The sequence below is a fragment of the Limosilactobacillus urinaemulieris genome, assembly GCF_932750685.1.
GTDB lineage: Bacteria > Bacillota > Bacilli > Lactobacillales > Lactobacillaceae > Limosilactobacillus > Limosilactobacillus urinaemulieris.
In genome coordinates, this window is record NZ_CAKOBX010000005.1 from 57,672 (window position 1) to 115,342 (window position 57,671).

The 57,671-nt window shown below is 39.6% G+C and carries 51 protein-coding genes and 2 tRNA genes (2 of these 53 cut by a window edge); 14 read left to right on the forward strand and 39 right to left on the reverse strand.

Annotation, left to right across the window (positions count from 1 at the left end; genetic code table 11):
* The 9 genes from MR181_RS04765 to MR181_RS04805 all read right to left on the reverse strand — a co-directional run.
* Positions 1 to 736, reverse strand: the 5' portion of a protein-coding gene (locus MR181_RS04765; RefSeq protein ID WP_242335509.1) for a 2-hydroxycarboxylate transporter family protein. 422 nt of this gene lie to the left of the window's left edge; 736 of the gene's 1,158 nt are visible here — the first part of the coding sequence; it begins with the start codon at positions 734 to 736; its stop codon lies off the left edge, out of view.
* Between the two features lie 288 nt (positions 737 to 1,024).
* On the reverse strand, positions 1,025 to 2,287 hold the full coding sequence (locus MR181_RS04770) for a sensor histidine kinase (protein ID WP_242335512.1): 1,263 nt from the start codon (positions 2,285 to 2,287) through the stop codon (positions 1,025 to 1,027).
* A 7-nt stretch (positions 2,288 to 2,294) separates the two neighbouring features.
* Entirely contained in the window at positions 2,295 to 2,960 is a 666-nt protein-coding gene (locus MR181_RS04775) for a response regulator transcription factor (RefSeq protein WP_242335515.1), read from the reverse strand.
* A gap of 13 nt (positions 2,961 to 2,973) precedes the next feature.
* Complete coding sequence (locus MR181_RS04780) at positions 2,974 to 3,582, reverse strand: GTP pyrophosphokinase (protein ID WP_242335518.1); 609 nt, start codon at positions 3,580 to 3,582, stop codon at positions 2,974 to 2,976.
* Positions 3,583 to 3,875: 293 nt separating this feature from the next.
* Positions 3,876 to 5,150: an APC family permease gene (locus tag MR181_RS04785; protein WP_242335726.1), complete on the reverse strand. Its 1,275-nt coding sequence runs from the start codon at positions 5,148 to 5,150 to the stop codon at positions 3,876 to 3,878.
* A 173-nt stretch (positions 5,151 to 5,323) separates the two neighbouring features.
* The gene (locus MR181_RS04790; RefSeq protein ID WP_242335521.1) at positions 5,324 to 7,111 is read right to left on the reverse strand and encodes a glycerophosphoryl diester phosphodiesterase membrane domain-containing protein; all 1,788 of its coding nucleotides are present in this window, start codon (positions 7,109 to 7,111) and stop codon (positions 5,324 to 5,326) included.
* A 63-nt stretch (positions 7,112 to 7,174) separates the two neighbouring features.
* Positions 7,175 to 7,594, reverse strand: a complete 420-nt coding sequence (locus MR181_RS04795; protein ID WP_242335525.1) for a hypothetical protein — start codon at positions 7,592 to 7,594, stop codon at positions 7,175 to 7,177.
* Positions 7,595 to 7,596: 2 nt separating this feature from the next.
* Positions 7,597 to 9,123: a Y-family DNA polymerase gene (locus tag MR181_RS04800; RefSeq protein ID WP_242335528.1), complete on the reverse strand. Its 1,527-nt coding sequence runs from the start codon at positions 9,121 to 9,123 to the stop codon at positions 7,597 to 7,599.
* Positions 9,124 to 9,244: 121 nt separating this feature from the next.
* Positions 9,245 to 10,111: an aldo/keto reductase gene (locus MR181_RS04805; RefSeq protein ID WP_242335531.1), complete on the reverse strand. Its 867-nt coding sequence runs from the start codon at positions 10,109 to 10,111 to the stop codon at positions 9,245 to 9,247.
* A gap of 128 nt (positions 10,112 to 10,239) precedes the next feature.
* Here MR181_RS04805 and MR181_RS04810 point away from each other — a divergent pair, with 128 nt between their 5' ends.
* Positions 10,240 to 10,959 carry a gamma-glutamyl-gamma-aminobutyrate hydrolase family protein gene (locus tag MR181_RS04810; RefSeq protein WP_191910987.1) on the forward strand — a complete coding sequence of 240 codons (720 nt, stop codon included), beginning with the start codon at positions 10,240 to 10,242 and terminating at the stop codon, positions 10,957 to 10,959.
* 41 nt (positions 10,960 to 11,000) lie between these two features.
* On the opposite strand, the gene MR181_RS04815 is transcribed toward MR181_RS04810, so the two are convergent.
* The 10 genes from MR181_RS04815 to cls (MR181_RS04860) all read right to left on the reverse strand — a co-directional run bounded on the left by MR181_RS04815 (position 11,001) and on the right by cls (MR181_RS04860) (position 28,771).
* Entirely contained in the window at positions 11,001 to 12,341 is a 1,341-nt protein-coding gene (locus MR181_RS04815) for a glutamate--cysteine ligase (RefSeq protein WP_098045200.1), read from the reverse strand.
* Positions 12,342 to 12,517: 176 nt separating this feature from the next.
* Entirely contained in the window at positions 12,518 to 12,898 is a 381-nt protein-coding gene (locus MR181_RS04820; protein ID WP_242335534.1) for an Lreu_0056 family protein, read from the reverse strand.
* Positions 12,899 to 13,199: 301 nt separating this feature from the next.
* On the reverse strand, positions 13,200 to 13,862 hold the full coding sequence (pgmB, locus tag MR181_RS04825; protein ID WP_191336922.1) for a beta-phosphoglucomutase: 663 nt from the start codon (positions 13,860 to 13,862) through the stop codon (positions 13,200 to 13,202).
* A gap of 20 nt (positions 13,863 to 13,882) precedes the next feature.
* Positions 13,883 to 16,135 carry a glycoside hydrolase family 65 protein gene (locus MR181_RS04830; protein WP_242335537.1) on the reverse strand — a complete coding sequence of 751 codons (2,253 nt, stop codon included), beginning with the start codon at positions 16,133 to 16,135 and terminating at the stop codon, positions 13,883 to 13,885.
* Positions 16,136 to 16,232: 97 nt separating this feature from the next.
* A complete protein-coding gene (locus tag MR181_RS04835) occupies positions 16,233 to 17,579 on the reverse strand; it encodes an SLC45 family MFS transporter (protein WP_191910984.1) in 1,347 nt (448 codons plus the stop codon).
* A 211-nt stretch (positions 17,580 to 17,790) separates the two neighbouring features.
* The gene (locus MR181_RS04840; protein ID WP_242335540.1) at positions 17,791 to 18,726 is read right to left on the reverse strand and encodes a LacI family DNA-binding transcriptional regulator; all 936 of its coding nucleotides are present in this window, start codon (positions 18,724 to 18,726) and stop codon (positions 17,791 to 17,793) included.
* Positions 18,726 to 22,586: a helicase-exonuclease AddAB subunit AddA gene (gene addA, locus MR181_RS04845; RefSeq protein WP_242335543.1), complete on the reverse strand. Its 3,861-nt coding sequence runs from the start codon at positions 22,584 to 22,586 to the stop codon at positions 18,726 to 18,728. Before addA ends, MR181_RS04840 begins: the two co-directional genes overlap by 1 nt.
* Entirely contained in the window at positions 22,586 to 26,362 is a 3,777-nt protein-coding gene (locus MR181_RS04850) for a PD-(D/E)XK nuclease family protein (RefSeq protein WP_242335545.1), read from the reverse strand. Before MR181_RS04850 ends, addA begins: the two co-directional genes overlap by 1 nt.
* A gap of 129 nt (positions 26,363 to 26,491) precedes the next feature.
* A complete protein-coding gene (locus MR181_RS04855; protein ID WP_191910980.1) occupies positions 26,492 to 27,259 on the reverse strand; it encodes a sulfite exporter TauE/SafE family protein in 768 nt (255 codons plus the stop codon).
* Positions 27,260 to 27,292: 33 nt separating this feature from the next.
* Positions 27,293 to 28,771 carry a cardiolipin synthase gene (gene cls / locus MR181_RS04860; protein ID WP_242335548.1) on the reverse strand — a complete coding sequence of 493 codons (1,479 nt, stop codon included), beginning with the start codon at positions 28,769 to 28,771 and terminating at the stop codon, positions 27,293 to 27,295.
* A gap of 128 nt (positions 28,772 to 28,899) precedes the next feature.
* On the opposite strand from cls (MR181_RS04860), the gene MR181_RS04865 reads away from it, so the two are divergent.
* Both MR181_RS04865 and MR181_RS04870 read left to right on the forward strand, forming a co-directional pair.
* A complete protein-coding gene (locus MR181_RS04865) occupies positions 28,900 to 29,478 on the forward strand; it encodes a GNAT family N-acetyltransferase (protein WP_242335551.1) in 579 nt (192 codons plus the stop codon).
* Positions 29,479 to 29,516: 38 nt separating this feature from the next.
* Positions 29,517 to 29,798, forward strand: a complete 282-nt coding sequence (locus tag MR181_RS04870; protein ID WP_242335554.1) for a hypothetical protein — start codon at positions 29,517 to 29,519, stop codon at positions 29,796 to 29,798.
* A 75-nt stretch (positions 29,799 to 29,873) separates the two neighbouring features.
* On the opposite strand, the gene MR181_RS04875 is transcribed toward MR181_RS04870, so the two are convergent.
* From MR181_RS04875 to MR181_RS04885, 3 genes are all read right to left on the reverse strand, one after another.
* On the reverse strand, positions 29,874 to 30,224 hold the full coding sequence (locus MR181_RS04875) for a type II toxin-antitoxin system PemK/MazF family toxin (protein ID WP_242335555.1): 351 nt from the start codon (positions 30,222 to 30,224) through the stop codon (positions 29,874 to 29,876).
* Between the two features lie 104 nt (positions 30,225 to 30,328).
* Positions 30,329 to 32,527, reverse strand: a complete 2,199-nt coding sequence (locus MR181_RS04880; protein WP_277956492.1) for an ATP-dependent Clp protease ATP-binding subunit — start codon at positions 32,525 to 32,527, stop codon at positions 30,329 to 30,331.
* Positions 32,528 to 32,630: 103 nt separating this feature from the next.
* On the reverse strand, positions 32,631 to 32,852 hold the full coding sequence (locus tag MR181_RS04885; protein WP_102168518.1) for a transcriptional regulator: 222 nt from the start codon (positions 32,850 to 32,852) through the stop codon (positions 32,631 to 32,633).
* 428 nt (positions 32,853 to 33,280) lie between these two features.
* Here MR181_RS04885 and MR181_RS04890 point away from each other — a divergent pair, with 428 nt between their 5' ends.
* The 5 genes from MR181_RS04890 to MR181_RS04910 all read left to right on the forward strand — a co-directional run bounded on the left by MR181_RS04890 (position 33,281) and on the right by MR181_RS04910 (position 37,050).
* Positions 33,281 to 33,706, forward strand: a complete 426-nt coding sequence (locus MR181_RS04890) for an OsmC family protein (RefSeq protein WP_191910976.1) — start codon at positions 33,281 to 33,283, stop codon at positions 33,704 to 33,706.
* 12 nt (positions 33,707 to 33,718) lie between these two features.
* On the forward strand, positions 33,719 to 34,177 hold the full coding sequence (locus MR181_RS04895; protein WP_191910975.1) for an NUDIX hydrolase: 459 nt from the start codon (positions 33,719 to 33,721) through the stop codon (positions 34,175 to 34,177).
* 156 nt (positions 34,178 to 34,333) lie between these two features.
* Complete coding sequence (cls, locus tag MR181_RS04900; RefSeq protein ID WP_242335558.1) at positions 34,334 to 35,824, forward strand: cardiolipin synthase; 1,491 nt, start codon at positions 34,334 to 34,336, stop codon at positions 35,822 to 35,824.
* Between the two features lie 18 nt (positions 35,825 to 35,842).
* Positions 35,843 to 36,187 carry a hypothetical protein gene (locus tag MR181_RS04905; protein ID WP_242335561.1) on the forward strand — a complete coding sequence of 115 codons (345 nt, stop codon included), beginning with the start codon at positions 35,843 to 35,845 and terminating at the stop codon, positions 36,185 to 36,187.
* Positions 36,184 to 37,050, forward strand: coding sequence for a DUF4097 family beta strand repeat-containing protein (locus tag MR181_RS04910; protein WP_242335565.1), 867 nt, complete (start codon positions 36,184 to 36,186; stop codon positions 37,048 to 37,050). The genes MR181_RS04905 and MR181_RS04910 overlap by 4 nt, the downstream gene beginning before the upstream one ends.
* Before the next feature lie 110 nt (positions 37,051 to 37,160).
* Here the strand turns inward: MR181_RS04910 and MR181_RS04915 are convergent, their stop codons facing one another.
* From MR181_RS04915 to yycF, 13 genes are all read right to left on the reverse strand, one after another.
* Positions 37,161 to 38,333 carry an iron-containing alcohol dehydrogenase gene (locus MR181_RS04915; RefSeq protein WP_242335568.1) on the reverse strand — a complete coding sequence of 391 codons (1,173 nt, stop codon included), beginning with the start codon at positions 38,331 to 38,333 and terminating at the stop codon, positions 37,161 to 37,163.
* A 140-nt stretch (positions 38,334 to 38,473) separates the two neighbouring features.
* Positions 38,474 to 39,022: an NADPH-dependent FMN reductase gene (locus MR181_RS04920; RefSeq protein WP_242335570.1), complete on the reverse strand. Its 549-nt coding sequence runs from the start codon at positions 39,020 to 39,022 to the stop codon at positions 38,474 to 38,476.
* A gap of 103 nt (positions 39,023 to 39,125) precedes the next feature.
* A complete protein-coding gene (locus MR181_RS04925) occupies positions 39,126 to 40,499 on the reverse strand; it encodes a mucin-binding protein (RefSeq protein WP_242335573.1) in 1,374 nt (457 codons plus the stop codon).
* Positions 40,500 to 40,558: 59 nt separating this feature from the next.
* Positions 40,559 to 41,101, reverse strand: a complete 543-nt coding sequence (locus MR181_RS04930) for a mucin-binding protein (RefSeq protein WP_242335576.1) — start codon at positions 41,099 to 41,101, stop codon at positions 40,559 to 40,561.
* A 127-nt stretch (positions 41,102 to 41,228) separates the two neighbouring features.
* A complete protein-coding gene (locus tag MR181_RS04935; protein ID WP_242335579.1) occupies positions 41,229 to 41,642 on the reverse strand; it encodes a YSIRK-type signal peptide-containing protein in 414 nt (137 codons plus the stop codon).
* A gap of 263 nt (positions 41,643 to 41,905) precedes the next feature.
* Positions 41,906 to 42,385 carry a 23S rRNA (pseudouridine(1915)-N(3))-methyltransferase RlmH gene (rlmH, locus tag MR181_RS04940; RefSeq protein WP_191910995.1) on the reverse strand — a complete coding sequence of 160 codons (480 nt, stop codon included), beginning with the start codon at positions 42,383 to 42,385 and terminating at the stop codon, positions 41,906 to 41,908.
* A gap of 455 nt (positions 42,386 to 42,840) precedes the next feature.
* Positions 42,841 to 43,338 carry a phosphatidylglycerophosphatase A family protein gene (locus tag MR181_RS04945; protein ID WP_191910968.1) on the reverse strand — a complete coding sequence of 166 codons (498 nt, stop codon included), beginning with the start codon at positions 43,336 to 43,338 and terminating at the stop codon, positions 42,841 to 42,843.
* Positions 43,339 to 43,466: 128 nt separating this feature from the next.
* Positions 43,467 to 44,708: a S1C family serine protease gene (locus MR181_RS04950; RefSeq protein ID WP_191910967.1), complete on the reverse strand. Its 1,242-nt coding sequence runs from the start codon at positions 44,706 to 44,708 to the stop codon at positions 43,467 to 43,469.
* Between the two features lie 91 nt (positions 44,709 to 44,799).
* A complete protein-coding gene (locus MR181_RS04955; protein WP_242335582.1) occupies positions 44,800 to 45,606 on the reverse strand; it encodes an MBL fold metallo-hydrolase in 807 nt (268 codons plus the stop codon).
* Between the two features lie 14 nt (positions 45,607 to 45,620).
* A complete protein-coding gene (locus tag MR181_RS04960) occupies positions 45,621 to 46,463 on the reverse strand; it encodes a two-component system regulatory protein YycI (protein ID WP_191910965.1) in 843 nt (280 codons plus the stop codon).
* A 14-nt stretch (positions 46,464 to 46,477) separates the two neighbouring features.
* Positions 46,478 to 47,770 carry a YycH family regulatory protein gene (locus MR181_RS04965; protein WP_242335586.1) on the reverse strand — a complete coding sequence of 431 codons (1,293 nt, stop codon included), beginning with the start codon at positions 47,768 to 47,770 and terminating at the stop codon, positions 46,478 to 46,480.
* Complete coding sequence (walK, locus tag MR181_RS04970) at positions 47,748 to 49,616, reverse strand: cell wall metabolism sensor histidine kinase WalK (RefSeq protein ID WP_191910963.1); 1,869 nt, start codon at positions 49,614 to 49,616, stop codon at positions 47,748 to 47,750. The genes MR181_RS04965 and walK overlap by 23 nt, the downstream gene beginning before the upstream one ends.
* Positions 49,617 to 49,629: 13 nt before the next feature.
* The gene (yycF, locus tag MR181_RS04975) at positions 49,630 to 50,337 is read right to left on the reverse strand and encodes a response regulator YycF (protein ID WP_040530594.1); all 708 of its coding nucleotides are present in this window, start codon (positions 50,335 to 50,337) and stop codon (positions 49,630 to 49,632) included.
* Positions 50,338 to 50,587: 250 nt separating this feature from the next.
* Here yycF and MR181_RS04980 point away from each other — a divergent pair.
* The 4 genes from MR181_RS04980 (at position 50,588) to MR181_RS04995 (ending at position 53,240) form a co-directional block, all read left to right on the forward strand.
* Positions 50,588 to 50,660, forward strand: a tRNA-Lys gene (locus MR181_RS04980).
* 69 nt (positions 50,661 to 50,729) lie between these two features.
* Positions 50,730 to 51,185, forward strand: coding sequence for a winged helix-turn-helix transcriptional regulator (locus MR181_RS04985; RefSeq protein ID WP_242335589.1), 456 nt, complete (start codon positions 50,730 to 50,732; stop codon positions 51,183 to 51,185).
* A gap of 97 nt (positions 51,186 to 51,282) precedes the next feature.
* Positions 51,283 to 52,236 (forward strand): aldo/keto reductase, encoded by a 954-nt coding sequence (locus MR181_RS04990; RefSeq protein ID WP_242335592.1) that lies wholly within the window; start codon positions 51,283 to 51,285, stop codon positions 52,234 to 52,236.
* A 14-nt stretch (positions 52,237 to 52,250) separates the two neighbouring features.
* On the forward strand, positions 52,251 to 53,240 hold the full coding sequence (locus MR181_RS04995) for an aldo/keto reductase (RefSeq protein ID WP_242335595.1): 990 nt from the start codon (positions 52,251 to 52,253) through the stop codon (positions 53,238 to 53,240).
* A gap of 49 nt (positions 53,241 to 53,289) precedes the next feature.
* Here MR181_RS04995 and MR181_RS05000 read toward each other — a convergent pair whose 3' ends face one another.
* The gene (locus MR181_RS05000; RefSeq protein ID WP_191910960.1) at positions 53,290 to 53,934 is read right to left on the reverse strand and encodes an HAD family hydrolase; all 645 of its coding nucleotides are present in this window, start codon (positions 53,932 to 53,934) and stop codon (positions 53,290 to 53,292) included.
* A gap of 167 nt (positions 53,935 to 54,101) precedes the next feature.
* Here MR181_RS05000 and MR181_RS05005 point away from each other — a divergent pair.
* A tRNA-Lys gene (locus MR181_RS05005) sits at positions 54,102 to 54,174 on the forward strand.
* Between the two features lie 78 nt (positions 54,175 to 54,252).
* Positions 54,253 to 54,483 carry a hypothetical protein gene (locus tag MR181_RS05010; RefSeq protein ID WP_242335598.1) on the forward strand — a complete coding sequence of 77 codons (231 nt, stop codon included), beginning with the start codon at positions 54,253 to 54,255 and terminating at the stop codon, positions 54,481 to 54,483.
* 257 nt (positions 54,484 to 54,740) lie between these two features.
* Here the strand turns inward: MR181_RS05010 and MR181_RS05015 are convergent, their stop codons facing one another.
* The 3 genes from MR181_RS05015 to dnaB all read right to left on the reverse strand — a co-directional run.
* Positions 54,741 to 55,730, reverse strand: a complete 990-nt coding sequence (locus MR181_RS05015) for an asparaginase (protein ID WP_242335601.1) — start codon at positions 55,728 to 55,730, stop codon at positions 54,741 to 54,743.
* Positions 55,731 to 55,847: 117 nt separating this feature from the next.
* Positions 55,848 to 57,050, reverse strand: a complete 1,203-nt coding sequence (locus MR181_RS05020; RefSeq protein ID WP_242335604.1) for an MDR family MFS transporter — start codon at positions 57,048 to 57,050, stop codon at positions 55,848 to 55,850.
* Between the two features lie 158 nt (positions 57,051 to 57,208).
* A protein-coding gene (gene dnaB / locus MR181_RS05025) for a replicative DNA helicase (RefSeq protein WP_242335608.1) crosses the window boundary here: on the reverse strand, positions 57,209 to 57,671 show its end. Its footprint extends 938 nt past the window's final position; only the last 463 of its 1,401 coding nucleotides appear in the window; its start codon lies beyond the right edge, outside the window; its stop codon occupies positions 57,209 to 57,211.

Below are 57,671 nucleotides of genomic sequence, written 5' to 3' on the forward strand. Positions count from 1 at the left end.
ATTGATTGAAAATAATCCCTAGAATAAAGCACAGAACCAGGTAATTAATCGTGCCGTGAATCAAAAGGCTAACCCCATAGCTTAATGAGGCAACCAGACCCAACTTAGCAAGGTTAATAATTGGTGTATCAAAAAGTGCTGATAATTGTAATGGGCGACGTCGCGTAGTAATCTCGGTTCGTCCTTCCTGAAGCTCCGATCTGCCACCCTGAAGAAGACGGTGAGCTTCCCGCCGCATTGCATAAGTAGCGATTGGAATTCCGATTATGTTTTGGAATGTTAGCACTGCTAAGGCGTAGGTGGACAGCATTTGCATATTCTTTGCCCGCATAGCATTTAACAAGACCAATGTTGCAGCATTTCCGCCAGCAAAGATCGGAGCACCGACAATGCCAAAGTTCTTCTGTTTTACTAGTACGGCAACAGCGACAATTAAAACACATGAACTGATTGCTCCAAGGATCGCAATCATAACCACCTTCCATTGACGCTTTAGCTCAGCAAGGTTAATCGTGGTTCCAAGTGAGGCTAACATCAATCCAACAATTGCCATCCCAAATTCTTCAACCCCACTATTTGAGAAAAGATTTTTCGGCAAGATTCCAGTCCAGAAGCCGATTAACGCTAAAACTGAAATCGTTAGAACCGTGTCAATAATTCCGTTAGTTTTTCGGGAAATATATTCGCTAGCGGCATAAATCACTAGTAGGATTGTTAAAGAAATTACTCCAGACATAAAAAATCCTCCAATATCATTTACTGTTCAAAAACCGATCTCGAAGCGTAAATGGTTTGGAAGATCCAAAAAGACCACGCAGTACTGAACTGTGTGGTCTTTGATAATTTATCGAGCCAACACAGGTACGCTTTGAGAAACCTCAAAATGACCGTACCCGTGTGAAAACACTAAATACGATCAAAAGTGTACCAAGCTTGCCAACTGTTTTGATAACGTGTTTTCATTGTTTTGGCTCCTTTCATTAAATCTTGATTAGAATACTACACTGATTTTTCCAGATGTCAATTACTTATTTTTAATTTGCCTTTTAATTGTGACGATAAACGAAATTTTCCCATTGGAATAACTCGCTTTAATCTGTCCGCCAAAGCTCTTAACAATACTTTGGGCCATTGATAAGCCAATTCCATAGCCCGACTTCTTCTTACTGACTGTTCGGGCCTTATCTTCGCGATAAAACCGCTCGAAGAACCGATTATAATCTACATCCTTACCATCCACAAATGAGTTAGTGACGGAAAGGATAACATTTTTCTTTCGTTTACCCAATTTCAAGTTCAAGAAAACATCCCCGTGCGGATCACAGTATTTATTAGCATTATCAAGTAGAATACTAACTAGCTCATAAAAGTAATGTTCATTCGCCCTTACTGCGAGATCAGAAGTGACAGACTTCTTAAAGTGTTTGCCGTCCTGAAGAATAACGTTCTTGAAATTATCAGCAACCTGATTAGTAATCTGACTCGCATCAATTACAGATAGAGTCATTTGCGGTTGTTCCTGCAGCCGCGCTAACGAAACAAAATAATTAATCAGCTTCGTTAACCGTCCAACCTGCTCCTTTGTACTTTTCGTTAGGTCATTTTCACCATTCAACAATTCTTGCATTTCAGTATTCGCTGAAATAACACTTAATGGCGTCTTTAGTTCGTGACCCGCATTCGTAATAAATTCTTTTTGCCGTTTTTCTGCTTGAATAATTGGTCGAATTGCTGAATTAGAGAACAAAACAAGAACAACCGTATAAAGCAGTAAACTAATTGTTCCGAGAAAGATTCCTAAATACGTAACCTCACGCGCTTTCGTTAGCATTAAACTTTCGTCCAAAAAAACAACATTGATTTTTCCACCATTATTTTTTACTCGATAAGCATAAACCGTTTGCTTATAAAAGATTCGTCCTTGGGTTCGTTGACGTTTCAATACTCGTTGCGTCAACTTTTGAATTTCTCCTGGAGTGACAGATAGAATATGGTCGTCCTGAATGGCCATTCGCTTATTTTGTCGATTAAGCGTGGCACTAAAATAACGGTACTGGTAAAGGCTCTCACGCGTAAAGTGAGGTTGCGAAAATAATTGGGGCTGATTGGGAATCATCCGTGCCGGCATCTCGCCTTCATTATCACTCAAAATCCGTAAAACGGAATTAACTTCTTGATGCGCGCGAAAATAAGTAATTGAACTGATACTTCCCACAATCGTGACAATGACTAGTAACAGCGCACACGTTGAAAAGGCAATAAATTGTTTCCGAAAATGTCGAATCATCTATTTTTCACCCCGCTAACCGATATGGGCCACCCTTTTCACCAACAATTTTTGCTTTTGACTGAATTGACTGCAGTTTTTGACGTAAATAACAAATATTAATCCAAACTTCTTCAGTATCAGCCTCATCATCAGTAGTCCAAACATGGCGAAGCAGATCAGCAGCGGTTAACTGCTTGCCTGCATTAAGAATAAAATACTCTAGCATTTGAGTTTCTTCTCGCGATAAGCTAATTGAGTTACTACTTTCCAGAACCTGCTCATTACTATCTAGATGCAGATCAGCGAACTGGAGCTTCTCATCACTATATTCTTTTGTTCGCCGTTCTAGTGACCGTAATCGAGCAAGCAGTTCCTTAAGTGAAAACGGCTTTGTTAAATAATCATCAGCCCCTAAATCTAGTCCATTAACTCGATCATCCTCTTCAGTCATCGCGGTTAACATCATAATATAGGTTCGGTCACCACGGGCACGAATTTCCTTTAGCGCTTCAAGACCATCCTTTACCGGCATCATAATGTCTAAAATAATTACGTCATAAGCATTTTTGTTTGAAAGCTCAACTGCCTTCTGACCATCACCAACAGCGTCTACTTGATAGTTGCTTTGCTCCATGGCCATTTTTAACACCCGTGCCAGTTGCTCTTCATCTTCTGCAAGTAAAATTCTCATGTTCAATTACCACCTAATCTTCTTGAATTAGTTGTCGAATGGTTTCCATCTGAATATCACAGGAAGCAAGCTGATCCGCACACCGTTTCAATTCCTTACCAATTCGTTCTGGGTTCTTTATCTGGTGCTTGTATTTGATTTCATGTTCCAAACTAGCCCAAGAATCCATTGCAATTGTTCGCAACTGGATTTCTACATAGAAATGACCAGGATTTTGACCATCAACATCTCGATAGTTCTCGCTTACATCTAAAATTAAGTGATAACTCCGGTATCCATTTGGCTTTGCCTTTGTAATATAGTCTTTCTCTTTAACAACTGAACACCAATCAGCATCACGCAGGATCGCAAGACACCGGTCGATATCACTAATAAAGTTGCAAACAATTCGAATTCCTACAGCATCCCGACACCGACGCAATGCAGACTCGACCGTTAATGGGTAGTTTTTTCTTTGGCATTTCTCTTCCATACTGGCGGCTGTTTTGACCCGCCCAATTAAGTGTTCATATAACTTTGGTCGATGATTATCAATTTCTTGTTGATTTAATTGGCGAATTCGTTCCTCAACGTCAGAAAGAATTGCCTCTAATGTTTCTTCATAAGGGCCATAGATCGACATGATCAACACTCCTATTATCTTTTAACTAGTTTTTATTATAACAAGCTTTCGGAAAACACTTTAGCAATAAGGGATCCTTAATATAATTATAAAAAGCAAGAAATCTGAAATTAAATTTTCAGCTTCTTGCTTTTATTTAGAACAACCTTTTATAGCGTACTGGCAACTAATTCTATTATCGCTGTCATAACGATATCGATAACCGTTAACAGCCTATCCAGAACCATCTTCATTAATTTCTCCTCAATTACTACTAAATAATTACACTAAGTTTATCACAGTTTTTGCTATATTTAGTGTTGTTTCTCATTATACCGTTTCATACAGAAGTAGGAGAGCGCAGCCAAAGCAGCCACGACTACGGCAACCATTAATGTCTTAATAGTAAAGTTAGTAATCATGTACGCAGAAATTATTAAGGCAACTACCGGAATTACATCTTTTCCCGGCAGTTTAAATCCATTACTTGGAAATTGTCCAGTATGCTCAAATTTAATTACCGAGAGAATTGACGGGACATACTGAACAAAACTAGCTAACACAATACAGGATACCAAGAAAATATATGATTGGGTAACAAGAAATAATGCTACTATTGCTGTTACCAGAACTGCAACCCATGGAGCATCATATTTGTTTTTTTTGCCAATCCACTTTGGCAACATTCGGTGCTCACTCGCAAGAGAAGAAAGTAAGGATGGAGTATCAAATGAAATTGCAAAGGCAACTCCAAAAATACTAATTAACATACCTATAATCACTAATATATATCCCCACTCACCAACTCCATTTTTAAAGGCATGGGCAATTGGTGTGCTATATTTCGCAGTTGCTGGTCCCAGAATCCCAATTGCAACGACCATCATTAATGCGTAAAGGATGGTAACACTTAACATTACTGTAACCAATACTTTCGGAATATTTTTTTCTGGATTTTTCATTTGTTTAGCGGCAATTGGAATAAACGAAAAGCCAGCAAACATATAAAAGGTAACACTAAATGCCGCCCCAAAATGCTTTGCAAACGGCATTAAGCCAGTGGTTGCTGTCTTTGGAATGACAGGAGAAAAGTTTGTAAAGTGAATAAAGAAGATCCCAACAACAATAAAGATAATAATTGTCAGCATCTTGGCGGCCGAAGAAAGGTTATCTAACGCTTTAACAATTCTTCGTCCAAAGAAATTGACAATTGCAAAAAAGATAATCAATCCGAATACACTTGAATAATAGAGCCAATTATTATTAAAAATTGGAAGAAAACTTTTTAAGGTAGTCAAAAGAGCAACTGTCTCAGCAGCCAGTGTACAACAGCCCATGAACCACACAAAAATACCGACTTCGTAGCCCCAAAAACGCCCAAATGCATTATAGGAATAAATCCAGGCAGCTCCCGAATTAGAAAAACGACTGGCTAAGTCAGCATAACAAAGGGCAATTAAACTAACCGTTACGGCTGCAAACAGCATTACTAAAACCCCCGTCAAATTCATATCCTTATAAATTTCTTGTGGTAACAAGAAAGCTCCAGAGCCAACAATTCCATTAATCCCTAAAAAGTAAATCGACATGAAAGAAAGTTTTCGCGGAATTTTTTGCTTTGTATTAATCACAATCGCCCCATCTCTTATAAAATTATTAATAGCTATATCATAATTATAATGCCATCGAATTAAGCTAGGCAAATAATTAGTGCTGAACTATTAATAATTCTTCAGAGATTAACCAATTTAAATTAACTCGATTATGGTTCTAGTCCCCCACTTGAAGGAACAGCTAAAATAAAATTAAGAATCCGGTTAGCATAACTCTGTGAACCTAAATAATCATCGATAGTTGAATTTAACTCACCTAAGTTGTCAGTAATGATCCCATCAACATGGTTATACATCATCTGCTTCATAACATCGGCATCATTGACCGTCCAGGAATAAACCATATCTTTCTGGTGGTGTGCCTGCTGAATAAACTCGAAGTTCAGCGTGGAGTATTCCATCGAATATCCATCAGCAATACTCTGCGGGTAGGAGAAATTATACGGTTGGATGTGTAAGACCTTTAACTTAGGGTTCAATTGTTTTAATCCCGTAACAACACGGTAATCGAGTGAATGGACTAAATCATGATCCTGAATTATTCGGTTTCCATATTGACGATTGAACCGTTTAAGCATCCCCTTAGAATCTGCAGGGGTTGTCTTTACTTCAATCAATAATTTTTGATGCAGTTTTTCCGCTGCATTAAGATACTGATCAAAACTAGCAATTTTTGCCCGATGCCCGTTTTCACGTGCCGTCAACTTAGTTAGTTGAGCTAACGTTAATTCATGGGGAGTTTTGTTAATTCCCGTTAACTTCTTTAAGTTTTCATCATGGAGTACCACAAATTGATGATCTTTAGTTTCATGAATATCCATCTCAACATACGTTGGCTGCAGACGATGGGTCTTTTTCATTGCGGGAATTGTATTTTGAACACCATTTTCTTCTGCAACTCCTCGGTGAGAAATGGTAACTGGTCGCGTTAATCCAGAACCCTTGAGATAATAGTAATTATTAACCACGATAAGGCCTCCAGCAAATATTGCTAATAAGGTGAAAAATGTCCAACCATACCAGCTGCTTCCCCTTACTTGCTCCTTATCTGCTGAAAAATCATCAATTAGGGAAATCACCACCTGTAGTGCAATTGTTCCTGTCCAAATTGTCAATAATTCACTAATTACTTGAACTAAGGTCAAATTAAATATCGCCATTCCAAACGCTATTTTCCCGGGAAATAAATCCATTACCGTCTGCAATCCGTAGATTAATAGGTAAAACAGCCCCAGGCTAACTGTGGTCACTATTCCAAGAACAATTAACCGTTTAACGTATTGCCACCATTTTAATTTTTGGGTAAGTCGCCAACTCTCAACTAAAGCATCACGAGTCCGATATCGTTGATAAATCATCAAAGGCAAGGTTAAGATCAACCGAATACCGAGAATCGTAATAATAACGTAGAAAATAAGCAATCCAGCTAAAAGCACATTACTCCGCGTCATAAAATCAAAGATAAATTCAGGAATTTGAACCTTTGATAATAGTGGTGTCCGAAATACTAGATCAACAAAGGGGAGAACTAGGACAAAATAAAGAAGCATTAATGGCAAAGATCCAGGACGAATATTCTGCATCACCAACCATGACTCCTTCATCAAACGTTTGAAACTAATTTGGTTTCCCAAAATCAGCCGAAGTCCCAATAAAAGACACGCAAACTGCCAATAGATCACAAGAAGCAAGAGAACTAATTCAACTAATAGTCCAATAACTACCATTGTGTGTTGTGTCACTAGTATTCCAATATTTTGGTAAGAGATAAATGGGATTCCGCCCGCTTGCAAGATGTAGGTCGTTGCTAACCGAAAAAGCGGGATAAAGATCAGCTGGTTAGCAAGATCTATCCCTACAAATAAGATAATAAAAGATATCCAATGTTGCCAAAAATTCTTTGAATACTGGCAAAGATTACGCCAAATTGCTTTCAAAACTACTCCCTCTTCAATTGCTCAGTTAGTGTATTTTATGTCCTCACCATTATACAGCACTCATCATTGACGAACCTGTTTAATATTGGCAAGTGCAATGGCTGGATGGTGGTTAAAGAAGACTCTCCCCCGCTCAAGCTTAACTACCGATACCTGATCACGAAATTCTTCATAGTAACCAACTTCATCATTGAAGTAGTTAATCACAACTGTTTGTTTCGTTCCTGCTAAAGACTGGAGGACACTAAGCAAGTGTGTTTGCACTTTGGCAGGAAGATACTTTTTATGAGAATAAATTAGTGCCTTTTGATGAATTAAATTATTAAACCCCGTCAAAGCTGCAAAAGGGGAAAATTGACCAGCACGATCTGACTGCAGCATTGGCATATGTCCCTTTGAATGTTGATAAGGGCGCTTCATGATATCGTTATACTGAGAAGTATCACTAAATAATTTCTGCTCAATTATTTCCTTTTCATTCATTATTATGCTTGGTGACCCCCAATCTGATCATTTCGTTCCTTAGTTGTCGATCCCTTTTTCAAATCTGCTAGGTGAAGGATAACGTTTTTGTTACCTAGTTTCTGCTGAAGTTTAAGAATCGTCGCTTGCAGTTTTTGGTCACGTTGCCGCTTAATTGCCGCTGCTTGCTCTTGCTTAATTTCCTTTTGCGGATCCTCAAAAAGATTAACCTGTTTGAAGTGCGGGGTTTGCGCTGCAACATCTTCATCAATCATGTGAGTCACAATTAACGTTATCTTCCTGATTAGTAGGCTAGGATTAGTACATTTTTTATACAACTCTTTATAGATTTGCCTTAATTCTGAACCAGCGGCTGTTGGCAGATCAAGCTTTCGGTGCGCGTGACTGGGCTTAGCTGTTCTTCGGCCATAAAAATCTTCAACTACCGGTCCCTGATAGTTTGGCGCATATTGAAGACTCTGCGGATCGTAGTTAATGACAATGCCAAAATCAGCACTGACTACATGTCGCTTAACCATACTCAATGCAACTGAATCAACCATCCCCTGAGCCGCGGCTAGCCCTTCATGATACTTATACGGTTTCATCAATACTTGACTGGAATAAATTCCGTGTTCTTCTGAATGGTAGTTTTTAATATCCGCGATAGTTGCTGTCTCATGTCCCCAAGCATGGTCGATTAGCAACTCAGCATTTTTCCCAAACTCACGGTAGAGGATTTCCTCATTGAACGGATCCGACAATTTACCAAGCGAACAACGGGCAATGTCACCCATAGTATGCAAGCCTAATTTTTCCAATCGTTTTGCATAACCGCGACCAATCCGCCAAAAATCCGTCAGGGGCTGATGTGCCCAAAGATAGCGACGATATTGATACTCATTCATTTGGGCAATCCGGACACCATCTTGATCAGCAGGAATTCGTTTAGCAACAATATCCATCGCAACTTTTGCTAAGTAAAGGTTTGTACCAATCCCGGCCGTTGCAGTAATTCCGGTTTCTAACTGAATTTGTTGGATAATCTTTTTTGCTAAGGTATGAGGCGATACCTGATGATCGTGAAGGTAATCTGTAACGTCCATCATTACTTCATCAATTGAATAGGTATGAATGTTTTCGGGTTTGATAAACCGTAGATATATTCCATAGACCTCCGCGCTTTTTTCCATATAAAAGTGCATCCGCGGCGGAACAATTTGAAAACCAATTCGTAAATTAGGCGACTTTAACAACTTCCCCCGATAAATTGAATCATGTTTCGAAAGGTGGTGACACGTTGCTTTCTTTGCCCGCTCCCGATTTAACCGATCAACAATTTGTTGAACTTCGTATAAACGTGGTCGTCCAGGAACTCCAAATTGCTTTAAAGCTGGTGATACTGCCAAACAAATTGTCTTATTAGTTCGTGACCGATCTGCAACAACTAAGTTAGCATTTAACGGGTTCAAATGATGAGCAATGCACTCAACCGATGCATAAAATGATTTCAGATCAATCGCCATATAGATTCTCTGTTGGTCATTCATCAGCTATTTTCCTTTCACTATTTTTATTTATTATAACATCTTAATCGAACAAATGGTCGATAAAATGTAAAAAAATGATCCCGACAACTATGTCTAGGATCATTTAGTTAAATATTAGATCTTAAAAATCAACATCGTCTGGATCCGCACATTGGCCACCCAGGTTGGTTAGAAGACTAATTTCTTTCATTTCTTCGTCAGTCAGTGCAAAGTCAAAGATTTCAGTATTTTGAATCATCCGGTTTTCATGAATTGACTTTGGTAGTGGCACAATTCCTTGTTGAATAATCCACCGTAAACTAACTTGTGCAGGAGTTTTATCATATTTATCCGCAATTTGCAGAATTGTTGGGTTAGTCATTACGCTTGCTCCTTGTCCGCCAAGCGGGGCCCAAGCCTCCACAAGAATATTATGTGCTTGTAAATACTTTACTTGTTCAGTATGGGGCCAACCAGGATGAACCTCAATTTGGTCAACAGCTGGGGCTACCGTTGCGGTCTTCATCAAGTCAACAATATGGTGCGGCATAAAGTTACTTAAACCGATTGCCTTAATTCTGCCCTCTTTATACAGATCCTCCATTGCTCGCCATGTCTCAGCGTTGATTGTACTTGCATCAGTACCGAATTGCTTTTGGTTTGCTGGCCAGTGAATTAAGTACAAGTCAAGGTAGTCCATTTGAAGCCGATCCAGAGTTTCTTGAAAGGCTTTTCTTGTCGATTCATAACCCCGATTGTCGTTCCACAACTTGCTGGTTACAAAAAGGTCTTTCCGGTCAATTCCAGAATCCTTAATTCCCTTACCAACCGCTTCTTCATTACCGTATACAGCTGCTGTATCAATGTGACGGTAACCAACCTTAATTGCATCCGCGACTGCTTTTTCAGCAACGTCAGCAGGAGTCCGGAACGTCCCGTAACCGACACATGGAATTTGGGTCCCGTTATTTAGATTTAACTTTGAATTAATGTTTGTTAATTCGATCAATTTGTCCACTTCCTTCTCACTTACTATTATATAGTCTTTCTCCAATTTAGGGTAATTTTTAAAATGTGACTTTCTACTTCATTAAAATTCTATTATAATACTATTAAAATAATTCAAGGAGGTTTTCTATGCGACCACGAATTGCAATTCCAGCAGACACTTTAACTGAGGCTACTAATATCATTAATGAGCGTAACGCTGCTTATGCTCCTCGGCCACTAATCGAAGCAATTGTTAAATCAGGAGGCCTCCCAGTAATTTTTCCTAGTGTGGATCCTGAGTTAATTCCCAACTATCTTGATCTTTTCGATGGGATTATTTTTGCGGGTGGCAGTGACGTTGATCCCACTTTTTACGGTGAAGAACCGCATCAAGAATTAGGATCTACATACTTCAAACGCGATTTATTTGAAGTTGCGTTAGTTAAAGCCGCGCTAGAAGCAAATAAGGCATTAATGGGAATTTGTCGCGGAATGCAAGTAATCAATGTTGCTCTCGGCGGAACTGTTTTTCAAGACTTATCAGAAGATCCTCGACAAACCCTAAAGCACTCCCAAAATGCTCCGGGAAACTTTCCTTCTCACCACGTTAATGTGAAACAAGATAGTCGAATCTTCAATCTGGTGGGCTCACGTCCTTACGTTAACTCTCGCCACCACCAAGCACTTAATCAAATTGGGAGCGACCTAAGAGTAACCGCACGTGCTGATGACCAAATTCCCGAAGCTATTGAATCGATCGATAATGATCGGGTTCTGGCTGTTCAATGGCATCCAGAAAATATGTTTAAACACTACGATTATTCACAAGCGCTTTTCGCTGATTTAATTCAACGAGCACAAGAATAAATAAAGAGAAGAGGCAAGAAAAACTTGCCTCTTCTCTTTATTTATCTACTTAACGCTTTTCGTAACTCGTCTGAGCTATAAATTTTCCCATCTTCAAATCCCTTAAACGGATTGATCGATTCCTGGGCTGCAACCTGATAACGTTTTGCTCGACGAAGTGCATATTCTGTTAACGAACCATCTTTGACGTAGTTTAGCAGTTTAGCACTTGGTGTTGTCAGTGGATTTTCAACCCGATCTTCCAAATCTTCAAGTACTTCAGCATATTCTGGTCCCAATTGAATTTGATTTGCATACCGTTCAAGACTCTTCACTAGTGCCCGAGCAGTTGCTTGATACTTGCAATTTTCCCGTGGATCTTCTTCCGCAACAACCTCATTCATCTTATCAGCGTTTTTTAGAATATCATTAACTTCCTCTTCATTTAACGCTGGGTGCATGATGAAGTAACTAGCAAGCAGCCGGATAAACCGTAACGTCCCCGTACGAATCCCAACTGAACTACTTGGATCAAGATCGAGCATTCGTAATTCAAGGTATTCGATTCCGTTTTTCGGTAAATCCTTAAGATTGCGATTACCCTTAAAACGGACTGAGCCGTGAAACTCGTAGTCTGATGTCAGGACGCCATCCTTAACTCCCTTTTCAATTCGCGCAATGTATCGATCAAGATTGGTAAAGTCGCCAGTAAACTTGGTACCGAATCCGTACTTGCTTTGGCGAATGCTCCGAAGCGGGTGTTGAGGTCCTTGACCATTTTCAAAGTAGTTTGCTTCCGCAATTGGACTAGCACCAAACAGGTAAGTGATAAACCAGCGATAGCGAACAAAGCCTTGCGCTAATATTGTGTAAAGGTAGTTACGGACTTCCCGCTCATCTTTAAACTTTCCCGGGAAATGTTTTTGAACTAGTGCAATAACGTGTTGATCAATACTTAAGTTGATGTGAGCACCACAGGGAGTTCCCTGTGAGTAGCCATGACGCTTTGCCCATTCCTTTAAATACGCCTCTTTTTCGGGGCCCATCTTAGCCAGCCGTAATTTTCGCTTATCCTTTGGTAACCGTGGTGGCATTGATAAGGGCCAAAGTAATTCTCCAGGAGCTAGTGCAGAACGCAACGAATTATTGATAACGTATAAATAGTGCATTGCATCAAGCGCGTGTTGAGCAGACGGCGTTACCGTTTCAGACATTGTTTCCAAAAAATCATTGGTAATCCATGGATTGGTCTTTTCATCACCAATTGCCGATGGATATGGCTCCTGGCTAATGTTACCATTCTCATCTACCCGTTGCATTTCAATTTCAAGGCCCATTGTAAAGTCCTGAGTCTTTGCAACAGCTTCATTATCAAAGATTAATTGACCAATTTGACTGAACATTGCTGTCCCTCCTCATAACTCTCTCATTATTTTCTAATAATATACATGTTATGTTCCTCTAAGGCAATATTCAATCATAAATACTAAAGATTATTAAGTTCACTACTGAACTAGGCTGTTGTTTAGGTAATAGTACAAATAAAATTTAAGTATTTATTCAATTACTAACGCTTATCTTATTCTGTTCGTAACTCACTAACCAACTCATTAACTTGTTGCTGCTGTTTCGAAGTTTGATAAAACCTCCTTACTAATTGCTTTACCGTTACTTCCTTTTTTCGTCTTATTTGGTTATTTTGACTATCTTTAATCTCAACAGTTTGATCTTCATTAACTGAAAAATAGATGATTCTCTGCCTCTCACCCGCTGCAATTAGGAAGCTTTCATTTTCTCCAATTCCTTTTGGGACGGTATCCGATGGTTTAATGACACCATAGACTAGTTGATTGCTATTAAGCTGTTCTGTTAACCACTTTGGATCCATCGCTAAACCTACTAAAATACTTAACTGTTGATCGGTTAACCTTAGGCGTGACTTCTGACTGGTCTCCTGCACGGTTTTTGTCTTCTCATTATGACTATCTTTTAGCGCAATATTAACAGTTCCTCCTACTCATATTCCAATTACAACCACTACTAATCCTAGAAATTTAATTATCCTTTGTCGTTTCATCGTTCATTCCTCAATCTAATCAAAAAGGAAACACAACGAAGAATTTCAACGTTGCATTTCCTTTAATTATGCAGTGATATTCACTTTTAGCAAGAATGGATTTAACTGTTAATACCATCCATCCTCCTCCCAATTATCCAACTGAACTAATATTCTTAATTATTCATTTGATAGAGAGTTAACATTAGTTCATTTGTTTCTTAATTGCTGCCAGCGAAACATCACCAGTTTCAGCAAACTTAACATCGGCATCCTTCAATTCTGAGCCGAAGCCGATGGAAAGTTCACCAGCACGATTAATTGATTCAATTCCTGCTTGAGCATCCTCTAATCCTGCTACTTGGTCAGCAGGAAGGTTCATTAGCTTAGCTGCTTCACTATAAATCTCTGGGTCTGGTTTACCGTGAGTTAACTTAGCAGGATCCACAATTCCTTCAAAGTAATCAGTAATTTGTAAGTACTTTAATACTTTAGGTGCATTCTTAGAAGCTGAGGCCAAAACAATATGGTAGTTGTTTTCCTTTAATTCGTCCAAGAAGTCCTTCATTCCTGGAAGAATATCAGCAGGAGTCAATGTTTCAACTAACTTAATGTAGTTGTCATTCTTTTCGGTAGCCAGTGCTTCTTTTTCTTCTTGAGAGTAATCATTCTCATGACCACCAGCCTTCAGGATCAATTCTAGGGAATCCATCCGGCTAACTCCCTTTAAACTGTCCGCAAGTTCAGGAGTCCATTCTGTGCCAACTTTATCAGCAAGTTGGTGCCATGCTTGGCCGTGAAAACGGGCAGTATCAGCGATTACACCATCAAGGTCAAAAGCAAAACCTTTCAAATCTTCAAACTTCATTATCGAAATTCCCCCAGTAATTACTTCAATTCAAGCTTCTTACCGTCAAGATCAATGGTAATTGGGTCACCTGATACCAAGTCAATCTTAGTACCGTGCTTGTCAACCTTAACCTTCAAGATCCGACCACGGAACATTTGACGGAATTGGTATGAGTTCCACTTCTTAGGAAGGAATGGTGCATAGTGTAATTCGTTACCCCGAACACGCATACCAGCGAATCCTTGAACAATATCAAGCCATGAACCAGTCATTGAAGTGATGTGTAAACCATCTGAAGTATCGTTGTTGTAGTTATCAAGGTCAAGACGAGCTGAACGTTCATATAATTCAACAGCCTTGTCTTCGTAACCAATATCAGCAGCAATGATTGAGTAAACAGAAGCAGAAAGACTTGATTCGTGAACCGTAAATTGTTCGTAGAAGTCGAAGTTGTTCTTCTTTTGTTCCTTAGTAAAGTCATCAATGAAGTCCCAAAGACCTTGGATAACGTCACCTTGCTTTACGTATGGTGAACGTAAGATCCGGTCCCATGACCAGTGTTGGTTAAGTGGTAATTGATCGCTTGGAATTTCAGAAACTGGTGTTAAGTCCTTGTCCATGAAGCCATCATTTTCTGGGAAGATGTCACGTTCCTTATCGTAAGGAAGGTACATGTTATCAACGATTCCCTTCCAACGACGCTTTTCGTCTTCGGAAACGTTAAGCTTCTTAGAAACCTTATCGTCAACTTCGTCCAAGATTTCAAGAGTGTACTTAAGAGTCCACCGGCAAAGAAGGTTAGTGTACCAATCGTTGTTAACGTTGTTGTCGTATTCGTCAGGACCAGTTACAGCGTGAAGCATGTACTTATTCTTGTTTTGTGAGTAGTGAACACGATCTGCCCAGAAACGAGAAATTTCTGTTAAGACTTCTGCACCTTCGTTGAGAACGTATGACTTGTCGCCAGTGTACTTAGTGTAAAGGTAAATAGCAAAAGCAATGTCCCCGTTACGGTGGATTTCTTCAAAAGTAATTTCCCATTCGTTGTGACATTCAATCCCGTTGAAGGTAACCATTGGGAATAATGCACCATCGAGATCTTGCTGCTTAGCGTTAACAAAGGCACCATCTAATTGCTTGTAACGGTACATTAACAGGTTCCGTGCAACTTCAGGGTTAGCTACCCCAAGGTAAACTGGAATACAGTAAGCTTCAGTATCCCAGTAAGTAGCACCACCGTACTTTTCACCAGTAAATCCTTTTGGACTGATGTTAAGACGGTAATCATTACCGTAGTAAGTAGAGAAGAGTTGGAAAAGATTGAACCGAATTCCTTGTTGTGCTCCATCGTCACCATCAATTTCAACGTCAGACTTAACCCAACGATCTGCCCATTCTTGAACATGAGGTTCGAGAAGATCGTCAAAGCTTTGGTCATCAAGCTTTTCACTTAATTCATCAAGATGCTTTTCGATTGCTTCTTGAGAATCAAAGTCACGTGAAGTTACAACAACTGTCCGCTTTTCAAAGTTAACTTCCTTACCAGCAGCAACAGTTCCGGCAAAGGTGTTGTAAGCATCCTTTTCGTCAGTTCCGTCGCCAACATGGTCAAGGTCAGTCTTGGAAGTGGTCTTCATTCCAACAGTGAATTGTGGAGTACCGAAGTCATTCTTCTTAGTCATGGAAGTCAATTCGGCATGTTCACCATTAGCAGACTTGTTAAGAACATTCCAGAATTGTTCATCATAGTTAGCATCTTCGTTGTAAACGTCAGCATCGATCATGCTAGTAATTTCTACCTTAGCATCACCAGTACCACGGTTCTTGATGTGAAGACGCTGACCAACTAATTCCTTTTGGGTAGCACTTACGAACCGTTCAAAATTGAAGTACATTTCGGTACCACCAATTTCAACAGTAAATTCACGTTCTAGGACACCACGCTTCATATCAAGATCAAGCTTAAAGTCCTTTGGTGTTTGCTTAGCAAGGTCAAGTTGTTCACCGTTAACCTTAATAATTAGCTTCATGAAGTTAACTGCGTTGATCATCTTACCGAAGTACTTAGGATAACCATTCTTCCACCAACCAACACGAGTCTTGTCTGGGAACCAAACACCACCAAGGTATACACCTTGCATGTGATCAGCTGAGTATCCTTCTTCAAAGAAGCCACGCATACCCAAATTTTCGTTAGCTAAACTAGTCATTGATTCTTGAAGACGCTTATCTTCAGGATCCCACTTATGAGTTGCAACGTGCCATGGAGCAATTTCAAATGTTTGTTTCATAATTCAATTCCTTCCTTCTTTAGACAATAGGGCTGTGGCTAATTCCCGTCACAGTCCTATTCTAGTTTAATTTACTTTATTATTCAGCTTATTCGCCTTATTCAGCGTAGGTTTCCTTAATTGTACCAACTGAAAGAGCACCAAGAGCTAACACAATTCCGCCAAGGATGAACATGTTAACTTGTGAGTGACCAAAGAGTGGGAACAATGCGAAACTAAGCAATGAGGCAACGATTTGTGGTAAACAAATTGAACCGTTGAAAAGTCCAAGGTAGGTACCCATGTGCTTACCAGACAATGCGTTAGTAACAATGGTTAATGGGTAAGTGTTCATTCCGGCCCATGCGATCCCGACAAGGATGTAGGAAATAATTAATGTCCATTGGTCGTGGATAAAGAAGACAGAAACGAAACCAAATGCACCAAGAAGTAAACTACCAGCATAGCCTAGCTTGTGGTACTTGTTAGGAACCTTAGCTAAAACATATGACCAAACAACAGCGGCAATTGATTGAACGGCAGCTAAAACACCGTACCAGTTACCAGCAGCTTGGTAACCTGCTGAAGTAGCGTTAGTAGTATCCCAAACGTTCTTAGCAATCGCACCTGCTGAGTATGTCCAGAGGTATTGGAAAGCAAACCAGCAGAAGAATTGAACAAGGGTTACAGTCCAGAATGCCTTAGGAGCAGTCTTTAGCAAGGTGAACCAGTTTCCACCTTCCTTGTTATCTTCTTCAGTAATTCCGTGGTACTTAGCGTAAGTTGCTGGGTCATATTCATGAACACGGAAAACAGTGAACAAACTAGTAATAACCAGCAAAGCAGCACCAACATAGAAAGCGACCTTAACAGAATCAGGAACAACCCCTTTAGGAGCAATGTTCTTAACCCCGAACCAAGTAAACAGGAATGGGAAGATAGCGGCTAATACGGCACCGGTGTTTGATAAGAAACTTTGAATACCGTATGCATAACTCTTTTGGTCATCGTTAACCATGTCCCCAACCATCATCTTGAATGGTTGCATTGCAACGTTAGATGACAAATCAAGGAAGGCAACGGTAATAGCACCAAACCACAAGGCAGCTAGTGAACCATACCCGAAGCCAAAACTACCTGAGTTCGGCAACAGTAACATAACAATAACAGCAACAATCATCCCTAAAAGAAGGTATGGGAGACGCCGACCACCGAGCTTTGGTGCCCAAGTACGGTCGGAATAGTAACCGACGATTGGTTGAACAACAAGTCCCATTAAAGGTGGCAGGATAAAGAACCATCCCAGGTTGTTAGGATCGGCACCAATGGTTTGGAAAATCCGACTCATTTGTGAACTTTGCAAGGTGAAGGCAGTCTGAACACCCAAGAATCCAAAGTTGATCATCCAAATCGTACTCTTGGAGAGTGTTGGCAAGCCTGCGCCCGCTGGCTTTTCTTGACTCATAATTACACCCCTAATTATCTTAAAATTAATGCTTCTCGTCATGAAAGCGCTTCATGACATTTTACAATTAATAATATACCAGATTCCTCACTTTTGCGCAACCGTTTGCACAAAATTTTTGGAAGGGTTTTCTTTATTCAAAAACAAAAAGGCTGAAATACCAATGATTTCAGCCTAATTTTTCTTTAATTTTAACTAGTGTGCTCTCGTATTAATTAACTTGAAATGTGACATAACTGTGGTGCTTCATTGGATCGAAAAGCAACTTAACCGCCTCTCTCCCCAACTCACGGGGACGCAAATCAATCCGCCCATCACTATTTGTCAGCATCCCCATTAACCGACTATTGTTAAAGCAAAATACTGGTAACGAGCGCTTTTGCAATTCATGAGAAAAGCGAACAAATAACAGATCATCAGAGAATAATAAACCATCTGTTTCGGGATGGTTATTAAGAAAATCATCCAACGAATCAGCATTCGTACCCAATTGCCAGACAACTGCTTTTAAATGATGAGTTCTCATGCATTCATCATAACCAGCTGCTCGTTCTCGCTCAAACAACCACGGATCAACCGATTCAAGAAAAGCTGGATGAGTTAAATGATGGGTTTTTAACAGTTGTTCTGTTGCTGCTTTCCCAGCAGCAATATTGTCGTTGTCAACGAATCGATCCGGATAATGATCCGTTGGGTGACCGATAATAACAAAGTTAAGGTTTTTCTGCCGTAAATAAGCTGTTATGGGATCATTGCTCATTGCATAAAAAACCAGAAAGTTATGGACCTTAGATTGATCAACCATTGAACGAACCTCTTCAAGCAATTCGTCTTGAGTTGCGGCGATTGCTACTACCATTTCGTAATGTAGTGGCTGAAGTGCCGTACTAACTCCCCGCATGAGGTCAATATGAAATGGGTTTGCTGGTGCCGTATCTTCCGTAACTGGAAAAATTAACCCCACCATATTCGATTCTCCACGAGTAAGGTTCCGCGCAGTGTAGTTAGGTTGATACCCTAACTCTGCCGCAATCTTCTTAACCCGTTCTCGCGTTTCCTGACTAATTCGCGGATTATCATTCAACGCCCGTGATGTCGTTGAAACGGATACTCCCGCCTGTTTTGCAATGTCCTTAATTGTTACCATTACGGCCGTCCCTCGATTTCAAATGGAATAAACTCACCTAATTCTACCAGGTAGAGTCCCATCTGAACAACCGGTATTGGCTTCATAATATTTAATGCTTGTCGATATAACTCCAACTGACCACGATAACGACCAGTAATTTTAGCTAATTCAAATTCTCGATACTGAGGATTAATATGATCGGTTTTATAATCGACTAAAGTAATTCCTTTAGGCGTTTCTAAATAGCCGTCAATAATCCCATGAACCAGGATCCGCTCATCATCCCTTGCTTGAACCTCTTTAAATAGTTCATGACCATTCATTATCATCGCAAATGGTTCTTCCCGATGATAGTTTTGCCCATTGGCGATAATCTGTCGTCCTGGATCTGTTTGGAAAAATGCAGCAATTCCTTCCACATTAATAAACGGTGCTACTGCAGAGTTAATTAGGTGCTCCTTAACTAATTGCCGGACCTCATTACGAACTTGTTCCACTGTGATTTCTTCACTATCTAGTGGTAATTTTTGAAATACCAGGTGGGTGGCGGTCCCAACCTCTGTTGCTGCTGGCGACCGATTACCTTGTTGAATAAACTGTGGTGTCGCAAAATCATTTCTTAAATAAAGTCCGCGGTTCTTCACCTTCCGTTGCTGTTCATAATCCCACTGACCCATTTCACGATTATCCGGATCTTCAAATACCCGTTTTACATCCGTAACTGATTGGTAGGCCGTCGTTTTGGTTGCAACTTCATGCGGATAACGAAAAGCAAGTACTCGATTAATTTCCTCTGCTGACAAGGATTTGAGTGATTGCGTATCCACTTCACCTGTTACATTGATTGAACTAGCTAATTCTTTCAGTTGTTGCTCAACATCAGTAGCAGTCAAAGTTTTGGCAACGAAAAATGGTTCTGGCGCCATTCCGGTGAACCCTTTTCCCGTATTAAGAGGACTCTCTTCCAAAACAATTCCCTTATCTGTTATGTCATTCCCTGAAATACTTAACTTGGTAGCATTAAACTGATCAGAATACCGCGCCAGGGCTAAACCTATCCAATCCATAAAGGACTTTGCGCTTATCCGCAACTGCGAACCAAGCAATTGCTGGCTACTTTGGAATGCTTTTTGCCAACTATTCCATGCTTCAACTAGTTTTTGGCCCCGCCGTGTTTCATTGAACGATGCCGTAATGACTAGCCGCTGTTCTGCTCGGGTTAGTGCAACGTAGAGGACCCGCAAGTCTTCTGCTCGTTCTCCCTGCTGAATATTATTCAAAATAATTTGTCGCTGAGGCGTATCATAAACTAGCCGTTGTTGATCCATTACCTTAATACCAACTCCAGAATTCGGGTCAACAACTGCATTTTCCCGAACTGCCGCATTATTAAAATGGTGGTTTGTATTAATCAAGAAAACAACCGGAAATTGAAGTCCCTTACTCCCATGAATCGTCATTACATTAACGGTATTCGTGTCTAATTGTGTTGGTGCCACCCCAAGATCCTGATCGTGTTCCTGCATTTTTTCAATAAAGCGAGTGAACTGGTAAAGCCCCTTAAAACTACTTTGCTCATAAGTATGCGCCCGTTCATATAGTGCATGAAGGTTGGCCTGTCGCTGTTGGCCACCCGGCATTGCACCAACATAGTCTAAGTAACCAGTTTCCTGATAAATATGCCAAATTAAATTAACTAAGGTTTGTTGTTGAGCTACCTGACGAAATTCAGTTAACTGCTCAATAAAAGTAGTTAGTTTTTGCTGAAGACGTGTTAACTGCTCTGAGTTCAATGCTGATGATTGCTGAAGGCGGTGATTTTCAAAGTTACTCTGACACGTCATTAATGCCGTATAAAAGTCTGTTCGACGGTTTTGAAGACGAATGAAAGCTAACTCTTTATTACTAAGGCCAACAACCGGTGAACGAAGAACTGCAACTAATGGAATATCTTGCTTAGGGTTATCAATAATCTTTAGCAATGCCATCATTACCCTAACTTCTGTTGCTTGAAAATAACTTTCAACATCATGAACTGTCAATGGAACTTCCAACTCGTTGAATTGTTCCATTAAAGTATTATTAATGTTCTTTGTTCGCTCAAGAAGAACAATATCCCCATATTGAACTGGTCGCATTTGCTGTGTCTTTTTATCGTAAATTAATTCTTTATTGGTTACCATCTGCTTAATTCGCATAGCAACCATTCGTAGTTCTCCAGTTAGCTTATCGTCTTCTTGGGGAAGATTAGGATTAGCGTTGGCATCATAAAGTAATACCTCAGCAGGAGTAACCTGGTTATCTGGATTCTCATCATAATAAGTTGCGGCATACTTCAAATGAGCGTCCTTATCATAATCAATCTCGCCAACCTGACGATCCATCAATTGTTCAAATAAAACATTTGTAAAGCCAGTCACATTTTGCATTGACCGGAAATTCTCTGCTAGAACAATCGATTCACCGCATTTTCCTTTACGGTAATTTTCATATTTTGTAAGGAAAAGAGTCGGATCTGCCTCACGAAAACGGTAGATTGACTGCTTCACGTCGCCAACCATAAATAAGTTTTGCTGATCTGGACTGGCTAACTGCATCAGGATCTTTTCTTGAAGCGGGTTTGTATCCTGGTACTCATCAATCATGATTTCTTGATAATGTTCACGTAATTCATTAACGAGAGTAACCCAATCTGGCTGATCCGCAGGCGGCGTTAAGATTTGGTAAGCATAGTGCTCCAAATCGCTAAATTCTAAAACATGACGATTCAATTTTGCTTGTTGATAAGCTCGTGAAAATTCAATTGTAACCGCTGATAATTCATTTAGGATTTTGGCCGCATGATTAGCAATTTGGCGGAATTGTTGCTCATCATATTCAAAATAATCTGCCACTAAAGATTTCAGTTGCTCTTTAAGTCCGTTTCGTGTTTTTATTAAGGACTGGTAGGTCTCGTATTCAGGATCCTTCTTCTTTGCTCCGCCACTCATTCGAGCATATTTAACTCCTTGAAATGCGGCGCGGATATCTCCCCATTCGCCTTGTTCCAAACTTGTGATCAAATTACTGATTTGTTCCTGATCGCTTTTGATAATTTCAGCTGGTTTACCATAACCAAGGTCTGCCATTCGGATACTCAATTCGGCATAGTCGTTCATTAACTGTTCCAAATTATCCTTAACAACTGGTTTCAACTGTTCTTGATAAAATTTAGTACTCGTAATTGAACTATTTCCCAGGAAATAATTACCAGCTAGTTCTTGCAACCAGCTCTCTGGTTCTGGCTGAGCATTTGCAGTTTCATATAACTTCAAAACTAGCTCATCTAACCCTTGTGCGTCACGGTCACTAGAAAAATTAGTCACCAGTTCACTAAAGCTTGCTCGCTCGTCATTAGCTTGCTCAAGTGATGATTCATATAGTTTTTCACTAACTTGTTGCCAGATTTCTTCTTGAAGAAGGAGACGCTCCGTGTCATCTGTTAGTAATCGGAACTGAGGATCTAAATGGATTAAGTAATAGTAACGTTTAATTAGTTTTAGGCAAAAGGCGTGAATGGTACTAATATCAGCCGTAGCTAACCGGTTAATTTCATTAACCATTTGACGCTGCTGTTGCTGTTCTTTCGCGTTATGCACTGGTTGACGCACTGCTTCTTGGAGTGCTTCACGAATCTTATCCCGCATACTCTTTGCCGCGGCATCCGTAAAGGTCACCATCAACATTCGATCAACATGAATTCCCTCTCTGATTAATTTAATAGCACGTTCAACTAGGACCGCTGTTTTCCCTGACCCTGCTGAGGCAGAAACAAGAATATTCTTTCCACGATCATCTATCGCCCGTTGTTGACTCGGTGTTGGATTAAATGTTGCCATTACTCTTTAGCTCCTCCTTCTTTCTTCGCATTATCAAAGTCTTCCTTTGCTTTCTGCGGATCAAGCTGACGATAACGTTGCTGATCTAACATATTGTCAAATTGGTAAATATCTTTGAAGTCGCTATAATCTAGTCCCGTTGTTCGTTTACTTCCCTCAATTAACCGATAAGGATTTAGTTTAACTTGTCCCTCAAGAATTTTATCTCCCGCATCAATAATTAATTGTTTGTTCCATTCCTGAAGCCAGTGCAACTGATCAGAGGTAACAAGAAGCGCGTCTTTTTTAGCAGAAATGCCATCCTTTTTAGTAACTTTTAGTGGATACAAGACCGACTGATTATCTTGAAGTTTATGATCGAGTGAATCGAGGATCGCTGGCTCATTCAAGAGGATTCCCTTGTATTCATGAGAGCTCAACTGTAATTCTTCTAATTCCTTATGTTGGTTTCGTTTCCAATCAAATTTGGGATTACTTAAGTGCAGGTATAATGCCCCAGCAAGCCGCGCTGTTGGCTCGTCTAGTTCTTGCAGATTGTTTTGTAGACCGTTTAAGTAGGTTAATAGCTGCAAAGAAATACCATAGTACGCTGATGTAAGGTCAAAGGTATGGTTGCTTGATTTATAATCAACAACGGTAAGAAAATCACTTGGCTGTAAGAGATCAGTTAACTGTTCCTTAGGAAGACGATCAATTCTGTCAATTCGGCCACGCAAATAAATCCGGTCCCCAGAAGTTAATTGGTAATCTAATGCTTTCAAATTAACCTGGTTTGGATTACCAATCCGTCCAAATTGTGCTTCAGTCTTAAAAGGTCGAGCTGCAGTATACTGAGCTTGCCGACACATTGTTTCAAGCATTGTCGTCACAATAGTTCGTAACTGATGATACTGAAACTTCGCTTGGGCTGATGAGTCTGTTAGCCGGACTAAATCAGGCTGATTTTTTTCAGCCACCTGTAGTGCCTCATCAATAAACTTTCTTAGTTCCTGTGAATCAGATACTAACTCCTTTAATTCAACTTGTTGTTGACGGGTATTATTAATAAAAGTCTCCATTGCCTTATGAAAGAAGGTCCCGATCCGATCAGCGGACATTTCAAGCCGATCCCGTTTTTGAAGTTGTAAACCGTACTTTAAGAAATATTCATACTGATTAATGTAGAAGTTTTGCAACTGTGAAATTGAGGCATATAAAACCCGTTGTCCACCCTTATTGGGGGTCGCATGGAGATATAATGCTTGGGCTAACGTTGCTCCAATATCATCTACAACGTTATGGTAATTAAATCCTTGACTTACCATTTCGAGACGCTGTTGAAGCTTCTTTCCTAAAGCATTATCAACAGCATTAGAGCTTAATTGCCACTGTTTGGCTAATAAAATTAAATCCTGTTCAACCTTTTTCCAGGTTGTTGGCATCCGAACTGGAGTACCAATTGATTTTTGATCATCCCGTACTTGACGACCTACGCGCACTAACTGGCTTAGGCTAGCTTCTGGACTGCTGATAAACTGTTGAGCGTTTTCTCTGCCAACCTTACTAGTTACTAATGGTGAATTAACAATTGGCTGCTGGAGATAGGCAGCTAAATCACGCATGTATGGTGAAATTGTTAACTCTTTATCATCATTGGTTGCTTGTGGTGCTGTAAAAATTAGCTGTTGCTTTGCGGAAAGCATTCCTAAATAATGCACAAATGGTTCATTATTCAACTCTGTTATCATGTCAGCCGGTAAATACTGGAAATCGTCGTCTAAGTACGGAGCTAAGATCTGCTTATCCTGATCGGTCAGTAATCCATCGTTTTCGCGGACTTCTGGCATTACATCATCAGTTGAGCCGATCATAAAGACAACCTTTTTATTTTGACTTTGTACAATTCCAGTTTCAGAAACAACCACTTGGTCAAGTGTTGCCGGAATTTGGGAATATTGGGCTGCTGAAAATCCGGCTTGGATAATCTCATTAAATTTTTCAAGATAATCGTCAATATTCTCTTTGTCCAAACGATCCTCCCCAAGGATCTCAACGTATTCTTGAAGAATTTGACAAAACTTTTCCCAAACTTGTTGCGGCTGACGTGCCAAATCAAGATCACGAGTGCTCTGGTATTGCTGCCATTGGTATAGTCGTTCAGTAACCCCATTTTGTTGCAAGAAGTTAAAAAGCATCGTTGCTAGTTCTCGGCCTGATTCTGCTTCCTTTAGCTGATTCAAGAATGGCACAATTGTTTCAGCAACGTAATTATGTACAATCGATAATTGCTGGTTCAATTGTTTTACTCGTGAAACAGTTGCTTTTTTTTGCTGTTCCCCAGCATCTTTAACAATCCATAACTCTGATTTTATCCAGTCCTGTTTCCCGCGAATTGCCTGCTTTAAACACCAATTTTCGGTAGTAAATACTGCTTCTTGAAAAGTTTTAATTGGCATTAAATCACCAGTCGCTAATCGTGGTACCAATAACCAGGTTTTCAACAGCTGCATAATATCTCCTAATTGATACCCTCGTTGGTCAATACTAAGCAACGTACTTAGTAGGATTACAAGCGGATGCTGATCCATTTTGCGTTCATGATCATCAAAAACCGGCACCTGATTTTGTGCAAAGATCGGTGCAATCATATTCTGATAACCATCGAGGTGACGAGTCAAAACTAAGAAATCTCGATAACGATACTTACCAGTAGCAACCATTTGTCTAATTTTGGCGGCTACTTTTTCTAATTCTTCACGACGATTTGCCATTGTATAAAATTGAATCGTTGAAGGGACTGTCAACTGACTAGTTTCCGTTGTTGAAATTGGGCCTGCCGCATATCGCTTAAAGTAATGATCAACCATTTGAAGATCATCGTTAACTCGCGGTTGCGTTGCAAACCACACATTCGGCTGGAGTTGGATCCGTTGTGAATCCTGCTGAGCTAGCTTCCAGAGACGTCGGTAAACCATTGCCGAGGAATAAAACAAATCATTTTCAGCAGGAATTTCACTCGGACTAGGGTGATTCTGATCAGGATAACCTCGGTCGAGAACTAGTGAAACCATGGTGGCTGCCCCGTTTTCTACTAAAGCATCAACAATCCGTTGTTCACTTGCAGTAAATTGCGCAAATCGATCAATGAAGAAGTGCATATGCCGAACTTCTTTATCAGTTTGCAAATACTTAACCAACTGTGAATAAAGTTCATTATTTCCCAGGAAATTTTGCCGAAGTTGTTCCTCATAAGCATGATAAATAATCTCAATATCATGCATCTTAGTTAGCCAGACGCGGTTAGCCCCTGATGATTGGTCCTGCTGAATTTGACCCAGTATCATTGAAAAATCGTCTGCTGAAATATTGGCACTTTTGAGCTCTTCTAATTGCTCCGTCAGCTTCTGAATAAAACCAGGTCGTTTAATTTCGCTCGCATAAAGGTGTAATTTTTTTGCATGCTCCTGAGCTACTTGAGACGTCAGCATTGTCATCCCGATCTTAGATATTCGTGGCGTTTGAAATGCTGGTGTATCACGCAAGAGAAACCATGCCAACCGGCTAAAGGATAGTACCTGAAGCTTTTCTGAGGCGAAGCGTTGATCATTATCAAGACCCATCCGCTTTCGCAAACCTGCCAAAACATTTATTTCCGTTTCAAACTTAATATGGTTAGGAACCAAATAGAAAAACCGGTCTTTAGCTGAGGCCTTCTTCATTTGGTCAGCCAGTTGATCGATCATTACCTGTTCATGATCCATTGCACGAGTGCCTAAAACAAAGCCTAGAGTTCCCATGGTGATCCATCCTTTTTACATAAATTCAAATTTCATTTTACCACACGGATCGAACAAACGTTTAAGTGAATTATTTAAAAAGGGAGCAGTCCATTAATAGTAACGTTCCACTCCCAACAATAATATTTCTTATAAGTATGCCTGCTTAAAGAAGATGACTGCTTGAGTTAAAGCAAGCAATGCAATTACCCAGCGCATCAACTTAGCAGGTACATAACGTAAAACAATTGGTCCTAAGTAGCCACCAATAAACATTCCCACCGCCATTGGAATCGCGTCCCACCAATAAATTTTTGATGTGAACGAATAGATTATTAAGGCAACAAGGTTAGTAAAACCACAAACCGCATTTTTAATTGCATTTGATACTAGAAAGTCCTCATCAGTCAAGTATGTTAATAGTACTAGAATCACAATCCCACTTGCGGCACCAAAGTAACCTGCATACCCTCCAACAACTACCAGAAGAAAGATATACAGAACTTTTAGCCATTGGGGTTTCTGTTTAGTTAAGTCAGGTTGGTGCTTCCCTGAAATTAAAATCATTGCACCCGCAATCAAGATAAAGAACGGCACCACTCGTTCAAAAACCTTCCCTGGAAAAGCAAGTAAAAGGAAGCAGCCAATAATCGAACCGATTACAGTAAAGAAACCGTAAATCCATACCTGACGCCAATGACCATGAAGTTCCCTTCCAGACGCAAATACCGCACCAAGACTATTCCAAATCAGCGCTGCATCATTTGTCACATTAGCATAAACCGGGGCTACACCAACACTTAAAAGCAGTGGGTACGATGCCAGCGAAGCAAAAGAAGCTGCTGAAGCTAAGATTCCCGCCACAACACCGCCAAGTAATAAGTAAATTAACGTTCCAATCGATGGAATTCCTGCCATTTCTCTCTCCCTATCAAACTAACTTATAAAATCTTACAGAATCGGCGATAGTAGTCGTGAAAATGTCTGTTTAAACCTTAACCACCGCGATTGGCTAGCAAATATCTCTGGAGTAATTACTCTTGAATTACGAATATCATTTACAAAGATCTGCTCGAGCTTATCCGTCATATCGCGATCGTAAATAAAGGAATTAATTTCGAAATTTAACTTAAAACTTCTGAAATCAAGGTTCGCAGACCCAACACTTGCCATTCTGCCATCGATCATAATCGTTTTGGCATGCAAAAAGCCTTTTTCGTAAAAGTAAATAGTAATATCATGGTTTGCTAGTACCCGAGCGTAGTATTGAGTTGCTCGATAAACAAACGGATGATCCGGCTTACATGGAATCATTATCCTGACATCTACTCCTGAATGAGCAGCCACTTGAAGCGCATCAATCACACTATCATCTGGAATTAAATATGGCGTTTGAATCCAAATATGATCTGTCGCAGCGTTAATTAACCGCAGATAACCTAATTTAATGTTTTCCTGTGGTGATTCCGGACCGCTAGAAACGATCTGCAGCGACGTTTCATTCATAAGCTGACTCTTATCTAATTTAATTTCAGGGAAGAAGCGCCGAAAGTGCTTAATTCGGCTTTCTTGATGTTTGACTGACGCATTCCAGTCACGAATAAACCGCTGTTGCAGACTATATACACCGCCACCAATGATTCGAAGGTGAGTATCACGCCACGGGCCGAACTTCTTTACCCGCCCGAGATACTGGTCACCAACATTAAAACCACCAACATAGCCAATTTTACCGTCGATCACAACAATCTTTCGGTGATCACGATAATTTAGCCGAAAATCAATAAAGTTGCTATGGGTCATCAAGAATGGTGTTGCATAGCCACCACGTTTACGAAGGCCGTTATAGAAATCAGCACGAACCCCCATCGAACCCCACGAATCATAAAGTACACGAACTTCAACGCCCTCTGCTGCTTTCTGCTCTAACAGGGTGCGCAGTTCATTCCCGATTTGATCATTATAGATTGTATAAAATTCAATATTAATACTCTTTTGGGCTGCCTCGATGTCAGCAAAAAGTTGCTGAAAAAGCTTATCACCATTTATATAAACTTTGACATTATTGTGACGGGTTAAGAAGGCGTTATCTAGACTTTGAAAAAGCATTACTGTCCGTCGATACATTTGAGCAGTTGAATGTTTAGGCTTCGGCATGTTTTGAAACTGAACCTTTTGTCGGTCAACTGCTTGTTTTAGTTTTAACTGTGTCTGCGATTTAATTCTCTCTAACCGCCGCTGTGGCAGCTTTCGACCAAGAAACGCATAAATGATGAAGCCAACTACCGGTAGTAAAAGCAGCACGAGCAACCATGCCCAAGTCGCGGCAATATCCCGTTTTTCTCTAAAAACTGTAAATAGTGCCGCAATTTCGTTAATAACAACGATTGCTAGCAACAGCCATTTAATAACACTCCACGTTAGTATCAATTGCGGCACCCCCTTTTTGTCTCCTTAATTCTAACTCATTAAAATTGGATAACCAACGGCCACTTCGAAGATTTTCTTTTTGTTTTATAATAAAACCAATTTATTAATGAATTGAGGTTAACCTAACTATGTCAACAATTTATCTTCGACGTGCTAAATTAGCAGATTTAAACACCATTATGGAAATTATTGAAGAAGCTCGTAAAGCACTTAAAAATGCTGGCAATCCACAATGGCAAGATGGCCATCCTGATCGCGCAATGATTAATCGTGATATTTCCCAGGAAATAAGTTGGGTTCTCATAGTGAACAACCACATTGCTGGAACCGCGGCTCTCCAACTTGCTCCTGAGCCTTCATACCGGAATATTAGTAACGGTCAGTGGAGCCATCCTCATGCTCCATACGCCACAATTCATCGGGTCGCTCTTTCAAGTAGCTATCGCGGTCAGGGCCTTGCTAAATTTCTTTTTAGCAATTTAATTACTGTTGGTCAACTCCAAGGACGTAATAACTTCCGCCTTGATACTCACGAAAAGAACAAACCAATGCAAAGGTTAGCTCGCAATTTGGGCTTCGTTCGTTGTGGCGACGTTACTGTTAATGATAAAAACGACCCAAAACGGCTTGCCTTTGAACTAAATCTCGATCATGGTTATAAAGTTACAAGAATTACTAACGACTTTATGAAAGGACTGCTAAAATAGAAAGTGTAAGATATAACTTTACTTATAGGAGGGATTTTATGCAGTACGCAAAAAATGATCTTGGTCATTTAGTTCGCCAACACAATGAACTAGTCAATAAGATCCAAAAGATTCATCCAGAAATTGAACAGCTTAGTAAGCGGATTGGCTTAAAGCCAGATGATGATTTCTGGAAGATGTACTTAAACCAACAGTGGCTGCCTACTAGTACAGCAATCCAAAGTCGCCTCTTTAGGCTTCAAAAAGAATTTTTTGATCTCGGTGAACGAGCTGGATTGATTGAAATTAAGATTAACCAACTAAAAAAGGACGCTGCTTAATTAGCACTTAAAATAATAAAAGAATAAAACGACGGGGCTAGAAAATGAAATTCTTTTCTAACCCCGTCATTTTAATTACAAAGAAAGACTCACTCGCAATCCACGGTTAACCTTTTTCATTACCGAAGCATCAAGGTGATCAATCCGATCCATTAGTCGTTGCTTATCAATCGTCCGAACTTGTTCCAGCAAAACAACTGAATTTCGAGGAATCCCGGTTACTTCAGCCGTCAGCGGAACGTGTGTCGGCATTGGCTTCTTTTGCGAGTGCGTGGTGATTGGTGCCACAATAACGGTCGTGCTAAAGTGGTTGCCTATATCATTTTGGACAATTAAAACCGGTCGTTGTCCTCCTTGTTCCGAACCCACCACCGGTGAAAGATCGGCATAAAAAATGTCCCCTCGTTTTACTTCTTTTGCCTTCATTCGGTAAATTTCTCCTTAGGTTTCTCATCGTTATAGTTTCATTTTAAAAAGAAAAAAGATAGGAAACAAGTTCCCTACCTTTTTTCTTTATTAAGGCCTAATGACTACTTGTCGTCTTCAGCTTTTTTATCGTTATCTTCGCCTTTGTCAGCTTTTTCTGACTTGTATTGGTCACTGTCATCCTTGGCAGCATCCTTAGCATCAACGATTACTAACTTACCATCTTTCATTTCAGCAACCAAGTGCTTTGCATCAAGGTGGTCAAGGTAGTAATCAGTTACCTTGTCACGAATTTCACGTTCGATAACCCGACGAAGTGGACGAGCACCCATTGCTTCATCATAACCTTCATCAATAAGGTATTGCTTTGCAGTTGGGGTAACCTTAACGTCCATTCCCTTCTTAGCCAAGGTCTTATTAACGTCAGCTAACATCAAGTCAACAATCTTCTTCAAGTCTTCCTTAGTTAAACTGTGGAATTCAACAATTGCGTTGAACCGGTTCAAGAATTCTGGACGGAAGTAATTAGTTAACTTCTTAATCAAGTCTTCTTCATCGTTGTCGTTACCTAACTTAACTGGAGCATCATTGGAGTATCCAGCGTTTGAGGTTGCGATAATTACCGTGTTCTTGAAGTCGATCGTGTTTCCTTGACCATCAGTTAAGCGACCATCATCAAGAACTTGGAGCAAGAGGGTAATAACTTGCGGGTTAGCCTTTTCAATTTCATCCAACAAGATGATTGAGTAAGGGTGACGACGAACTTTTTCAGTTAAGGTATTGCCGTTGTCATCATAACCAACATAACCAGCAGTTGCACCGATTAGCTTCGAAACAGCTGTCCGGTCTGAGTATTCTGACATATCCAAACGAATAATATCATTCTTGCTACCAAACATATCAAGAGCTAATTGCTTTGCAAGTTCAGTCTTACCAACACCAGTAGGACCAACGAAGAGGAAACTACCAATTGGTGAGTCGCCTTCATCAAATCCGGCACGGTTACGACGAATAGCTCTAGCTACTGCTTCAACAGCCTTATCTTGACCAATGACTTTGCCTTCTAGCCGCTTGTCCATGTCCTTCAACCGTTCAACATCACTAGCACCAATCTTAGAAACTGGAATACCAGTCATTTGTTCTACCGCGTTAGCAACATCTTCAGGGGTTGCAGTAACCTTGTCGTTTTCGGAGCCTTCCTTTAATTGCTTCTCAAGATCAGCAATCTTCTCCTTAGCGGCTTGAGCAGTCTTGTAATCTTCCTTCTTGGCTGCTTCCTTTTGCTTCTTCTTTTCGTTTTCGATGTCCTTTTCAATTTGCTTTGCATCGTGTGCTGGATGCTTAGCAGCTAAGTGAGCAGCAGTCATATCTACCAAGTCAATTGCCTTGTCAGGTAATGATCGTTGTGGCATGTATTGAACTGAGTAGTCAACTGCAGCTTGAAGTACATCATCTGGTAACTTAACGTTGTGGTGACGTTCGTACAAGTCACGAATTCCCTTTAGAATAGCGATTGTATCAGCCTTGCTTGGAGCGTTAACTGTTACTGGGTTAAACCGCCGTGCCAAAGCTGCATCCTTCATGATTGTGTTTCGGTATTCATCCTGAGTAGTTGCACCAATTACGGTAATTTCACCCCGTGATAATGCAGGCTTCATGATATCAGACATACCCTTAGAGCCATCAGCATCACCAGCAGAACCAGCGCCGATGATTTGGTGAATCTCATCGAAGAAGAGGATAATATTTCCAGCCTTCTTAACTTCATCAATCAACTTTTGCATATTCTCTTCGAAACTACCACGGTATTGAGTACCAGCTTCAAGACTAGAAACATCAATACTAATAATTTCCTTGTCCTTAATGGCTGCCGGAACATCACCAGATACAATTGCTTGAGCAAGTCCTTCTACAACAGCAGTCTTACCAACACCAGCATCACCAACTAATACTGGGTTATTCTTAGTCCGCCGACTTAAAATTTCAGCAGTTTCTTGAATTTCTTTATTCCGTCCAATAACTGGATCAAGTTCGTGACGACGAGCTTCTTCAGTTAGGTTCCGTCCTAACTTATACAAGATGCTTTCCTTACCTTCATTAGGTTGTGGACCTGGTTGTTGTGGAGCAGCTCCACCAGGTAACTTTCCAGTCTGACGATATTGAGCAAATTCTTCAGGAGTAACTTCTCTACCATTAATGAGGTAGCGGCGGTTATCAGAATTAAGACCATTCATTCCACCCATTAATTGGTTAAAAATGTCGTTCATGTCTCCGTCAAATGGGTTCATTGGATTTTGTGCCATAAGTACATTCCTCCCTTAATTTCCTTTAATCAAATTAATAAAAAATTTATTGTTATGTTTATTATAGGTGCTTTCATATCTCGAAGCTAATATAACGCATTATCTATGTTAAATAGTGTTCCTCTAATTCTTTCAGGACCTCCCACATATGTTTATGCTGTGCCTGAGCTAAAGCATCCAAATCCCTTAAATTCAGTGGCGTTGCGCTCGACTGTGGCTTATTAAAGGATTTATGTAAAGTGGTGTAACCGTATCCGGAACGTTTTGATACCTGATAAATCGTTAAGTTATGGACTTCCAAGTACTGTTTAATATTAATCCGCATATCTTCACTTCCTTTACACTAATAATTATATCACATTTGTGGTATAACACAAGTGTAGAGTATCAAAAAATTCAAAAAAATATTTAAAAGTTATTGACTTTGATTAAAAATGAATTAGAATATTAGTAATCTCTTAATCAATTGAGGAATGAATAATTTAGTATCCTTGTAATCCCTTTTCTTTTGTGTGCTAACATTCCATTCCCGGATGTTCCCCAAGCGTCTGGGAATTACTACTTTACTCATTCCAATTCAGTAAAAGGATCATGCTACTTTGACATGATCCTTTTATTTTTTTATGAGAATTTGCTAAGGAACAGCCATTAATTTGGCTAGGCATTTTTATTGCGTACCATCACCGATTCAGGCATACTTGAAACAGTTGGATAAAAGTTTAGATTGCTACCAAATAAAGGGAGGATAAGCAAATGAGTACATTTAAAGTAAAAGCCACAAAAACTACTACTGGAATGCAGGTATCTGCTGGAACACGAGGATTTGAAATTACCTTTGATGAACCAAATAGTACTAATACAGGAATGAATCCTGTAGAAATTCTCTTAACTTCTTTTGGTGCTTGTACTGCAATTACAGCCCAAGCCTTAGCGGACAAGCGGAATTTCGACTTACAAGCTTTCTGGATCGACATTGACGGTGATCTCGACCGCGAAGATGTCGCTCCTGGAGAAAGTCGACGGAAATTTACTGAAATTCGCTTTACACCTCATCTTCGTTCGGACGAATCTGACGAAGATATTAAGCAGTTTCTTGCCGATGTCGAAAAGAAATGTCCAGTAAGGAACACCCTTGAATTTGGTACGAAATTTGTTGCCAATAATTTTGTACGGGAATAAGGTGCTAGGATAATGCCATACATTAAAAAGATCCGGAGCATGGTTGGTCATGAGCCCTTAATCATGACCAGTGCTTCAGGAGCATTACTTAACCACGATCAGCAAGTTCTTCTTCAAGCACGTGCCGATACTGGCGATTGGGGATTCCCCGGTGGTTATATGGAATACGGTGAGTCGTTTAGTGACACTGTGAAACGAGAATTCAAAGAAGATGCTGGTTTTGAAATTACTCCCGTGAAGTTGTTAAAACTTCAGGATCAAGATTTTTATACCTATCCAAACGGTGATCAAGTTCAACCAGTTAATGCCTTCTACCTCGTTAAATTGGCTACTCAAAAGCACTTTAATACTAAGCCCGACGAAACTGTTAAAGTTCAGTATTTTGATCTTACAAAAGAACCACCCAAGTTCTTCAATGATCAACATGCTGAAATGTGGCAGCTGATTAAAAATTATGTCGAACAATTATAGAAATTACTAGATAAGTCATCCTCGTACTCTGTTTAATCCAGAATGCGAGGATGACTTATTTTTCTTCATTTTGCTCCCCATCTCATTAGCTTACCCTCAGCGTTAATTATGCTAGAATAGTTTTATTATGTAGTAAGAGCAATAAGGAGAGAAATTATGATTTGGACCTGGGACATTATCCGGCGCATCATTGAAGTACTATGGCTAATTAACATTGGATTTGCTATCTGGACCGTTTTTCGGAGTAGGCGAGATATTGCTGCTACTTGGGCATGGTTGCTAGTCCTATCTGTATTTCCCATAGTTGGCTTTATTCTTTACATGTTCGTTGGTCGTCAACTATCACATGATGATATTTTTACAATTCAAGAAGAACAAGCTAAATATCAAAACTCTTTCCTCAAGAAACAACATCAACTACTAGAAAAACACGAGTTATTACCGCAAAGCAACCAAAAACCCCGGGCACGAATGCTTGCCAATTTAAACCTTAATAATGACGAGGCGCTCTTAACCTTTGATAATCGTGTTGAAGTCTTTACTGACGGTCATGCTAAGTTCGAACAACTAATTGACGATATCAACCACGCCAAAAAAATAGTTGATGTTGAGTACTATACTTTTTATGCTGATCACCTTGGCAAACGAATACTTGACGCATTAATTCGTGCTGCTAAACGAGGGGTCAAGGTTCGTGTCCTCTATGATGCTAGTGGCTCTCGTGGAACCAAGCCATCGTTTTTTGAACCACTAGAAGCTCTCGGCGGTGAAGCTCAAGCATTTATTTCAAGTTCATCTAAGTGGTATACCTCTCCACGACTTAACTATCACCTCCACCGAAAATTAGTGATTATTGATCACAGGATCGGCTACATTGGTGGTTTTAATATTGGTGATCAGTATCTTGGCGATAGTCCTAAATTTGGTTACTGGCGTGATACTCACCTAAGAGTGGTTGGTCAAGCTTCAGTCATGATGGAGATTCGTTTTGCAATGGATTGGAACACTACCTGCCGCAAAACCCATAAGCCAAAGTTTTCTATTGATGATGAACTCAAGAACTTCACTATTAAGCATCCCCAATCAGTCGATCCAAATGAAGTCCCGATGCAAATCGTCTCCTCTGGTCCAGATAACCAAAATTACGCAATTCGGCGAGGGTACGAGGGAATTATCGCCACTGCACGAAAATATGTTTATATCCAATCTCCTTACTTAATCCCAGAAGATTCAATTCTTGAAGCATTAATCATTGCTGCCAAAAGTGGTGTCGATGTTCGAATTATGGTCCCATGCATGCCTGACCATCCCTTTGTCTACCGAATGACCGAGTACTATGCTAAGTATCTTGTTCAAAACGGTGTTAAGGTTTACCGCTATGATAACGGCTTTATCCACGCTAAGACAATGGTTAGTGGTTCCAACATTGCATCTGTCGGTTCAGCTAACCAGGACTACCGAAGCTATAAGCTTAATTTTGAAGTAAATGCTTTTACCTATAATTCACAGCTCTCCAGTGAACTTAAAAAGATTTTTGAAGATGACCTGCTTAACTGTACACCGATGACAGAAGAGTACTTTGCAAAACAATCACGGTGGCTAAAGTTTAAGCAACAATTCTCTCACCTTCTAGCACCAATTTTCTAATTTACGGGAGGAATTAAAATGAACACGGAAAATGCCAAGCGCATTAAAGATGTTCTGATTGCAATTCTAATAATCGTTGGTGTACTAGCAATTCTTCCAGCAATTTCTATTGCAATCATAACTATCCTTTCTTTCCTCATTACCGGCTTTTCGTTCGCTAACATTGCGCTTGTTGAAATGATGGGGTACTGGTCAAGCAATATCTGGACAAGTTTCTTCTATTTTGGGTTATTAGTTATAGAGCTTGGCCTTCTGATTATTATTATTCCTATTCTTGTCTGGGTCATTAAATGGCTAATCAAAGCAATAAAATGGGTAATCAGTGCTATTAAAAAGCGATTGGGAGGCAGTAATAAACAATGAAACGCGCATTTAAGTGGGGAAGCATTATTATTGTTTGCGGATTAATCATTTCTGGAATCGCTTATTTAGGTCATAAACAACCATTCGATCCAATGACCCCAATTGAAGAATCAACAGCTAATCATGATGTTCTTACCCGAAAGTCATTTAATAAAATTAAGGTTACTGCTAGTTCAGCTGACGTAATTATTAAGCAGGGAAACCACTTTACCGTTTCCTATTACGGAAATAAAAGTCATGCAGTTCATGCTCAAGTTAAAGATGGTGTCCTAAAAATCTCCCAGACACCAGTTACCCATTCGAAATTGGCTAAATTTCAGTTACTTAACAATACTGATGAAGACCGTTGCATTGTTACTATTCCCCAAAAGGCAGATCTTACTAACATAGAGGGGCACGTCAATAATGAGCTCCTGCTTAATCGAATTCTTGCCAAAAAAATTAATTTAGAGAGTAATGGTGGCAATATTAACGTTCTTAATTGCGAGTTTGATCAGGGGGAAATTACCACTACCAGCGGGGATATTTCTATTCGGAACTCGGCACTTATCAACACAAAGCTTACTTCAACTAGTGGCGACATTAACTTAAATAAGGTTTCATTAACCAAGGGAACCTCTTCGCTAACATCTGGTGACTTTAATGGTCGACGATTAACTGTTATCGGTCATTATTCGGTTACTAACCAAAGTGGGGATAATTCGATTACTAAATCGACCATTGACGGTGCGAAACTTACTACCAAGAGTGGTAACAATAAGTTAAAGCGGAAACATCGTAGCGGTGGTTCACTCGAACAACATACCACTGAACCAAACGTCATTTATCTCAAAAATGTCAGTGGTAATAACATTATTAAATAACGTTCCATATGAAACAGATAGTAAAATGGCTTCAAAATTCGGTCTTACCGAACTCTGAAGCCATTTTTAGGAGTTGTTTAAGTTTTTAGTTGTGTTATCTTACCTAATTATTAGTAGATACCATCATAAGCCTTTTGGTAAAGGTCAATTATTTCTTGCTTAGTACCCTTCCGTGGGTTGGAGAATGCATTACCATCCTTCAATGCGTTTTCAGCCATCAATGGGAAGTCTTCTGGCTTAGCACCAATTTCCTTAATTGATGCTGGAATACCAACAGCCTTGCACATTTCTTTCATTCCGTCAATTGACTTTTGAGCAGCTTGCATGGTAGTTAAACCAGTTGTATCGTAACCCATAATTTCAGCTAATTCTGCAAACCGTTCTGGGCAAGCAATAATGTTGTACTCTTCAACGGTAGTAAGCAATAATGCACAGCAAACACCGTGTGGAGCATCATATTGACCACCAAGTTGGTGAGCCATTGCGTGAACATAACCTAAGTTAGCGTTGTTAAATGCCATTCCGGCAAGCATTTCTGCTTCAACCATCTTTGTCCGTGCTTCAATGTTATGACCATTAGCAACTGCTTCAGGCAATGCAGTTTGGATTAATTGAATTGCTTCCTTACATTGACTGTCAGTAATTGGGTTGTGATCAACTGAAACGTATGGTTCGATTGCTTGGACAAAGGCATCACAACCAGTAGCAGCGGTAACTGATTGAGGAACATCCAGCATCAGCATTGGATCATTAAATGATACCAATGGAATGTTACGCCATGAAACAACAACGAACTTCAAGTGATCCTTTTCATTAGTAATAACCGCGTGACGGGTTAATTCTGAACCAGTTCCGGCAGTAGTATTAACAGCCATTAGTGGTGGTAGTGGTTTCTTTAAGGTTTCAATTCCGGCTAGCTTAGTGATATCGTCACCGTTAGTCAAAATAATTCCGATTCCCTTACCACAGTCGTGAGCTGATCCACCACCAACAGTGATGATTGAGTCACAACCTTCATCTTCGTACATCTTCTTACCAGCCTTGATGTTCCGAATCTTTGGGTTAGGTTCTACACCAGTGAAGACAGCGTAGTCGACACCAGCTTTTTCTAATGATGCTAGAGTTTGTTTAACTGGTCCATTATCGATCGCAGCCAAGTTATCTTGGGTAACAACCAGTACCTTATGCATCCCCAGCATCTTAGCACGATCACCAATCTTTTCAATTACACCTGGGCCAAAGAAATTAACACTAGGCATCAGAAAGTCAAATTGTCTATTCATTGCAATAGCCTCCTTAGATTGATTGTATGCACTTACATTATGAATCATTGTGAAGATCATTGCAAATTAGAATTGCCTAATAACAATGAGAATATAGACATATCACCTCATTTGTTTTATTACAAGAATTTTGGGCTTATTTATTCCGCCTTTTTTGTTAAATCCTTTTCAAATTCTGCCCGTAATAATTGAGCAACCGGATCATAAGTATGGAGAATTCGATCAACCTCCGCAACTGAATCGGATGGGCTAATCTTTAATTGCGGGTTAATTGCCAATTGTTTCATGTGAAACCCGGTAATCACTAGTCGCATTGCTATCTGTGCTTGAGCTCCACCGTGAGCGCCAAACGTTACTAAACTGACTGGCTTATTCTTCCACTCGTTTGCCAAGTAGTCAAGTGCATTCTTGAGCACTGCTGGGTAGCCCCAATTATATTGCGGGAAGACAAAGATTAGGCCATCATAACTCGATATCAAGTTACTCCATTCACGTGTATAGCTATGTTCATACTGACCGAGTGCCGGAATTTTACTTTCATCTAAAAATGGTAAGTCGATTGCTCTTAAGTCAATTTCATTAAATTCCAGCTTTGTGCTTACCGCTAATTGTTTCTGTAACCAATCAGCAACTTGCTTGCTCCGCCGACCAGGACGTGTACTACCAACAACTATTCCAACCTTTTTCATTGAAATCACTCCCATCAATTGTCTTCGCCTCCATCATAACTATATTTAGCCTTTAAAACAAAAGAATGGGGCTGGAAAGTTAATTCCTAGCCCTATTCTTTTACTATTCAGTCTTTCCCTTCTTTTTCACTAAGCCAAATGCTAGTAATTGGAGAAAGAGGGTTACCAAGACGAGCATTGTTCCAGTAATTAGTCCGGAACTCTGCTTTTCGCCAGTTTGTGGTAACTGCTGGTTATTCTGACTTGTCTTTTTAGCATTATTCTCAACTTCTTTTACGTCAGCTTGTTCAACTATTGTTGCGGAAGTTAACTGAACAGTTGCTGTCGCTGCTGCTTTTGCCGCATTAGTAGTTGCAGAAGCTGAATTTTCGTTCCCTTGCTGACCGGAGTTGCCTGGACCAGTTAGCTCGTCGGATCCTGCTGGCTTGTCTGAGTCTACTGGTCCATCTGAAGTGTCTGGCTGCTCAGGACTAACCGGTTTATCTGGATCCATCGGCTTATCAGGAGTAATTGGTTTGTCCGGTTCTACTGGTGTGTTCGGTTCTGTTGGCTTTTCATTTTGCTTGTAGCTAATTTCTACCAACACATTCTCAGTATTAACATCCGGTGTTACGGCTTCCACCTTTTCCTGACTTGGTGTGTAACCATCAATCTTTTCTGGGATAAATTCAGCCCATGTTCCATTCCCATCAACAACTTGCCATTCAGTTTCACTAATAATTTCACCGTTTACTGGGTGCTTAGTAGTATGTTTAACAAATGTTACGGTTCCATCCGGCATTGTAACCTTAATCACCCGGTTAACCGTTTTAGTATCAGCATCAACTTGGTGGGCAAGGTAGTTAACGTGGTGGATCTGATCCTCTGTTTCCCCATTAACTTCCATCAGCGCAATCTTTTCAATGTCTGGAATATGTCCCTCAACCATTGGCACAATAAACTCTGCAAAGTGAGCCCTTGTCCAATCGCCGTACTCGTTTTCACCCGTTTGTAAATTTGTTCTTACTTCGCGAGTTACCGTTACTGAGTGTTTAATTGGTTCAACCGTCCCGTTCGGGTGATGGAGGTAGATTACCCGATTAATTACCTTTTCTTCAGTTGTAATTGAGTACGCTGCCTCATAACGAACTTCAACTTCAAAGTCCTTAGTTTCAGGGTTAACTACTACATTCGGAATATATTCTACACCTGGTTTGTAACCATCAATCTCTTCCGGTGAATAGCTACTAAGCATCTTTCCTGGTTGATCCCATTCGCCATAAACGACTTCCCCATTCGCCTTCGTAGTCACTTGCCGAGTAAACGTTACTGTTTGGCGAATATATTTGATACTACCATCTGGTAAGATTAGTTTGATTGTCCGTGCGACATCACGAGTCCCCGTTGTTACTTCATTTTGAGGGTACCTAATTTCTTCAACCCAACTATTAGTTCCTGGCTTAACTGTAACTTGACTGAGCTTTGTCCGGTCTGGCATTACCCCGTCAACTTCTCCTGCCTGGTAACTATCAAATGAATCTTTATCCGTGGTCCACTCTATGTTGTCTCATTTGTCCACGGGTTAGTAATAATATCACGATTAAACACTACCGTCTGCACAATTTCTCTTGTTGTTCCATCTGGTAAGTACAGAATAATCGTCCGGGTGACCGTGTTTGTTTCTGTCCTGACTTCATTTTTCTTCATCATGACATCGAGCGTTACCGTATCAGAATCACTATTCACTGTTGTTCCCTTAACCACTGATTGGTTAGCTGAAAAACCATCTTTAGGAACAACCGTGTAGTCCTGGAACGTTAGACTTGGTTGCCAGTCTTGAACAACAACATATTGGTTGGTGTACTTGTCATACCTTACAACCCTGGTAAACGTCACTACTTGGTGGTTGAGGATTTCCTTATTAGTCCCATAGTGACCATAGATAATCTGCTCAACATCTTTACTTTCTGTCTTTTCTTCAATAATGTGCCTTACGTAGACTGAGATACTTTGTAAAGGTTCACCAGTCACTTCAAATTCTTGAGGTTGATTACCCACGATTTCTAATCCTGCAGGCAGGTAATTAAGAATTTCATCCATCGTGATTTTATCGCCCGGATTTTTTCCAGGGATATAAACATAGTCAGGAAGGACATTATTATAGTCATCTTGATCATGGAACTTAATTTCTACCCCATTCTGTTGTGGAATATCTGAAGCAGGGTCGCTAGTTGAGCCTACCGTCCCCCCCCATAATTTCTGGAGTAGCGCTGGTTACTGGTTGTGTACTAGGTGGCGTCTGATCTTGTACTGCACTTGCTGAGTTTGCCACCACTTGCGAAGTAACTTCACCCGAAACTGGTGTCGCTTCTGCTGTACTACTACTCGCTACCTCATCATTGTCCGATTGCCTCGCACTTTCATTCCCGGTAATTTCTACTGGTTGGGGCGTTGCTAGCTCCGTTTGAACCGCTTGTTCTCCTTGATTAACTGTTTCATCGGCCGAAGCACTACTCGCACCAAGGAAAGTTAATCCTAAAAGTACGGAAGCTACACCAATGCTTAATTTTCGAAGACCAAACCGCTGTTTTTGCGGTTGACCTTTGCGAATCATCATTTGTATATTTTTCTTTGATAACATGTGTTAATCCTCCTGTGAGTTAGTAATAAAAAGTAGCATTATTACAAAGTTACTTCCTATCTATCCGCACTATTTCATAGGGGGTTAAACCTATCTTTATCCGCTTTTAGATACATTATTGTAATATCCTTGTAATCTCTATGTAATATATTACTATAGCGTCATCACAAGGGAAATATTATTAAGTTGGATCATAATATTTCTTAAGGATTTGATCAAAGAAAGTTCACAAACGAAAGATTGATCGTTTGTGAACTTTATTATTATTTATGATAAGGTAGCCCATTAATAATGGTAAATGCCCGGTAAACTTGCTCAGTTAATACTAGCCGCATTAACTGGTGAGGCAGGGTAAAGCGACCAAATGAAATTTGAGTATTTGCACGTTTTAAAACTTCTGGACTAAGACCTAAAGAACCACCAATCACAAAGGTAATATCACTATGACCATACGTGGTTAATTGGTTAATCTCCTTAGCAAATTCTTCTGAAGTCCGTTCCTTTCCCTTTATTGCTAAAGCATAAACATATTCCTTATCCTTAATTTTCTCCAGAATTCGTTCGCCTTCCTTCGCCATTACTTCAGCCATTTCTGCTTGACTCAGTGACTCTGGTGCCTTTTCATCCGGAACTTCGACAATTTGGAATTTACAAAAACGCCCAAGTCGCTTTGAGTATTCCGCAATTCCTGCTTTAAAATACTTTTCTTTTAATTTACCAACACCAATAATTTTAATATTCAACTTATCCACCACTTTCAACATTTTATCCACAGAGTTATCCACAGGTAATTGATTATAGTTTCCTTTTTTCCGAATGTTCGGTAGAAAAATTAGTGTGAATGCGCTTACCGATTTTTTACTTATCCACAGTTATCAACAAAAACAACCGTTCGTTAGTAACGCTCAAACCGCCTGATATGACAACGATCTAATCTGGATGATTCTTAGTTAATCCACTTATCCACAACACAATCTCTCGCTTGTGGATAAGTTTTGCACACCTGTTAATGACCGTTATCAAAGCACTTTTACAATAGTAAAATAATTTCACGGATTTTTCCACTAACTTTTCCACAAGCTAATTCACAGCCAATTTTGGTTAAAAAATAACACGGATCGTGGTTCCTAAATCACGATCCGTGGTTAGCTGAATGTTTAACTAGCTGAATAGTTCTATCATTCGTTATTTCTTTAGGTTAAGCATACTTGTGAGCAATCTTTCCACAAACTGCTGCTACGATTGCTGAAAGCAGATCATCAATAAAAGTATTAACATGCAAATCCGATGTGTCGAACTTCTTCATGATTCCAGACTTAACCCGGTCAAAATAGCCAAAGTTTGTTGTTCCAATTGTTCCATAAATCGTTGCAATTTGAAGAGCGATTGTTTCGTCTACTCCAAATACTCCAGCATCATTTTTAATAATTGAAGCAAGTGGCTCATCGACTTGTCCTTCTTCTGTTAACCGATCTAATTCCAACATTACCATTGCGTTATTCATTAGTTCTCGCTTATGCATAACGTCAACAACAGCATCTTCACACTCTTTCAGTGTAACTTCAGGTTCATACTGACGCTGAGTTTCATAAACAATCTTTGCCAAATCTGATTGGGTTACCCCACGCTTTGCAAGCCGGTCTACTACAAAATCATAGGCCTTAGTATCAGGATACTTAAATTTAGGATTATTCATCGTCATTTCTCCCCACTTTTATTAATGGTTTTATTATAATGCAAATAACATTAGGGACAACCTACTTCAATTTTCAATAAAAAAGCAGGATGAAAACGAACCGTCTTTTCTCCTGCTTTATACTTAATTTATTTTGCCAGCTTCAATGTTGCTGTATGGGACTGACCATCACGGTAATAAGTTACCTTAGTCGTATCGCCAACTTTATACTTATATAGTGCTGACTTCAGTGAACTAGTATTAGTAATCTTAGTATCGCCAAGTTTGGTAATAACATCATACTGTTCAAGGCCCGCTGTTTGCGCATTTGAGCCACTCTGAACATCCATGATAACAACACCCTTAGTAATATTTGATGGTAATTTAAGAACCGACTGCTGCTGATCAGTTGTTACCCGACTTAAGTCAATCATACTAATCCCCAGTGACGGCCGAGAAATCTTACCGTCCTTAATTAACTGGTTAATAATCTTAACTACTTCGTTACTTGGAATAGCAAAGCCCATCCCCTCAACGGAAGAACCATCACTACTCCCGGCTAACTTCATTGAGTTAATCCCGATTACTTGACCAGCCATGTTAATTAACGGACCACCAGAATTACCTGAATTAATTGCTGCATCAGTTTGAATAACAGAAGTTAACGTCCCATCTGTACCACTCTTTAGCGTCCGACTCTTTGCAGAAATAATCCCCTTAGTCACGGTATTAGCATATTCACTACCCATTGGTGAACCAATTGCTAAGACGTCTTGACCAGCCGCAATTGAGTTTGAGTTTCCAAATTCAGCAACCGTTTTAACGTTAGCTGAGTTTATCTTTAAAACTGCTAAATCAGTCGCAGAATCTGAACCAACAAGACTAGCATTTACCTTGCGACCATTACTTAGAATTACTTGCAAAGCATTTGAGCCCTTAACAACATGGTTATTAGTAACAATATAGGCAGAATTACCGCTCTTCTTATAAATTACCCCGGATCCTTCGCTGGCTGTCTGGAGTTTACCAGAGTTTTGTGAACTATCTGAATTAGAAGAGTCACCGCTAGTTTGACCACCAAACATCCCCATAATTCCTTGATTGGATGACTGAACTTCCTGTTTATTAATAACACTTACAACAGCATCCTTTGTAGAATCATAAGCCTTCGTCGCTTGGTTGCTTAAGTTCGCTTTATTTTTATTTACTTTGGTTCCTCCAGACTTGTTTGATCCTGCAGGAACGTTCGTACTAGAAGTTTGAACATGATTTTCAATCACATTACCAATTCCTAGCGAAAGCCCGCCACCGATTAAACCAGCGACAAGGCCAACTCCAGCCACCTTTAGCCAAAATTTATTTTTGGTATCTCGCGGTTTTTGGTCACTCATCGAATAACTCCCCCAATCTCATAATTATCAAGTTCAATATATCGTTAAATTATGAAAAAAGCTTGAAATTTCATCTGTCTTTTGATGACTATTACACTGTTAAAAGTTTGCTTGGCTTATCTGGCTCTGCATCCACAAGTTGGAAATCATGGTTAACACCAAAATCATGTCTCTCCATCATTGTTGCCACGGTCAGGTGAGCTAACGAACGCATATTATTATGCTGACTCCGGTGACCTAAGAAGATGCGCTTAGTCCGCGAGCCAAGGACGTCCATCAATGCATCCGCTCCCTCTTCATTAGAAAGATGTCCCGTATCGCTTAGGATCCGTTGTTTTAACGGCCAAGAATATGGACCCATCCGTAGCATTTCCGTATCATGATTACACTCCATTAGGTAGGCATCTGCATTTCGAATCGTCCCCTCAACCCGGTCAGAAACATAACCAGTATCCGTAATGATACAAAAGGTCTTGTGATTATGGTGAACCTGATAGAATTGAGGTTCCGCTGCATCATGAGAAACAGCAAAACTTTCAACGTCAATGTCTCCTAGATCCTTAACACTATTTGGTGCAATAATATGCTTTTGTTCTAACGGAACTTTACCAATTTTATTGGCCATTGCATCCCAAGTTCCCTGGTTTGCATAGATATCCATTCCATAACGCCGGGCAAGCACTCCAACTCCATGACAGTGGTCGGTATGTTCATGCGTTACAAAAATAGCATCAACATCTGTTAGTGACCGATCAATCTTCGCCATTAAATTTTCGATTCGTTTGCCACTTAATCCGGCATCAATCAAGATTCGGTGCTCATTGGTTTCCAAGTAAGTTACATTCCCTGTACTCCCACTCGCTAAAATACTGTAACGTAATGGGTCCTGTTCTGTCACCTCAGATTACTCCTTTACTTCTGATTTAGTGCTTCAGTATTAACACTAGTAGTTGTATTTTTCATTATGGTACTGTTAAAAGCATTAATTGAGATTCGCTCAACTGCCCCCGAGTTCTTCGTTTTAATCTCCGCAACCCAGGTTGGAATATAAACATTCCGGTTGTTAGTATTTGTACTTAGTAATCTTGAATACCCTAACTGAACCCACCGAATTCGTGAATTATTTGGAATCTGATTATGTTTGTACAGCCAAACAACAGCTCGTTTTTGACTAATCGTGGCAGTCTCTGGGCGAAGAATCCGTACGCCCTCCAAAAAGGTCTGCGTATAGCTCGTTACTTCATGATTCGAATTTACTCGAAAGCGAATTTGTCCATCATTATTCATTACCGGCCGTCCTTCAACCATCTGTGTGTAAACAATTACCCGTTTTGTTGAAAGGTTTGGGTTGTATTGGTAATGCTTCCCTAATGCTATCTGATGGCTGTTATGAACTAGCTCATTTAACCGAACATTAGGTGTTTCAATATTGACGTTAATTGGATCATTAAATTCACTCGTCAAGGTATTGCTTGAAAAGTGTGTTTCTTGGTTATGAAGACGGGTTGATGCAGCATCTAACGCACCATCTTCAGTAGAACGGTAGCCTGAAAGGTAGTACCCTTTTTGCTGACCGCCATTTATTTTTCCATAACTAATCGAATCATCTTTCATTTCCTTCAAGATTACAGATGAGCGACTGCTTTGATTATTCGTTACGATGAAGCGGTTTTCAACCAATAATGAACTCGCAATAATTACATCAAAGAGCAAGAAAGCAAAGAAAAAGATCCATTGAATTCGTTTAAAGTCCATTTTCCAATGCCCCCTTACTTCTGTAATTCGGTGTAGTCAACCCACTGTCCATGATAGTCAACAAAGTAGGTTGGCGTTAATTTAACAGTACTGTTATCACTTGTATTTTCTTTCCAAAGGTAACCAACCCTGATTCCTTTAATATCCTTAAGCCGGTTACTTGCCCGAAGCTGCTTAAAGACCGTCGTCGTTGAAGGAAGACGAACCGGCTTATGGTTAATCGGCAATGGAACTTGAATGCTGTATAAACTCAACCAGGTTTTGTTCATTCCGTTAACCTTTGATGACATCCGAATATCACCATACCCAGCAGAGTTAAAAATTGGAAATCCTTCGACATAACTCCGGTAATTAATGGTCCGCTGGTGATCACTAATTCCATCATAGCGAAGATTATCCATTGGAATTCCGGTTTTAGCAATTCGATTAAAGAAATAACTATATAGCTGACTAGATTTTGGCACATCATCATGGCTTACGTAGTTCTCATAACGGACAGTACCATTTTGGTGATTATAAATTACCCGTTTATTTTCGCCATCACGATAAACAGTTGTGTTTCCCTTATGTTCAGTTGTAATTGAAGACTGCTTATTCGTACTAATAAGATTTTGACTTAAGGTATCAATATTTTGCGCTGTTACCTGGTAGCCAAAAACCGGTAACGTAAAACTCTTTGGGTAAAGAAGCATCGTTTGACCGTGAATGATCTTATGATCAACTTCTACCTTTGACGTCCCCCTAATTAAGGAAGTTAAACTACTATTTTTCTTTGCCTGACTAATCCGTGCCCGGTAGATTTTATAACCACGATCATTTAGTAAATAAATATTCCGTGGATTATTTAATGGAATTAAAATATGGTCAATCTGCTTAACCCGACTAGTATCAATCGACTGCGAAAAGGTTTCGTTAAAAATTGTTCCAGTAATACTATCTGGATAACTTACCATTAGCGAATTAGGCTGGTGAAGATAGCTAAGATAAACGTCGCTATTATCACTTTTTACCAAACTAGCACGTCCCAACTGATAACTACGTAATTGGTGTCGAATAGTCGTAATTAAGTTTTTCCGTGAGCTATATAGTAAAAATTGTTGCTGGTTAGCATCAACGTGTACTACTTGAGTCGGTAAATATAGATCACCGATTGACTGGGTTGTATTGAGGCTCCGTGAGTTCGAACTATCTCTTGTTCGCTCGTATTGTATAGGGTTAGACCAGATTGCAGCAGTTAAGAATAAACTAATTACTACTACAATGGTTAACGCAATGGCTAACCAATTAGTTTTGATCTTTTTGATCATCCCACTCGTCCCCCTCTTCATATGGTACGTATGGCAAGGAAATGTAGAAAGTTGAACCTTTACCTTCAACACTATCAACCCAAATCTGACCACCGAGCATGTTTACAACCTCTTTGGAGATGGCAAGGCCAAGCCCTGTACCTCCCTGTTTTCGGCTTCGTGCCTTATCAACCCGGAAGAAGCGGTCAAAGATATGGCCTAAATCCTTTCGTGGGATTCCAAGGCCCTGGTCAGAAATACTCATAATAACATGGTTGTGCGTTTCTAGTAACCGGGCAGTAATTACACCACCATCTGGAGAATACTTAATCGCATTATTCATGATATTATCAATAACTTGGGTAAACTTATCGGTATCAATTTCAACCCATAGATCCTTCTTGGTAAAGAAGCGTTCGATCGTGTACTTTTTCTTTTTCGGGTCCTCTTCCTTCTTAATAATCATATCGAACCGATTCAGAATATAGTTAAAAAGCTCATTAATATTAACGTACTCGAGGTTTAACTTTGTGGTACCGGCATCCATCCGTGAAAGGCTCAGTAGGTCGTTAATCATCCGAATCATTCGTTCAGTTTCATCCTGAACAACCTTTAAAAATTGGGGCGCAATTTCTTTATCTTGCCACGCACCGTCACTCAATGCTTCAACATAACTCTTAACACTGGTTAATGGCGTCCGTAATTCATGGGAAACATTAGAAACGAATTCTTTTCGCTCCTGTTCCTCTTTTTGCTGACTAGTAACGTCGTGAAGAACACAGACTAGTCCGCTAACAAATCCGGATTCTCGCTGAATTGGTGAGAAGTAAGCATTCAATATCAAATTACTTCCTGAATTTGACATATCAAGAATCATTTCTTTCTGTTCGCTATTAACAAGCTGCCGAACAGTATAATCGTGACGAATATCAAGAACATCAATAATTGATTTTCCGATTAGCTCATCTTCATGTTCTACCCCTAATAACTGGAGTGCCATATTGTTAACAATCGTTACGTTGCCTCGCCGGTCCGTTGCTAAAACACCATCAGACATGTGTGATAGAACGCTATCCAACCGCCGCCGCTCAGAATCACTTGACTCCTGTGCCTCTTCAACCCGAACTGAGAGGTTATTAACTGCCCCAGCTAATTGACCTAATTCATCGTTTCCCATTACCCGAACTTGCCCTGAAAAATCACCACGAGCAATTCGAAGAGTTTGTTTCCGCATTTCTTCAATCGGTCGAGTTATTTCCTGGGAAATAATAATTGCTAGCAATAGTCCGATTACGATCGTGATCAACGCTGCAGAAAGGTAAATTAAAGTGATGCTGTTAATATTTGAGTAAACACTCTCTAAGCTGGCACGAAGGTAGACAACCCCAACTACGTTATTATTACTGTTGTCTACTAACGGAATAATATTAACGTAGTAACGTGTATGGTTGCTATTATCATAGACGTTTTCGGTGTGAGAACGGTTATTAACCAGCGTTGCCTTTACCATTTGCTCGGTAGTTTTTTGACCAATCATATTTCGATTATCGAAATTACTGGTTCCGCGAACGACGCCTTGACTATCAATTACCCGAATTTCTGAGATATTGTTATTGTTAACTTCAGCCAAAATTTTCCGGATATTTTGATTAGCCTTCTTATGGTTAGTATTTACTAACTGTTCACTTAACGAATTATCCACGTAAGAAGGAAGCTCAATTGTTTGTTTAAACGTATTTAAATTCTGATGTTCCAATTGACGCACAAAAACCGCCCCAACGCATTCCAACGTTAACATTAACATTAACGCGAAAACGAGGGCGATTTTAAATTTGATTGACTGATAAAATTTTAATTTGCTGTTCACAACTGGCTAGCCTCTAATTTTGATCAGGATTTGCTAAGTAGTAACCAACACCACGACGGGTAATTAACCATTGAGGATGACTTGGGTTATCTTCAATCTTTTCCCGTAATCGCCGAACCGTAACATCAACAGTCCGCACATCACCAAAGTAATCGTATCCCCACACTGTCTGTAATAGATGCTCACGATTAATTACTTGCCCAATATGTTCTGCAAGGTAGTGAAGAAGCTCGAATTCACGATGAGTCAAATTGATATTCTCACCACGTTTTGAAACTGTATATGCTTCTGGGTGAATTACTAAGTCACCAACTTGAATATCAGTATTATTATCTTCTTCAGCGGGTGCCTTAACTGCCGCTTGCCGACGAAGATTGGCTTTTACCCGAGCAACTAATTCACGATTAGAAAATGGTTTAGTAACATAATCATCAGCACCAAGTTCTAGGCCAAGGACCTTATCTAATTCGGAATCCTTGGCAGTAACCATAATAATTGGAGTAGTGTGTTTTGCCCGTACTCGCTTAGCTACTTCAAGGCCGTCAATCTTAGGCAGCATTAAATCTAAAATAATTAAATCAGGTTTTTCACCTTCAACTTTTTCTAGGGCTTCTTCCCCATCAAAGGCAACAACGACTTCATAGCCTTCTTTTTCAAGATTAAATTTGATAATATCTGAAATTGGCTTTTCATCATCAACAACTAAGATTTTTTTTGCCATATCAATACTTACCTCCACATAGGTACAGTTGATTATTATTGTTATTAAGGACTGAAAATCTAGTAATTTTCAGTTTTGTTTATGATTTTAATTAATCCACTAAAAGGGCGAAAATTCACTAATAGATCGCCCAATTACTCTTTTAACATTATACCACATCAGTAAAAGATCAATTTAAATTCCAATAAATTATTGACAGTATTAAAGAATGATGATACATTTATATATGTTCTGATTGAACAAGATATATGGGCAGTTAGCTCAGCTGGCAGAGCAACGGACTCTTAATCCGTGGGTCCAGGGTTCGATCCCCTGACTGCCCATCAGAGGTTTACAGAGATTGAGATTTATTTTCTCAATCTCTTTTTTTATACAAAAAAGGAGTTTTAATCATGGCAGAAAAAGAGGTTCTTAGTGAAATCCAGATAACACTTAATGTAATTGGTGGTAAGTGGAAACCCTTGATTCTCCATTACTTAGAAAAAAATGGCACAAAAAGATATAGCGAAATCCTTCACTACCTAGAGTTAGCCCCTAAGAAGACTTTAACTACCCAATTACGCGAATTAGAACATGATGGAATTATTAAACGAACTGTTATTCCTACAGTTCCAGTTCAAGTTGAATATTCCATTACTAATCATGGTCGTTCCCTCTTTCCCTTGTTAGATGTAATGTGTGCTTGGGGATACCTTAATTCACAAGATTATCAGGTAAAACATACTACTTGTACATATAACAAAGAAACTACAAAAATTAAACAAGCTCGGTTACATAAACTATACGAAATGTTTGCTGAAGACCATTTAGGTGATTGGCAAGCAGACGACGAGGATACTTCAATGTAACCTGGGAAATAAAATGTGCCGTCTTGTCGGTAAGATCTAGTCTCGTTATCATTAAGACAATGATTAACATTGATTTTACTGAAGGGACGGTTTTTTTATGAAACAAATTAATTTAGGCACTACTTCGCTTCAAATTCCAGCAATGGCTCTAGGAATTATGCGAATGGAAGCAAAATCCCCCACTGATGCAGCGAAAGCAATTGATGCTGCTTACGAAAACGGCATTAATTTTATCGATTCCGCAGATATTTACGGTCAAGGAAAGTCGGAAGAAGTTTTTAGCAAAGCATTGAAACTTTCGAACACAAAACGTGAAGAGCTCTTTATCCAATCCAAAGCAGGTATTATTATTGATCCCGCACGCAGCCACGGAAGTTTTGTTTTTGGAAGTCGGTACGAGTTTACCAAACAACATATCTTAGAAGCAGTTGATGGTATTCTTTCCCGAATGAAAACCGATTATCTTGATAGTCTCCTCTTACACCGTCCTGATCCATTAATGGATTTAGAAGGGATCCGTGAAGCATTTGATATTTTACAAGCTAGTGGCAAGGTCCGCTTCTTTGGTGTTTCGAACTTTAACCCGCAACAATTTGCGATGGTTCAAAATATCGTTAGTCAACGATTGATGTTTAACCAATTGCAGTTTGGTCTGATGCATACCGGAATGATCGACTTCGGCATCCATACTAACATTAGTGATAAAGATGGTACTAACCATGATGGTGAAATTCTTGAATATTGTCGCCAATACCATGTTACCATCCAAGCTTGGTCACCATTCCAGTATGGAAACTTTGAAGGAACCTTTATCGATAATCCTAATTATCCCGAACTAAATACCACTTTAGCCAAGTTAGCTAATAAGTATAATGTCGGTAAAAATGCAATTGCAGCTGCTTGGATTCTTAAACACCCTGCTCAAATTCAGATGGTGATGGGAACAATGAATCCACAACACATTGCTGATAGCGCAAAAGGTGCTGACATTCAGTTAACTAATCAAGAGTGGTATAACCTATACCTTGCCGCTGGACATCAATTACCCTAAAAGGAGAAATCCCTATGTATCAAGCAAACGAAGATCGTTATCAAAAGATGATCTATAACCGTGTTGGCAACAGTGGTCTTAAATTATCAGCACTTGGATTAGGATTTTGGCATAATTTTGGTAGTGCGGATCCTTTTGAAAATCAAAAGGCAATCGTTCACCAAGCTTTTGATTTAGGAATTACCTACTTTGACCTAGCAAATAACTATGGTCCTATTCCCGGCAGCGCTGAAGAAAACTTTGGTCGGATTATGGCAACTGACATGAAACCTTATCGAGATGAAATGATCATTACTAGTAAAGCCGGTTATGAAATGTGGGATGGTCCTTACGGAAATTGGGGCTCACGGAAGAGCATTATTGCTAGCGCAAATCAAAGTTTACAACGATTAAATCTTGATTACGTTGATATCTTTTACTCTCACCGACCAGATCCGGCAACTCCAATTGAAGAAACTGCTGAAGCACTTGATCAACTCGTTCGTGAAGGCAAGGCGCTTTACATTGGAATTTCAAATTATGATGGCAAACAAACCGCAGCAATTACAAAAGTATTTAAAGAGCTTCGAACACCATTTATTATTCATCAACCCCGCTATAATATGTTCGATCGTCATATTGAAAATGACCTTCTTCCAGTACTAAAACAAGAGGGCAAAGCAGCAGTTTGTTTCAGCCCATTGGCACAGGGACTATTAACTGACCGTTATTTAAACGGAATTCCAGCTGACTCAAGAGCAGCAAAACCTACTAGTCCATTTCTTCATAAGGACCAAGTTGAGAAGACGCTAGCAACAGTTAAAAAGTTAAATAAGTTTGCAGTTGAACGTCATCAAACTCTTGCTGAAATGGCCGTTGCATGGATTTTACGTAAACCTGAAATTGCCTGTGTCCTAGTCGGTGCTAGTCGTCCCTCACAGCTTGTCGATGATGTTAAGGCATTGAATAATCTTCAATTCTCAGCTGATGAATTAGCAGAAATTGACCGTATTTTAGCTGAATAAGGAAATGAGGAGCTTTCGCATTCTTAAATAATGCTGAAGCTCCTCATTTTTATTCATCAAGCTCATTATCTTCCCATACCTTACGAATCATTGGGTATTTCAAATCACCAATTTGACTTACTTGGTACTTAGCTGCTTTAAGTTCATCAGCGTTGCCAACGCCAATTGAAATAACGTTAGTCGCATTCATTTGTTCAATTTGCTTAGCGTTAGAGCCAATCCCGACACAAGCAGCTGGCTGAACGTTTAACTCCTGGCTTGCTTTTAAATATGGATTCTCGTCGTCTAATGGTGAAACAAAGGCATCAAAGAAGTCATCGACCTTTAATTTTTGCAGAATTTCCTTTGCATGTCCATCAACATCATTAACAGCAATATCGACATAATGATCATAGAAATTATTTAGTAAGCGTTTGGCATTCGGATAAAGCTGCTCCTCACCGATTCCGTTAATTACCTTACTGTACATTTCATACTGCTCGTTAAGTAACTCATCCTCATTAGCATCAGTTTGGTTAAAATGCTTCAAGATAATTGCTAATGCTTGATGACGATCTAATCCAGCAACTTGACTAGCCATTTTTCCTGGTAATCCCATTCCAAACTCGTACATTGCTAGCTCTCGCCACGCTTGGAATTGAAGTTTATCGGTATCTAAAATAATTTTATTTAAACTAAGAATTGCACCCTTCATTATTGTCATTCCCTTGCTTTATATTCTTAACTCCTACTTTACAGATACTGATAGTGATATTCAATCATTTCCCCTTAAACTTGGAAACTGATAATTTTACTTTCTTCAAAAAAATCCTTGCAAATCTAATTAAAGATTGATAAGATAATATCTGTTGTCAATGACATGGGCAGTTAGCTCAGCTGGCAGAGCAACGGACTCTTAATCCGTGGGTCCAGGGTTCGATCCCCTGACTGCCCATTATTAAAAGGTCACCGATTATTCGGTGGCCTTTTTTTGTTATACTTATTAATAATATGCATTTACGAGGTGATTACTATGTTAGTCGCTTACTTGGTGTTTCTCCTCATCGCATTAGGAATTATCTATATCGGCTTTCAAATTTACAAAGGAAATTCAGCTTATTTTCAATTGTTATACGGTCAGCTTCTTAACAAAAAGGATAAAGATAATTACATTAAACTTCACCACCGTGCATTAGGATTACTATATATTGGCATTGGAATAATTACGGTTATTATTCTTACCTTTTTTCAATTTAAGCATTAGCAAAACCTAAAAACTACCGTTACCAGCATTGCAACAAATCAACGTCAGACTTTTGTTTCCATTTATATGTATTTAAGCCAAATTAAAGTAGAACTTGTGGTATTTACTACGGGTTTTGTTCTATATATAAAGCAAAGAAGGAAACAACCTAAGATTAGTTCAGAATGAAAATAGTCTTAGGTTGTTTCCTTTTTAATTTCTATCTAAGTGCTTGAAAATTGATTTCGAGCATCTTTCAAATAGCTAGATCCTTTTTATCAAAGACTAACCTCACCAACAACATTCCGATCGAAGAACTTTGCAACTTGATGAACATCCATTTCCTGTCCTAAGGCCCACATTAACTTGGTAATAGTACTTTCGGAGGTCATGTCATGAGCACTAATTGCTCCCTTTAGCAAAGCCTCGCGTCCAACCTCGTACTTAGTTAAATCACTCCGCTCGTATAAGCACTGGCTTGTTGCAATTACGGGGATCCCATTTTTAATTAATTCACCAATCGCACCAACCATGTTGCGACGAATGAAATTCATTCCACCAAGCCCATACCCTTCAATTACAATTCCCTTACAACCATTTTCAACCATCGCAAATAGGAGTTGTGGGTCAAATCCAGGGAATAACTTAACTAGGGATACATGAGGATCAATCTTCGTGTTTAATGTACAGTGATCGGCATGGGGAAAGTCGGCTTGTTGCGGATTAAAAACTAAGCCATCCGACGTTACTGTCGCAACTGGTGGAACGTTAACACTTTCAAAAGCATTAAAGTTCGTTGTCCGTACCTTCACGCTCCGACAACCCAACATTACCTTCTCGCTAAAGGCTAAATAAATGCCCGGCCGACACGTTGCAGCTGCCGCAAATGCCAACCGTAAGTTATCTGGAGCATCACTCAAGATTACGTTAATCGGTACTTGACTTCCCGTAAGGACTACTGGCAAGTTAATTCCCTGCAACATAAATGAGAGCATTGACGCCGTATAGGCCATTGTATCGGTCCCATGCGAAACGACAATTCCGTCATAATCGTTTCGGTACTCATAAATTTTTTTAGCAATAAACTCCCATTCTTCGGGCTGAATATTTGATGAGTCTAGCTGTAAAATATCGCGGACTTCAATTTCATACGGAAGTTGACCAAGCATCTGAATTAACCCTTCACCAGATTCTCGAGGAACTAATCCTGAATCTGAAGCAACTGATGCAATGGTTCCTCCCGTTGAAAGTAATAGTATCTTTTTCATTTGTTCTTGCTCCATCGTCTTATTTAACGTTGATTATACAACATAATAGAAAAGGAAGTACTAGCAGGCACTAAGAGCCTTGCTTCATACTTCCACATCATTTCCCGGGTAATATTTTTAATAATGAACTGTTCGTGATTGGTTAGACTTAACCACAATGAAGACAATTGCCAAGGTAACAAAAACAGCTACCGCACAAACGACGAACAAAATCCGATAACTGGAAAGTTCAATCAAAATTCCGCCAAATAATGGTCCAATTGCCTTTCCAAGTGAAGAAAAAGCATTCAGGATTCCCTGATACTTCCCTTTAATGTTAACTGGTGATAGTTCATTAACAATCGCTGGCATAGTCGGAAAGGCCGTTGCTTCTCCGATAGTTAGCACTGTCATTGCTAGCACAAACCAAATGTAGGACTTAGCAAATAACAATAGAACAAAGGAAAAGCCTACTGTGAAGAGTCCAAGAAATACCTGCAAATATAGGTTTGAACGGTACCGATTAATCCAAGTAATAATTAACTGGATAATCACAATTAAGACCCCGTTAAGCGTCCACAACAGACTGTATTTTGTCATTGAGATTCCCTGATCTGTCATAAAGACAGAAAGGTTACTTGCCCATTGTTCATACATTGTCCAAATAATCATTAAGGCTGCAAAGAAGGTCCAGCTAATTATTAAGTTACTAACCGGCATCTTCATTTGCTTCTCGCCATCTTCAACTTCCACATCTACTTCCCGATTACTTCTTCGACTACCCTCATTATCCTTAAAAAAGAAAAAGACAACGGCACTAAAAAGGACATAAAGAACTGTCGTAATTGAGAACATTGGTGAAATATTACCATGAGCATACTGATAAAGCGGACCAACAATTGTTGTTCCGATCACCATTCCTAAATTATTGGCAAAGTACAACATGTTAAAAACATATCGCCCATCTTGTCCAGATTGAGTTCCGTAAGAGTTCACCATGGTAATTATCCAACCATTCATAAAGCCGACGCCAGTCAATAGGATTCCATAAACCGGCCAACCATTAAATGCAATCAATAATCCCATGATTACAGTTGCCGTAACTGTCCCGCCAAGCATTAATTGCCGCGGATTTTTCTTATCGAATAATGTTCCGGCGATATAACTCCCCACAACATTAGCACCGGAATACAAAAGCAGGACAATCCCTGAAACAGTTAATGATTCATGAAGCTGTTGGTGCATGTAAATGGTAGTTAACGGCCAAACAAAACTATTACCGATACTCCCTAAAAACATTCCCAATAGCAACCATTTTAATTCAATTCCTTGACGGTTCATCTTACGCCTCCTCTTTTCTTAATCACCTTTTTAATAAGACAGATCTATCATCTTGACTATAACTCTTTTTATTATCAAATGGTTGATAGAAACCTACATTCTTTTAAAAACGCACAAAAGGGCCCCTACGATCTCTCTTAGATGCCCTTATTATTCGATTAGTTATTATCTTCTGGAATATACGAAACAGAAGCAAATTTATTATATGACTTGGCAAATAATAACTTCACGGTTCCCCGTGGACCACTACGGTTTTTTTCAATAATGACTTCAACTTCACTCACGTTTGAGCCATCGTCATCATTATCCTGTTGTGAATTATTTTGATTATCCTCGCCATCACCATCTTCATCGTGATCATAATAATCATCACGATACAGAAAGCTAACAATATCCGCATCCTGTTCAATCGATCCGGATTCCCGGATATCTGAAAGTACCGGTCGTTTATCTTGCCGCTGTTCAACTCCACGAGAAAGCTGAGAAAGGGCAATAACTGGCACCTCTAATTCCTTAGCAAGCTTCTTTAATTGCCGTGAAATTTCGGAAACTTCTTGTTGTCGGTTATCGGGATTTGTCCCTTCAATTAGCTGAAGGTAGTCAATCACGATTAGTCCAAGA

Coding starts and splice junctions, on each gene's coding strand:
- MR181_RS04795 (WP_242335525.1), bottom strand. CDS start 7,594: ATGAATGAAAAGGAAATAATTGAGCAGAAATTATTTAGTGATACTTCT.
- MR181_RS04995 (WP_242335595.1), top strand. CDS start 52,251: ATGTATCAAGCAAACGAAGATCGTTATCAAAAGATGATCTATAACCGT.
- MR181_RS04905 (WP_242335561.1), top strand. CDS start 35,843: ATGAACACGGAAAATGCCAAGCGCATTAAAGATGTTCTGATTGCAATT.
- MR181_RS04875 (WP_242335555.1), bottom strand. CDS start 30,224: ATGAAGGCAAAAGAAGTAAAACGAGGGGACATTTTTTATGCCGATCTT.
- MR181_RS04785 (WP_242335726.1), bottom strand. CDS start 5,150: ATGTCGATTTACTTTTTAGGGATTAATGGAATTGTTGGCTCTGGAGCT.
- MR181_RS05000 (WP_191910960.1), bottom strand. CDS start 53,934: ATGAAGGGTGCAATTCTTAGTTTAAATAAAATTATTTTAGATACCGAT.
- MR181_RS04925 (WP_242335573.1), bottom strand. CDS start 40,499: ATGCCAGACCGGACAAAGCTCAGTCAAGTTACAGTTAAGCCAGGAACT.
- MR181_RS04895 (WP_191910975.1), top strand. CDS start 33,719: ATGCCATACATTAAAAAGATCCGGAGCATGGTTGGTCATGAGCCCTTA.
- MR181_RS04780 (WP_242335518.1), bottom strand. CDS start 3,582: ATGTCGATCTATGGCCCTTATGAAGAAACATTAGAGGCAATTCTTTCT.
- MR181_RS04770 (WP_242335512.1), bottom strand. CDS start 2,287: ATGATTCGACATTTTCGGAAACAATTTATTGCCTTTTCAACGTGTGCG.
- MR181_RS04835 (WP_191910984.1), bottom strand. CDS start 17,579: ATGAGTCAAGAAAAGCCAGCGGGCGCAGGCTTGCCAACACTCTCCAAG.
- MR181_RS04840 (WP_242335540.1), bottom strand. CDS start 18,726: ATGGTAACAATTAAGGACATTGCAAAACAGGCGGGAGTATCCGTTTCA.
- MR181_RS04810 (WP_191910987.1), top strand. CDS start 10,240: ATGCGACCACGAATTGCAATTCCAGCAGACACTTTAACTGAGGCTACT.
- MR181_RS05015 (WP_242335601.1), bottom strand. CDS start 55,730: ATGAAAAAGATACTATTACTTTCAACGGGAGGAACCATTGCATCAGTT.
- MR181_RS04870 (WP_242335554.1), top strand. CDS start 29,517: ATGCAGTACGCAAAAAATGATCTTGGTCATTTAGTTCGCCAACACAAT.
- MR181_RS04865 (WP_242335551.1), top strand. CDS start 28,900: ATGTCAACAATTTATCTTCGACGTGCTAAATTAGCAGATTTAAACACC.
- MR181_RS04915 (WP_242335568.1), bottom strand. CDS start 38,333: ATGAATAGACAATTTGACTTTCTGATGCCTAGTGTTAATTTCTTTGGC.
- MR181_RS04960 (WP_191910965.1), bottom strand. CDS start 46,463: ATGGACTTTAAACGAATTCAATGGATCTTTTTCTTTGCTTTCTTGCTC.
- MR181_RS04965 (WP_242335586.1), bottom strand. CDS start 47,770: ATGATCAAAAAGATCAAAACTAATTGGTTAGCCATTGCGTTAACCATT.
- MR181_RS04945 (WP_191910968.1), bottom strand. CDS start 43,338: ATGAATAATCCTAAATTTAAGTATCCTGATACTAAGGCCTATGATTTT.
- MR181_RS04920 (WP_242335570.1), bottom strand. CDS start 39,022: ATGAAAAAGGTTGGAATAGTTGTTGGTAGTACACGTCCTGGTCGGCGG.
- MR181_RS04775 (WP_242335515.1), bottom strand. CDS start 2,960: ATGAGAATTTTACTTGCAGAAGATGAAGAGCAACTGGCACGGGTGTTA.
- pgmB (WP_191336922.1), bottom strand. CDS start 13,862: ATGAAGTTTGAAGATTTGAAAGGTTTTGCTTTTGACCTTGATGGTGTA.
- MR181_RS04855 (WP_191910980.1), bottom strand. CDS start 27,259: ATGGCAGGAATTCCATCGATTGGAACGTTAATTTACTTATTACTTGGC.
- MR181_RS04985 (WP_242335589.1), top strand. CDS start 50,730: ATGGCAGAAAAAGAGGTTCTTAGTGAAATCCAGATAACACTTAATGTA.
- MR181_RS05010 (WP_242335598.1), top strand. CDS start 54,253: ATGTTAGTCGCTTACTTGGTGTTTCTCCTCATCGCATTAGGAATTATC.
- MR181_RS04850 (WP_242335545.1), bottom strand. CDS start 26,362: ATGGGAACTCTAGGCTTTGTTTTAGGCACTCGTGCAATGGATCATGAA.
- MR181_RS04890 (WP_191910976.1), top strand. CDS start 33,281: ATGAGTACATTTAAAGTAAAAGCCACAAAAACTACTACTGGAATGCAG.
- MR181_RS04910 (WP_242335565.1), top strand. CDS start 36,184: ATGAAACGCGCATTTAAGTGGGGAAGCATTATTATTGTTTGCGGATTA.
- MR181_RS04800 (WP_242335528.1), bottom strand. CDS start 9,123: ATGAATGACCAACAGAGAATCTATATGGCGATTGATCTGAAATCATTT.
- MR181_RS04930 (WP_242335576.1), bottom strand. CDS start 41,101: ATGGATGAAATTCTTAATTACCTGCCTGCAGGATTAGAAATCGTGGGT.
- MR181_RS04935 (WP_242335579.1), bottom strand. CDS start 41,642: ATGTTATCAAAGAAAAATATACAAATGATGATTCGCAAAGGTCAACCG.
- MR181_RS04950 (WP_191910967.1), bottom strand. CDS start 44,708: ATGAGTGACCAAAAACCGCGAGATACCAAAAATAAATTTTGGCTAAAG.
- MR181_RS04885 (WP_102168518.1), bottom strand. CDS start 32,852: ATGCGGATTAATATTAAACAGTACTTGGAAGTCCATAACTTAACGATT.
- MR181_RS05020 (WP_242335604.1), bottom strand. CDS start 57,050: ATGAACCGTCAAGGAATTGAATTAAAATGGTTGCTATTGGGAATGTTT.
- MR181_RS04815 (WP_098045200.1), bottom strand. CDS start 12,341: ATGTTCAGTCAAATTGGTCAATTAATCTTTGATAATGAAGCTGTTGCA.
- cls (WP_242335558.1), top strand. CDS start 34,334: ATGATTTGGACCTGGGACATTATCCGGCGCATCATTGAAGTACTATGG.
- MR181_RS04990 (WP_242335592.1), top strand. CDS start 51,283: ATGAAACAAATTAATTTAGGCACTACTTCGCTTCAAATTCCAGCAATG.
- yycF (WP_040530594.1), bottom strand. CDS start 50,337: ATGGCAAAAAAAATCTTAGTTGTTGATGATGAAAAGCCAATTTCAGAT.
- MR181_RS04880 (WP_277956492.1), bottom strand. CDS start 32,527: ATGGCACAAAATCCAATGAACCCATTTGACGGAGACATGAACGACATT.
- MR181_RS04830 (WP_242335537.1), bottom strand. CDS start 16,135: ATGAAACAAACATTTGAAATTGCTCCATGGCACGTTGCAACTCATAAG.
- addA (WP_242335543.1), bottom strand. CDS start 22,586: ATGGCAACATTTAATCCAACACCGAGTCAACAACGGGCGATAGATGAT.